The 57671-nt window shown below is 51.0% G+C and carries 48 protein-coding genes (2 of these 48 cut by a window edge); 29 read left to right on the top strand and 19 right to left on the bottom strand.

The annotated features are described in order from the left end of the window. The 5 genes from hisF to IKQ95_08985 form a co-directional block, all read right to left on the bottom strand. Positions 1-99, bottom strand: partial view of an imidazole glycerol phosphate synthase subunit HisF gene (hisF, locus tag IKQ95_08965; GenBank protein MBR4196824.1) — the beginning only. The gene continues 660 nt to the left of window position 1, outside the view; only the first 99 of its 759 coding nucleotides appear in the window; its start codon is at positions 97-99; its stop codon lies off the left edge, out of view. Next, on the bottom strand, positions 96-809 hold the full coding sequence (gene hisA / locus IKQ95_08970; GenBank protein ID MBR4196825.1) for a 1-(5-phosphoribosyl)-5-[(5-phosphoribosylamino)methylideneamino]imidazole-4-carboxamide isomerase: 714 nt from the start codon (positions 807-809) through the stop codon (positions 96-98). The genes hisF and hisA overlap by 4 nt, the downstream gene beginning before the upstream one ends. After that, a complete protein-coding gene (gene hisH / locus IKQ95_08975; protein ID MBR4196826.1) occupies positions 806-1420 on the bottom strand; it encodes an imidazole glycerol phosphate synthase subunit HisH in 615 nt (204 codons plus the stop codon). Before hisH ends, hisA begins: the two co-directional genes overlap by 4 nt. Positions 1421-1467: 47 nt before the next feature. Next, positions 1468-2061 (bottom strand): Fic family protein, encoded by a 594-nt coding sequence (locus IKQ95_08980; protein ID MBR4196827.1) that lies wholly within the window; start codon positions 2059-2061, stop codon positions 1468-1470. Positions 2062-2137: 76 nt separating this feature from the next. After that, a complete protein-coding gene (locus IKQ95_08985; GenBank protein ID MBR4196828.1) occupies positions 2138-7852 on the bottom strand; it encodes a hypothetical protein in 5715 nt (1904 codons plus the stop codon). Between the two features lie 174 nt (positions 7853-8026). Here IKQ95_08985 and IKQ95_08990 point away from each other — a divergent pair, with 174 nt between their 5' ends. From IKQ95_08990 to csaB, 3 genes are all read left to right on the top strand, one after another. After that, entirely contained in the window at positions 8027-9157 is a 1131-nt protein-coding gene (locus IKQ95_08990) for a nucleotidyltransferase family protein (protein MBR4196829.1), read from the top strand. Between the two features lie 330 nt (positions 9158-9487). After that, positions 9488-11347: a hypothetical protein gene (locus IKQ95_08995; protein ID MBR4196830.1), complete on the top strand. Its 1860-nt coding sequence runs from the start codon at positions 9488-9490 to the stop codon at positions 11345-11347. Further along, positions 11347-12300 (top strand): polysaccharide pyruvyl transferase CsaB, encoded by a 954-nt coding sequence (gene csaB / locus IKQ95_09000; protein ID MBR4196831.1) that lies wholly within the window; start codon positions 11347-11349, stop codon positions 12298-12300. Before IKQ95_08995 ends, csaB begins: the two co-directional genes overlap by 1 nt. Here csaB and IKQ95_09005 read toward each other — a convergent pair. The 4 genes from IKQ95_09005 to IKQ95_09020 are packed head-to-tail and all read right to left on the bottom strand — an operon-like array spanning position 12297 to position 16460. Further along, positions 12297-12701: a hypothetical protein gene (locus IKQ95_09005; protein MBR4196832.1), complete on the bottom strand. Its 405-nt coding sequence runs from the start codon at positions 12699-12701 to the stop codon at positions 12297-12299. The two genes, csaB and IKQ95_09005, sit on opposite strands and share 4 nt — an antisense overlap. 15 nt (positions 12702-12716) lie before the next feature. Then, the gene (locus tag IKQ95_09010) at positions 12717-13646 is read right to left on the bottom strand and encodes a phospho-N-acetylmuramoyl-pentapeptide-transferase (protein ID MBR4196833.1); all 930 of its coding nucleotides are present in this window, start codon (positions 13644-13646) and stop codon (positions 12717-12719) included. Next, on the bottom strand, positions 13643-14980 hold the full coding sequence (locus tag IKQ95_09015; protein ID MBR4196834.1) for a UDP-N-acetylmuramoyl-tripeptide--D-alanyl-D-alanine ligase: 1338 nt from the start codon (positions 14978-14980) through the stop codon (positions 13643-13645). The genes IKQ95_09010 and IKQ95_09015 overlap by 4 nt, the downstream gene beginning before the upstream one ends. Before the next feature lies 1 nt (position 14981). Further along, positions 14982-16460 (bottom strand): UDP-N-acetylmuramoyl-L-alanyl-D-glutamate--2,6-diaminopimelate ligase, encoded by a 1479-nt coding sequence (locus IKQ95_09020; GenBank protein ID MBR4196835.1) that lies wholly within the window; start codon positions 16458-16460, stop codon positions 14982-14984. An 85-nt stretch (positions 16461-16545) separates the two neighbouring features. Between IKQ95_09020 and IKQ95_09025 the strand changes: the two genes are divergently transcribed. Together IKQ95_09025 and IKQ95_09030 are read left to right on the top strand one after the other, a co-directional pair. Beyond that, positions 16546-17250, top strand: a complete 705-nt coding sequence (locus IKQ95_09025) for a DUF4405 domain-containing protein (protein MBR4196836.1) — start codon at positions 16546-16548, stop codon at positions 17248-17250. A 14-nt stretch (positions 17251-17264) separates the two neighbouring features. After that, positions 17265-17552, top strand: a complete 288-nt coding sequence (locus IKQ95_09030; protein MBR4196837.1) for a DUF4491 family protein — start codon at positions 17265-17267, stop codon at positions 17550-17552. Between the two features lie 3 nt (positions 17553-17555). Here the strand turns inward: IKQ95_09030 and IKQ95_09035 are convergent, their stop codons facing one another. The 3 genes from IKQ95_09035 to rsmH all read right to left on the bottom strand — a co-directional run bounded on the left by IKQ95_09035 (position 17556) and on the right by rsmH (position 20594). Further along, the gene (locus IKQ95_09035; protein MBR4196838.1) at positions 17556-19235 is read right to left on the bottom strand and encodes a penicillin-binding protein 2; all 1680 of its coding nucleotides are present in this window, start codon (positions 19233-19235) and stop codon (positions 17556-17558) included. After that, the gene (locus IKQ95_09040; GenBank protein ID MBR4196839.1) at positions 19235-19624 is read right to left on the bottom strand and encodes a hypothetical protein; all 390 of its coding nucleotides are present in this window, start codon (positions 19622-19624) and stop codon (positions 19235-19237) included. Before IKQ95_09040 ends, IKQ95_09035 begins: the two co-directional genes overlap by 1 nt. A gap of 91 nt (positions 19625-19715) precedes the next feature. Next, positions 19716-20594, bottom strand: coding sequence for a 16S rRNA (cytosine(1402)-N(4))-methyltransferase RsmH (rsmH, locus tag IKQ95_09045; protein MBR4196840.1), 879 nt, complete (start codon positions 20592-20594; stop codon positions 19716-19718). Between the two features lie 85 nt (positions 20595-20679). On the opposite strand from rsmH, the gene IKQ95_09050 reads away from it, so the two are divergent. The 15 genes from IKQ95_09050 to IKQ95_09120 all read left to right on the top strand — a co-directional run bounded on the left by IKQ95_09050 (position 20680) and on the right by IKQ95_09120 (position 39565). After that, positions 20680-21399, top strand: coding sequence for a hypothetical protein (locus tag IKQ95_09050; protein ID MBR4196841.1), 720 nt, complete (start codon positions 20680-20682; stop codon positions 21397-21399). Continuing rightward, complete coding sequence (locus IKQ95_09055; protein ID MBR4196842.1) at positions 21389-23347, top strand: hypothetical protein; 1959 nt, start codon at positions 21389-21391, stop codon at positions 23345-23347. Before IKQ95_09050 ends, IKQ95_09055 begins: the two co-directional genes overlap by 11 nt. Next, entirely contained in the window at positions 23344-25290 is a 1947-nt protein-coding gene (locus IKQ95_09060) for a hypothetical protein (GenBank protein MBR4196843.1), read from the top strand. Before IKQ95_09055 ends, IKQ95_09060 begins: the two co-directional genes overlap by 4 nt. After that, positions 25291-26703, top strand: a complete 1413-nt coding sequence (pilM, locus tag IKQ95_09065; GenBank protein ID MBR4196844.1) for a pilus assembly protein PilM — start codon at positions 25291-25293, stop codon at positions 26701-26703. Continuing rightward, positions 26693-27208 (top strand): type II secretion system protein, encoded by a 516-nt coding sequence (locus IKQ95_09070; protein ID MBR4196845.1) that lies wholly within the window; start codon positions 26693-26695, stop codon positions 27206-27208. The genes pilM and IKQ95_09070 overlap by 11 nt, the downstream gene beginning before the upstream one ends. Beyond that, positions 27205-27684, top strand: coding sequence for a type II secretion system protein (locus IKQ95_09075; GenBank protein ID MBR4196846.1), 480 nt, complete (start codon positions 27205-27207; stop codon positions 27682-27684). The genes IKQ95_09070 and IKQ95_09075 overlap by 4 nt, the downstream gene beginning before the upstream one ends. Before the next feature lie 60 nt (positions 27685-27744). After that, entirely contained in the window at positions 27745-28848 is a 1104-nt protein-coding gene (mltG, locus tag IKQ95_09080; GenBank protein ID MBR4196847.1) for an endolytic transglycosylase MltG, read from the top strand. A gap of 15 nt (positions 28849-28863) precedes the next feature. Then, positions 28864-31050 carry a DNA translocase FtsK gene (locus IKQ95_09085; protein ID MBR4196848.1) on the top strand — a complete coding sequence of 729 codons (2187 nt, stop codon included), beginning with the start codon at positions 28864-28866 and terminating at the stop codon, positions 31048-31050. 322 nt (positions 31051-31372) lie between these two features. Continuing rightward, the gene (gene murC / locus IKQ95_09090) at positions 31373-32743 is read left to right on the top strand and encodes a UDP-N-acetylmuramate--L-alanine ligase (GenBank protein MBR4196849.1); all 1371 of its coding nucleotides are present in this window, start codon (positions 31373-31375) and stop codon (positions 32741-32743) included. Positions 32744-32846: 103 nt separating this feature from the next. After that, on the top strand, positions 32847-33680 hold the full coding sequence (gene murB / locus IKQ95_09095) for a UDP-N-acetylmuramate dehydrogenase (GenBank protein ID MBR4196850.1): 834 nt from the start codon (positions 32847-32849) through the stop codon (positions 33678-33680). A 60-nt stretch (positions 33681-33740) separates the two neighbouring features. Further along, positions 33741-34454: a hypothetical protein gene (locus IKQ95_09100; GenBank protein MBR4196851.1), complete on the top strand. Its 714-nt coding sequence runs from the start codon at positions 33741-33743 to the stop codon at positions 34452-34454. Between the two features lie 50 nt (positions 34455-34504). Beyond that, complete coding sequence (gene ftsA / locus IKQ95_09105; GenBank protein MBR4196852.1) at positions 34505-35947, top strand: cell division protein FtsA; 1443 nt, start codon at positions 34505-34507, stop codon at positions 35945-35947. A 66-nt stretch (positions 35948-36013) separates the two neighbouring features. Beyond that, positions 36014-37306, top strand: a complete 1293-nt coding sequence (gene ftsZ, locus IKQ95_09110; GenBank protein ID MBR4196853.1) for a cell division protein FtsZ — start codon at positions 36014-36016, stop codon at positions 37304-37306. 3 nt (positions 37307-37309) lie between these two features. Beyond that, the gene (locus IKQ95_09115; GenBank protein MBR4196854.1) at positions 37310-38026 is read left to right on the top strand and encodes an SPOR domain-containing protein; all 717 of its coding nucleotides are present in this window, start codon (positions 37310-37312) and stop codon (positions 38024-38026) included. A 264-nt stretch (positions 38027-38290) separates the two neighbouring features. Then, positions 38291-39565 (top strand): bifunctional folylpolyglutamate synthase/dihydrofolate synthase, encoded by a 1275-nt coding sequence (locus tag IKQ95_09120; GenBank protein ID MBR4196855.1) that lies wholly within the window; start codon positions 38291-38293, stop codon positions 39563-39565. 173 nt (positions 39566-39738) lie between these two features. Here IKQ95_09120 and IKQ95_09125 read toward each other — a convergent pair whose 3' ends face one another. From IKQ95_09125 to IKQ95_09135, 3 genes are all read right to left on the bottom strand, one after another. Then, on the bottom strand, positions 39739-39996 hold the full coding sequence (locus IKQ95_09125; protein ID MBR4196856.1) for a DUF2442 domain-containing protein: 258 nt from the start codon (positions 39994-39996) through the stop codon (positions 39739-39741). Between the two features lie 10 nt (positions 39997-40006). Further along, complete coding sequence (locus IKQ95_09130; GenBank protein MBR4196857.1) at positions 40007-40138, bottom strand: DUF4160 domain-containing protein; 132 nt, start codon at positions 40136-40138, stop codon at positions 40007-40009. A 102-nt stretch (positions 40139-40240) separates the two neighbouring features. Then, positions 40241-42331 (bottom strand): BACON domain-containing protein, encoded by a 2091-nt coding sequence (locus IKQ95_09135; GenBank protein ID MBR4196858.1) that lies wholly within the window; start codon positions 42329-42331, stop codon positions 40241-40243. Positions 42332-42462: 131 nt separating this feature from the next. Between IKQ95_09135 and mgtE the strand changes: the two genes are divergently transcribed. Continuing rightward, complete coding sequence (gene mgtE, locus IKQ95_09140) at positions 42463-43815, top strand: magnesium transporter (protein MBR4196859.1); 1353 nt, start codon at positions 42463-42465, stop codon at positions 43813-43815. 198 nt (positions 43816-44013) lie between these two features. On the opposite strand, the gene IKQ95_09145 is transcribed toward mgtE, so the two are convergent. The 3 genes from IKQ95_09145 to IKQ95_09155 are packed head-to-tail and all read right to left on the bottom strand — an operon-like array spanning position 44014 to position 48695. Continuing rightward, entirely contained in the window at positions 44014-44577 is a 564-nt protein-coding gene (locus tag IKQ95_09145; protein MBR4196860.1) for a hypothetical protein, read from the bottom strand. Between the two features lie 3 nt (positions 44578-44580). Next, a complete protein-coding gene (locus IKQ95_09150; GenBank protein ID MBR4196861.1) occupies positions 44581-47625 on the bottom strand; it encodes a DEAD/DEAH box helicase in 3045 nt (1014 codons plus the stop codon). 35 nt (positions 47626-47660) lie between these two features. Then, positions 47661-48695 (bottom strand): glycosyltransferase, encoded by a 1035-nt coding sequence (locus IKQ95_09155; protein MBR4196862.1) that lies wholly within the window; start codon positions 48693-48695, stop codon positions 47661-47663. A gap of 17 nt (positions 48696-48712) precedes the next feature. Here IKQ95_09155 and IKQ95_09160 point away from each other — a divergent pair, with 17 nt between their 5' ends. The 8 genes from IKQ95_09160 (at position 48713) to IKQ95_09195 (ending at position 56605) form a co-directional block, all read left to right on the top strand. Beyond that, entirely contained in the window at positions 48713-49645 is a 933-nt protein-coding gene (locus IKQ95_09160) for an AAA family ATPase (protein ID MBR4196863.1), read from the top strand. Between the two features lie 114 nt (positions 49646-49759). Next, a complete protein-coding gene (locus IKQ95_09165; GenBank protein MBR4196864.1) occupies positions 49760-50623 on the top strand; it encodes an NAD(P)-dependent oxidoreductase in 864 nt (287 codons plus the stop codon). A gap of 3 nt (positions 50624-50626) precedes the next feature. Continuing rightward, positions 50627-51538: a D-alanine--D-alanine ligase gene (locus IKQ95_09170; protein ID MBR4196865.1), complete on the top strand. Its 912-nt coding sequence runs from the start codon at positions 50627-50629 to the stop codon at positions 51536-51538. A 121-nt stretch (positions 51539-51659) separates the two neighbouring features. Next, a complete protein-coding gene (locus tag IKQ95_09175; GenBank protein ID MBR4196866.1) occupies positions 51660-52835 on the top strand; it encodes an NAD-dependent malic enzyme in 1176 nt (391 codons plus the stop codon). 3 nt (positions 52836-52838) lie between these two features. After that, complete coding sequence (locus IKQ95_09180; protein MBR4196867.1) at positions 52839-54215, top strand: 2-hydroxycarboxylate transporter family protein; 1377 nt, start codon at positions 52839-52841, stop codon at positions 54213-54215. A 10-nt stretch (positions 54216-54225) separates the two neighbouring features. Continuing rightward, positions 54226-55059: a transporter substrate-binding domain-containing protein gene (locus IKQ95_09185; protein ID MBR4196868.1), complete on the top strand. Its 834-nt coding sequence runs from the start codon at positions 54226-54228 to the stop codon at positions 55057-55059. A 3-nt stretch (positions 55060-55062) separates the two neighbouring features. Beyond that, positions 55063-55671, top strand: coding sequence for a hypothetical protein (locus IKQ95_09190; protein ID MBR4196869.1), 609 nt, complete (start codon positions 55063-55065; stop codon positions 55669-55671). After that, positions 55664-56605: an AEC family transporter gene (locus IKQ95_09195; protein ID MBR4196870.1), complete on the top strand. Its 942-nt coding sequence runs from the start codon at positions 55664-55666 to the stop codon at positions 56603-56605. Before IKQ95_09190 ends, IKQ95_09195 begins: the two co-directional genes overlap by 8 nt. Before the next feature lie 68 nt (positions 56606-56673). Here IKQ95_09195 and IKQ95_09200 read toward each other — a convergent pair whose 3' ends face one another. Further along, positions 56674-57671 carry the 3' portion of a TRAP transporter substrate-binding protein gene (locus IKQ95_09200; protein ID MBR4196871.1) on the bottom strand. 109 nt of this gene lie beyond the right edge of the window, so the window shows 998 of its 1107 coding nt (coding positions 110-1107); the start codon falls outside the window, past its right edge — the gene reads right to left on this strand; the stop codon is at positions 56674-56676.

The raw sequence follows: 57671 nt of genomic DNA on the forward strand, positions 1-57671 counted from the left end.
AACAGGCGAATTTACATCACTAAGCCAGCGGAAATTTACGCCCTTCACGACTCTGCCGTCCTTTACGTCAAGACATGGGATTATGCGTTTTGTTATCATTGTTTCACCGCCTCGATTGCCTCCGAAATTTTCACCGCTCCCGTGTAATATGCCTTCCCGATTATTGCGCCGTAAATGCCGAGTCCCGCCAGCGTCCTCACGTCATCAAGCGTGCTTACTCCGCCGGAAGCTGTTATGTTGACGCTGAGACTCTGCGACAATCCCGCGTAAAGTTCCGTGTTTATGCCCGACATAGCACCGTCCCGCGAAATGTCCGTGATGATTAGCGTTGATACTCCGTCATCCTGCATACGTTTGCAGAAAGTCAGCGCGTCAATCCCGGAGTCCTCAAGCCATCCTTTTACGGCGACTTTTCCGGCGCGAATGTCAACTCCAACGGCTATTTTGTCCCCGAAATTTTTCACGGCCTCACGCGCAAATCCTTCCTTTGTCGCAGACGTACCCAATATTACGCGGTCAACACCTGAGTCAATATAGCGTTCGATTGATGACATGTCCCGGACTCCTCCGCCGATTTCGCATTTCAGCCCAGAAGACTCTCGAATCTTCATCACCGTATCAATATTGACAGGCTCGCCGGATTTCGCGCCTTCAAGGTCAACGATGTGAATCCATTCCGCGCCGTCATTGCGGAAAATCATAGCGGTGTTCACGGGGTCAGGGTCATACACTGTCATATCGTCATAATTCCCGCGCAGAAGCCTCACCGCCTGCCCGTGAAATATATCGATTGCCGGAATGATAATCATGATTTGACCTCGCAGAATGACCGCAGGATGTCGAGTCCAACATTGCCGCTCTTTTCGGGGTGATACTGGACTCCGTAAATATTTCCGTTCTGCACTGACGCTGTGAGGGGTGCGCCGTAATCTGTCGTGGCGGTGATATATTTCCCGTCGCAGAAAGCCGCGTATGAATGCACGAAATACACGTAGGAATTTTCCGGGGTTCGCGAATATATCGGCGAGGGGTTCGTGAAGTCGAGCGAGTTCCAGCCCATTTGAGGAATCTTGAGATTTCCGACAACAACCTCGCGGATTGGCTTGACGTTTCCGGGAATTAGGCTGAGTCCGTCAAATTCTCCGAACTCCCAGCTTTTTGTGAAAAGAAGCTGCATTCCCAGACAGATTCCGAGAAGCGGCTTTCCTTTGTGAGCCTCAGAGATTATCACGTCCGCGAGTCCTGAAGCAAATAATTTCCCGGCAGCGTCCCCGAACGCACCGACACCCGGCAGAATTATTCGCTCTGAGTTACGCAGGTCATCAGGGCTTGAAGTTATTGTTACCTCACGGCCTATAGCGTTAAACGAGCTTTCGAGGGAAAAGAGATTCCCTACGCCGTAATTTACGATTGCTATCATGATATTTATCCTTTGCGTGAAATTTTACGGGAAAATATACCACAAGCCTAAAATTTTTCGTAACTGTATGAGACCGCAAGGCCATCCGAAAATATTTCCCTGTCGCGCAAATCTTCAGGACTCATCATTGCGCCTCTGAGCAGAGTCTCAAGCTCAAGAGTATTGACCGGGCTTCTCTGAATTGCTGACATGTAGTCTTCCCGCGTAATTTTCCGCCAGTCGATTCGGGTGTTCATTTCCCGCTGAAGCATTGCGTCAAGCCATAAGCGCATGGATCTTCCGTTTCCCTCTCTGAACGGGTGCGCTATGTTCATTTCGGTGTACTTGGTGAGAATGTCAGCAAAATTTTCCTGCGGCATGTCAGAAATCACCGGGAGTATTTTTTCGAGGAATAATACATTTGCAAACCTAAATCCCCCTTTTGATATGTTGACTGTGCGAATCTTGCCCGCTAATGTGAAAAGCCCCCCGAAAATTTCCGCGTGAATCTTCCGCAGACATTCCCACGTTCCCGCAATGCTCACGAAATCCGGCCATGACTCCCAGACCTGCCTCACTCTATCAAGCGAAAGCCTGTCAATTTCCGGCATTATTTCCGCGTAATTTCTCTCTAATTCTTTCTCATTGACTGGGAAAATCATATGTATCACTCCTCACAAAACTCAAAAAAAATCCCCCGCAGGATTTGAGTCCCGCAGGGGAAAAATTATTGCTCTGTTAATGCTTTCTGCTGATGAAGAACATTGCAACCAGAGCCGACACAAACACGCCGAGTCCCGCCGAACATCCTCCGCTGCTGGGGCCTACTCCCACAACTGCGTCAGCACTTGACTGTGAGTCGCTGACATTGACGGTTGCAAGCGTTGACTTCCCTATTTCCTGATCCGGCTTTGTAGCGTCAGGAATGAACGCCGCGGCTATCTCGCTGTTTCCGGAAGGCATTGCGTTGGTGTTAAATGTTATTGTCGCTTTCGTGCTTGATTCGGCTACAATGTCAACACCTCTGCTTCCTTCCGCCGTGTAGAACGTAACGAAATCATCCGCACCGCTCGCGCTGACTCCGGGGGAATATGCCCACGCCGCTAACACATCATTGATATACACCTTCCATATGTCAACGGGGAAATCAAGCACCAAATCTACCGGGTTGACGGCACTTCCTTTGCTGACCTGGCTTGTTCCTGTGCGTGAAAGGGTCTGAGCTTCCGGGTTCGTGCTCGTGTACGTTACGGCGTTGTCGGGAATTGTTCCGTCCTGATTGAGCGCACCGCTTGACTTGTAGCTTTCCACGAGGGCTTTTGTCTCTGCTGTCTGCTCTCCTGCTTCGGGCGGCTGAGGCTGTGAGGAGCTGTTGACCGTGATGTTGATTGCCGCTGTCGCGGTATTTCCGGCTGAGTCAGTCGCTGTAACTATTACGGTATATGTCCCTGCTGTGGCTGATGATGACGCTGTTACGGCGTATACCATCACCGTATTATCCTGCGTGGCATATGCTGTAGTTGCGGGTGCTACTGTTACGCCTGAAGGAAGAGTGCCGAGCGTCCATGTTACCGCGCCTGTGTTGCCGCTGGCCGTGAATGACACTTCCGCAGAAGTTCCCCCGCGTGTTACTGTGGCTGAACGTGAAGCGGGCGTTACGGTGAACGCTGACGAATCCGCAGTTACGGTTATGCGTATTTCAGCCGTTGCTGTGCGGTTAGCCGAGTCGGTTGCCGTAACTGTTACGGTATATGTTCCTGCTTGGGCAGCTGTTGACGCTGTTACGGTGTAGCTTGCTGTTGTCCCTGTCTGGCTTGCTGGCGAGACCGTTACGCCTGCGGGAAGAGTGCCGAGCGTCCATGTTACCGCCCCGGTGTTGTTGCCTGCGCTGAATGTTACAGTGCTTGAGTCTCCTCCGGGTGTTACTGTCGCTGAACGTGAAGAGGGAGTTACGGTGAACGCTGGTATTCCTGCGGTGATCGTTAGTGCTATGTCCGCTGAAGTCCCGTAGATGTCAGAAAGCGTTATTGTCCCCGTGTATGTTCCCGGTGCTGTCGGTTCTGCCGTGAAAGTAAGCGAGCTGTCATCAGATGTCAGACTGAAGCCGAATACCGCAGGGATGTCAGGCGAGGCAGTGAAGCCGGAAATCTTTGCGCCCGTGTAGCTGACTGTCTCAGAGCCGGAGCCGTTCAGCAAGGCCGGGAGCGTTACAGCGTCAGAGCTTAGAGCCAGCGCGGGAAGTGTTACGTTCACCGACAACTCCCTGCTGTCTGAATTTCCGTTCCCGTCAATGAATATCAGCCTCGTTGTGTATGACGCTGTTGCGGCTTTCAGCGGGGTGGCTATGACTCTGATTTTGCCTTCAACTGTCGATGATTCCGCCGGAATGCTGGCAATGTCAAAACTAATGTCAGCAGAAATATCCGGGGACATCATCCATTCTGCAAACTCCGAGTAATAATACTGCATTGTTGATTCGCCTGAAGCCGGGTAAACGACATCAATAACCGCGAAATCACCCGAAAGCGTTATAGGCGCGGAGTTCACATTAATGTTGAAGCTGTATGTCTCCGCAGTCCTGTCTACCGAGTCTACCGCGTCAATGTTCACGGTGTAAACTCCCCCGGCAAGCTCAATAGGAAGCCCGAACGTATACACGGCTGTTGTGTCTGTCTCAGAAATCTTTTCCGCCGTTATTCCCTGTGCCTGAAGTGCCGCAAGGTTCGAGATTGTCCATGTTACTTTCCCGTAGGAGTTATTCGCGCTGAGGGTTACTGTCGTGTTTTCTCCCGCATAAAGAGTCGGGGAGTCCGCCGAGTCTCCTGAAACTGTTACGGCTGTAGTCATTGGCTCTGATGTAAGCTCAACGTCAAGAGACATCTTTATGTCCGCCGAGCCGCCGTACTCATCGAACACTCTCACAGTTCCGCGCCAGCCTGTAGCCCTTTCCGGCCTGTATGTGAAGATAAAGCGTCCGTGCTTGGCCGGGTCAGTCTCTTCTGTCTCATCAATTGACACGCAGCGCACTACGAATCCTTCAGGGATCGGGGACAGGTCAATGCTTACGGGCGCGGCGTAGTACCATTCTGTGTGCGAGTCCGGCCAGTCATACTCGAAAGGAGGCTTTGACATATTCACAACTCTGTCGGGGCTGAGGAATATTACAGGGGGTGCGGTGTTGATTGTGATGTCCGTGCTTGCGCTGCTTGTCCAGTTTTCCGCGTAATTGTACATCGTGAAAACCGCGTTGTATGTCTCTTTAACGGGCTTTTTGGGCGTGAACGAAACTTTCAGGTGTATTCCGTGAATTTCGTGGACATCTTCCTCAATTTTTCCCGAAACATCAATGCTGAACGCCTGCAATACACTGTCAGGGGATATTGTCCATCCGCTGTAGGGTACATATGCATCCTCGCTGAGGGGATCGCCCATGTTGCCGACGATAATATCAGTCTCAGCCGATGAGCCGTATACTACATTTACAGGGTCAGGGCTGAAGTCGCCGGAGAAAAATATATCAGCCATCTGTGATTTCCACGTCAGATTGTAGACTGTCTTCCTGCCGTAGCCGTCTGTCGCTGTTATCCTCACGGAATAATCGCCCTCAAAGTATGCAGGTACGCTGACCGTGAATGTAGCCTCGCTTCCTGTCGCTGTCATCGGCACAATGCTGACACCTTCAGGGACGGGATCAACTGACCATGTTACAGTGCCGTAAGCGTTTCCGGCATTGAGCGTTACGGATGATGAGCCGCCCTCAGAACCTGCCTTTATGACAAGCTCCCCGGAATCTGACGGAGTTATTCCGACATCGCCGGACATCCACGAATGAAGCGTGAGGGCTATATCCGTCGAGTTTCCGTAAACGTCTGTAACTCTCATCACTCCGCTGTAGTCTGCTGAAACCGCCGGGGACATCGAGAATGTTATTGTCCCGCTGTCCGAATCTTTTTCCGCGCTGAAGTTAAATTCCTCATCAGGCACGGTAGAAGGAGTCATCTGCCTGATTTCCGCGTCTCTGTATGAGATAACTTTCCGGGCTGTTCCTCCGAAAGGCGCAGAGAGCGACACAGCATAGTCCGACAAAATGACTGACGGGATTTCGACATTGACATATATCGTCATCGAGTCAACATTTCCGTTCACGTCCGTAACAATCATGTCAGCACTGTAGACTCCCGCCTGAATTTTCGCGGGCGTTGCATGAATTATGATTGTCCCGCCGGGCGTGTCGCCGCTTGCCGGGATTACGTCAGCCGAGAGGATAACATCAGCAGAAATATCCGGGAGGAACTCTATTCCGCCGTCTATTATATTCTGCCCGCTGTAACTCACAGTGAGATCCGCACTTGATTCAACGTCAACGCTAATCCTGTTTCCGTTAGGGGCGAAAAGCTCTATCACTGGCACAGGTTCAACCGTCCACGAAATAGCGTAAACTGTCCCCTGCCTTCCCGACCCATCGCGAGCCTGAAGCAACGCCGTGTAGCTCCCTATTTCGCCGTGTGAGGTGTCAATCGTGAATGTTGCAGTGTTTCCCGTGCCTGACACAGGGCTTATCATCGACACGTTATCGCCGGTGATTTCCCACGTTACATCGCCTGCGGTGTTCCCAATGTTGAGCGTGAATGTTCCTGCCTGCCCCTGTATGAACGTTATATCTTGGGCTGTGTCGCCTGAAGCGGCGGGGGTAATTGAGATTTCGCCGGGCTGTGTGCTGACGTTTACGGTGATTCTAACTTCTGCGATTTTGCCGTTCACGTCTATTACGGTCATGGGAATGTCTAGGGTGCCTTCTTCCGCCTCAACTGAAGCTGTTATGCTGACGGTGATTTTTCCGCTCCTCTCATCCGCCGGGGTTACTGTGGGCGTAAGAGTAAGCCCTGAGATTCCCGGGGGGAATATCGGATCTCCTGAGACGGCCGCTTTTGCGTATGTGAATGATACTTCGGAGCTTTCGCCGCCGCGTATTAGGCTGACCGAATCCGAGTACTTGTCGAGAGATATTGCCGGGATTACGACATTTACGGTGATTATTGCCGCCGAGGTGTTTCCGTTCTCATCCCTTACTGACATTGTTACGGCGTAGTAGCCTTCCTGAGCGGCTGAGTCGGCATAGGCTGTTACTGTGATTTTTCCGCTTGGGACTGCGCTCTCGTCTTGTGAGGCTGACGGCACAGCGGTGAAGGTAACGCCCTCAACAGCCGGGGAAAAAGTGATGTTTCCCGCTCCGCTGTCAATGTCAAACTCGCTGTAGCTGAATACCGCGTCCGCGCTTGACTGGATTTCAACGTTCAGCATTATTTCTGACGGGTCAATGACAATTTTCGGCACCGGGTGAAATGTTACGTCCCACGCCAGAGTCGCGCCGTTCTGGTAAATGTCATCGAGGGACTGCGCGTCATCTTCCGGCGGAATTGGCGATGGGGACAAAAATATTCGCACTGTGCCTTTCTCGCCGTCTTGAGGGTTCGCGCCCTGCTTGAAGAATATTCTGAGAGTCTTGGCTAATGGTATAGTGTCAGTGCTTTCTGTGTATTCAAGCGAGGGATTCTCGGCTGTGTCGGCGTACTTGAATGTTTTGTTGTACTGGACTTCCTGAACATCATAATCAAGCCAGTATGGGAGGCTTATATTGTCGTCATCCGAGATAACATAATTTTTGCCTGACCCTGACGGAGCAGCGCGGCATTCAAGCTCGGCAAGGACGTACAAATCTTTTGACCTCTCAGCCTCCCAGAGGAAATCGCCAGTGTTAGGGTTTACGGCCTCTACAAACTCAGTGGCCCAGCTCTGCGGGAAGGTGATTGAAACGCTGTAATTCTCATTCGGCGCGTCTCTGCTCTCAACTGCTGAGACATCAATCGATACCATATCCGTGAAAAGTCCGAGCTGTGATGTGTCCTCTTCAACGCTGATGATGAGTCCTGAAGTTTTCACATGCGTTTGCTGATTCTCGTAGACATCAGCGTCAGCGGCAATTTCTCCGGGGACAGTAAGAATATTGCCGTCCTCATCAGACAGAGGCATTCCGGCGGAGTCATAACCTGCGGGGACATCACACGACAGGCGGGCGATTACGTGAATCGTATAATTGTTCAGGCCGTCGCTGTCTCTGTAGGGGGCATCGCCGCTCTTGACTCTTGTCATCCTTGAGTCATAGTCGGGAAGCACTCCGCTGAAGACAACCTCATTCCCTCTGATTTCGCACTTCAGCCAGTCATACGAGGGATAAATTTCCCATAATATCGGCCTTGGAGTCTCGCCTTCCGGCCATGTCTCAGCGTATACAACCTGATAATAGTTGTAGCCCTCGACAGTCGGCGGGGTAATGTCTGAGCTTGACACGATAAAGGCATCTACATCATCAGACGTAAAGACCGCGAAAGCCGAACTAGCCGTGAGAAAAATCACAGCAAGCGAGAGAAAAAGCACTCTCAATTTTCCGCGCAAAATAAATTCCTCCTTCCAAAAAATGAAACCGTTAATACTAAAGCCCCTGCCGTTATACTTTTAACGGAGCGGCAAACCTTGAAGCACGCCACATGAATACGCCGCAATTATACATGTTTCACGAAAGGAGAATGAAGAGTCATATTCACAGGAATTATTGCCGAGTTCAATCCATTGCATGAAGGCCACGAGTCATTGATGAGATTCGCGAACGGCCTCCCGGATTCTGGAGGGGTAATAGTGATTTTGTCGTCAAATTTCACGCAGAGGGGCGAGCCTTCATTCACCGACAAATTCAGCCGGGCATATACAGCGGTAAGAGCCGGGGCTGATGTTGTGATAGAGCTTCCGTTTCTGTACGCCTGTTCCGCGGGTCAGGACTTTGCGCGGGGTGCGGTGAACATAATCGGGCGGCTTGGGTGCGTTTCGCGTATTGCGTTCGGGATGGAGAACCCCGAATTTGACGCGGGGATTTTTCGTGAAATCGCGGGAATTATGGCGAATGAGCCGGAGTCATACCGGGAAATTCTGCGGCGGGAAATTGGGCGGGGTGCGTCATTCGCCAAGGCCGTATCAATTGCGCTTGATGAGTTTTCGGGAGTGCCGGGGGCGGGAGACTTTATCACTAAGCCGAATAATTCGCTCGCTGTCTCGTACATGGCCGGGATTCTGCGCGGGGGCTATGATATTCAGGCAATCCCCTTCAGGCGCAGGGAGGGTGTCAAAAGCCGGGCAATCCGTGAAAATCTTGCGGGGAACGCTCACATGTTGCCGGAATATTCGCGGGAAGCTGCCGACATTGCCGGGCGTGAGGGGAGAGTCTCAGACGCGGGAAAATTGTGGCCGATATTGCAGGGAATATTCATACGGTCAGAAGCTGAAGACCTGCGCGGGATTCACGGAGTCGATGAGGGGATAGAGGGATTATTTCTGCGTCATTGGCGGGAATCTTCCGGGCTTGATGACTTTATCGGGCGATGCGTCTGCGCCAGGTACACGCGGAGCCACATACGAAGGCGGCTGATATATATTCTTCTGGGACTGAGGCGCGGCACGGTCATGAAGGCGGTGAAAGGTGATGTGCCTTACGCGAGGGTGCTGGCGTTTACGGAGAAGGGGCGCGGGATTCTGAGAATGTGCCGTAAGATTTCACGCATACCAATAATAACGAGGCTGAAAGATTCGGAAGGGCTGACGGGGAAATATTTTTCTGAGACTGAGCGGAGAGCCTCGCAATTATATGAGCTGACATTAAACAGTCCAGACATGACCCGCGAATCTCATAAAGTGCTACAATTCCCATAAATTTTTTCACAGGAGGTATAGCTAGACAGCCAAATAATATGAACATGTGAAATAAAGTGTCCTGAAAAGCACGGTTGACAAAAGGCTAAAGGAGGAATAATCTGCTACGTAATGTCAGGTGCTGGACAGGCATCACAAAATCCATAGAAATATGGCTACCTCCGGCTAGGGGGGAAGTTAAAGCCTCTGGACTGCCGTACAAACTCAAGTAGCAGGAAACATCGCGAACGAGGGCAGGAAATGTCGCAGAAATGCGGAAAGAACGAGGAAAACTCGAAAGAGTGTATACAGCACAAAATTACACTTTTTACGTAGCAGATATTCTATTTGATGACACGAAAAATTTTCACAGCGGTGCTTCTTGCCCTCACGTTATTATGCGCGTGCTACGGACTTTACCCGCGTATTGTGCTTGAGTCGGCAAACAACAGCGTAGCAATAATAGCTGACTACCGGGAAATAACAGCCCTTGCGAAAAATTCAGGGCTTGGCGTTGACAAGGCAATATCAATCCTCAAGAATAACGGCCTCGCGGGACTCATGGTAAGCGAGCTTACTGGCGACAGCGTTACTCACGGCATCGGCCATGCTGAAATGAAATCGGCGGGCGACAATCCCGGCAGCACAGAGGGTACAATCATCACAATAAAGCCCTTCAGCGAACATAAAGCACTCCTCAGCGAATGGCTGCGGGCGAGATTTGGACTCTCAGAGGACAAGCGCGGGCCTATACTCCTCACAATGCCGGCCAACATGATAAAGAACTCAGGAATTATCCCGGACATTGACGGACTAGAAGCCGCAAAGAAAGCCGGACTCAAAATATATTACCGCCCTGCGCCGTCGCCCGGCCACCTTTCCGACAAAGCCGCATTAATGTTACGGAAGGTTCACGAAAAGTATCATGTTGATGTCTTTACGCCCGCAGGGGAATACGTTTCAGGCTACCCGGATGTTAGCGCGATGGCAGACACCGCCAACGGACTCCGAATCCCAGTCGCAAAAGTAGAGTTCTCAAAGCAGGCGGGAGAACCTCAGCTCAACGAGAGAATATCACCCAACATACTATCACTGCACAGCGTAACAAACGAGGAAATGACATCACGGAGACTCACACGCGCCGCCCTGCGGGAAAGGATGATACGCGCCGCCGTTGAACGCTCCGTAAGATTATTGCTATACCGCACCGCCCCTATGAACACAGCAAATTTCAAGTTCGCGGACTACACAGAGGAGATCCGCCTTCTTGCTGACTCCCTGAAAGCGCACGGCTTCAATCTCGCGTGGCCTGATACTGTATATACGCGGGAAAATTTACGGCCTAACATTTTCGCGGCTATGGCAATGTCGGCGGTGTTAGTGTTCTGCGCGTACTGCTATCTTGTGAGAATGGGAATGACTGACGGAATGAAGCCGCAAATCTTCTTCAGCGTGTCGGGCGTAATACTCGCTGTGCTGATTCTGAAGGTGTCAATCATAGCGAGACTCGCCGGGGCATTTACCGCGCCAATGATAGCGGCTGAAGGCTCACTGCTTGCGATGGACGACTCAAAAAGCCGGCGGATAATTCCCGGTTTCATTTTCGTGATAATCGGGGGGCTTGCTCTAGCGTCATTCTTCAGCACAACGGACTACATGATGAGGCTGAAAGCGTTTTCCGGCGTGAAGCTGACACTGTTATTGCCTCCTGTACTAGTATTGCTTCATGACCTAAAGCGGAGAATACACCCTGAGTCGCTTGTTGAATTTCTTTCTCGGCCTCCCCTATGGGGTGAAATAATGCTTTACGGGGCATTGCTGGGTGCGATAGCGTTCGCGATATTCAGAAGCGACAACGTAGCGAACATTTCCGGCATTGAGACAAGACTCCGCGAGGGCCTCGAACATTTATTGATTGCCCGGCCCAGGACTCGCGAGGTTCTTGTGGGCTACCCGTCATTATTGCTGTGGGCATTCCTTGCGCGGAACGGATATTTTTCGCGCTACCGTGAAATATTCAGGATAGGGGCGGTATTGGGCTTCTCGTCAGTCATCAACAGCTTCTGCCATTTCCACACGCCTATGATGTTAATACTGCTGCGGGAGTTTAACGGCTTGTGGACGGGATTATTTGCGGGGCTTTTGATTGTGTGCGTGATAAAGTTTGTCGTGATACCTGTATTTAGGCTGATACGGCCTGTAATAAGCTGATGAGGCGTTACGGCGCGGCGTTAATCGGGTATTACGGCTTTGGGAATCTCGGCGATGAGCTGCTGCTGAAGGCGTGTATTGACATTCTGACTCATTGCGGGCTTCCCCTGAGCCGGATTGTGATTCTGTCTGCTGACCCTGAAAAAACCTCGCGTGAGTTCGGAGTCGCTTCCGTCAACCGCTGGAGCTTTCGTGAAGTTTGGCGGGCGTTCCGAGACTCTGAGCGTGTTATATTCGGCGGAGGGGGAATATTTCAGGACAGGACGAGCGTCAAATCATGCGCGTGGTACTGGGCTGTTGTCCGTCTTGCGCGGATGATGGGCGCAAAAGTTTTCGCTGTCGGTCAGTCAGTCGGGCCGCTGAAGTCGGGAATGTCCCGGATTCTTTCGAGCAACGCGCTGAAGTCATGCAACATTCTTCACGTGAGGGACGAAAAATCATTGAGGCTTGCGGAGAGTCTCGGCTGTAAAAATATCATTCGCGGCTGTGATTTAGTGATGACGCTGAAGCCTGAGAGCCTGAAACATGCCACAGTGCCCGGAAAAATGCTCGTGAATCTCCGGCCATGTCCTGAGCTTGAACGTTACGCGGAAATTCTGCGCCCTAAAATCACATCGGGGGAAACTGTCGGAGTCGCGCTGTCCCCTGAAGATGAGTCCGCGCTTTGTGTGCTGGGACTGCGTGAGATTGTGAGGGTTCATTCATTCCGGGAGGCTGAGTCGCTGTGGCGGACGGCGGAGACTGCGGCGGGAATGCGTCTTCATTTCGGTGTATTGTCGCGGATATTCAGAGTCCCGGCTGTAATGATGCCATATGACATTAAGGTGAATGAATTTGCGGGGCAGTCCAGGATTCCGTGTATCTCGGATGAATGGATTGACCCGGTAATGCCCCGTGAGATTCCCGGAAGTATTGATGATGTTGCTGATGTGTTCCGGGAAATTATGAGTTAGTCTGCCGAAATTCTGAGGGTTACGCCGGGCTTGTCGAGTATTTCAGCGAGTCCGGCTTCTGTTTTTCCTGTTATCCTTCCGAGACGTGTATATGCCCACGAGTTAGAGCCGTGAAATATGACGATCTGATTCCCGGAGTAAAGCACAATATCCCCCGCCCTTGTCGTTATGTGAGTGTCATTGCGGGGAAGACTCCTGCCCAGACTCCCGACCTGCTCAAATCCCCCGTAAGCAGACATCTTGACGGTGAGGGGCGCAAGGCTCTTCAGGGCTTCAACGCTCGCATTGTCTTCCCATTCGACAGGAACATTCACGCCGTCAACAGAAATCTTCATGGCCGAGTCCGCAAAACACGGAGCCGCCCACAGAATCATTACCGCAAGAAATATTACCGCCTTCATTTTTCCGCCTCCAAATCATAATGACATAAGCAGAAGGGCAAGCATTACCCCTCCGACAGAGTGAACGAGCCAGAATCGGACTGTTACAGCCGTCTCATCAAGTCCCTTTTTCTGATAGTGATGGTGAAGCGGTGCCATGAGGAAAATTTTTCGTCCCAGTTTCCGAATCGTGAATATCTGAATGGCCGAGCTTAACATCTCAATGATGAATATAAACCCCGCCGGAATTACAGCCAGTGTCCGCCCGTTTATGACGCACATAGCCGCCAATGCACCGCCGAGAAAGTGAGAGCCGGTATCACCCATGAAGGTTTTTGCCGGCCTCGTGTTGAAGAGCATGAATCCCGCCGTCATTCCGAAAAGCTGAACCATCACCCGCGAATTGAAGCCCCCTGCAGGAATCACGATCATCATCACCGCAAGCGAAATCAGGAAACTTCCCGCCGCGAGTCCGTCAAGACCGTCCGTAATGTTCACCGCGTTGATTGTCCCGGCTGTAACGAGAAATGACACGGGAATCACAATCCACGCATACCCGTCAAACATTCCTGGCCACAGTCCCAATTTCCCGCGCAGGAATACGGCCATGACCCACAAAGCGCAAAGCACAAGCTGTAATCCCAGTTTCGACAGGCTCGAAAATCCCTCGCTTGTGTGGGAGCGGAACTTCTTCCAGTCGTCAGCAAAACCTATAAGCCCGCTCAATATCGGGAGGCTCCAGAATATTAGACCGTCAGCAGAAAAATCCATCATCAGCGCAAGGACTCCCAGTAACAGAAAAATCACTCCGCCCATTGAAGGAGTCGCGGCTTTGATTTCGCTGTCGATGTTCACGCCGTACCATTTCTGAATCTGCGTCAGGTGAATTTTCCGCTGGCACTTTATCCAGAAATATTGAAGTATCACGCTCAGTGTGAAGAATGTTACCGCCGCAAAGAAATTCATTCTTCAATTTCCCGGACGATATTCGAGAGTCCCAGACTGTTTGAGCCTTTCACCAAAAGCCCCTGCCATTCGGGAATGTTCCTGAGAGCCTCAAGTGCCATTTTCCAGTCGTCAGCAAAAATATAATCCCCCTTCACGGCCTCCCGCCAAATTTCCCCGACAAGTATCACCGAGTCTATACCGTCAAGCAATGGTGCTAACTCAGCGTGATACATGGCCGAATCCGTCCCAAGCTCGCGCATTTCACCGAGTACGGCGACTTTCCCGGAGCATTTCACGCGGGCGAAAGTCTCAAGTGAAGCCCTCATTGACGCTGGATTGGCGTTGTATGCGTCATCAACCATGAATCTTTTTCCCCCGTCAAGAAATACGACCCTTCCCCGGCCTCTGAGAGCCTGAAAATCTTTGAGGGACTCGGCGCATTCCTGAAGAGAAATATTCAGCTCATGGGCGGCGGCTGAGGCAAGCGACAAGGGGACAGCGTTGTGTTTCCCCCAGATGTTGACGGTGAAGCGGGCGATCTCCTGCGATACCCTGTGAGCAAGTACGAACGACATTGCCGGGAGCGCGTATTCTGAAGTGTCGTGGCTGATGACGAAATCGGAATCCTTGTTCTCGCCGACTCCCATCGATTTCACGTAATACTTGAACGCCTCATTGAGATATTCATTGTCGTTGTTGAAGATAATCTTGCGGATGTCCGGGGCTGTGGTGATTTCCATCTTCTCGCGCAAAACTCCTTCAACACTCCCGAATCCTTCAAGGTGTACGGGGGCTACTGCGGTCAATATTGCTGTTGTCGGCGGAAAATAGTCCGTAAGCTCGCGAATTTCCCCCGGCTTGTTCGCGCCAAATTCGAGGATTAATATCTCCGTTTCTTTCGGCATTGCCATTATTGTAGCTGTACAGCCTATGAGGGTATTCAGGCTTCTTTCGGGGGCGTGAATCTTGAAGTGAGGGGATAATACTTTCTGAAGTGCGGCGCGTGTTGTTGTTTTGCCGACACTGCCGGTGATGCCGATAACCTCATCGAGATTGTGAGCTTTGAGCTTTCGTGAGGCAATTGCGGCTAAATCTCGTTCGGGATTCTCAAGCTCTATAACGGGTACGGAGAGTCCGCCGGGATTTTTGCCCTTCCTGACGATGATTAATCCTGCTCCGTTTGAGACTGCCTGCGGAATGTAGCTATGTCCGTCAACATTTTCACCCTCAAGCGCAACGAACGCCCCGCCCGGCGTAACGTCCCTGCTGTCTGTCGCAAGGTGATTCGGGAACTCCATAGCCGCGAAATTTTCGGGAACAGCGTCAAATAATTCTGCCAGCGTCATATTCATATCAGTGTGAGTCCCTCCATGCTTTTACGGCTTCTGCGTCATTGAACGGGATTTTGTTGTTCTTGATGGTAATGAAGCGTTCCGGGCCTTTTCCTGTGATAACGAGAATGTCCCCGGCTTTGAGGCTGTCGAGGGCGATATTCACGGCTTCCGGCCTGTCGATGTTGACGCGGTAAGGCTTGCTGACTCCTTCAGCGATTGCGCGGGCGATGTCGTAGGGGTCTTCCTCGCGAGCGTTGTCTGACGTGATAAATATCTCATCGGCAAATTCTGACGCTGCCCGGCCTAATTCGGGTCTGTTCTTCTGATACCTTCCTCCCCCGTGTCCGAACATTGATATTATCCGCCTGTCATCGCCTGAAAGTTTGCGGATTACTCCCAGAACGCTCCGCAATGCCGATGGAGTATGCGCGAAATCCACGAATACGCGCGCTCCGTTAGGCAGGTCAATGCGTTCGAGCCGCCCGGGAACCTGCGGGACATTCGCGACCCCTTCAGCGATTGCTGAGTCATCGACTCTTCCGCGCATGGCCGTAACCGCGCAAAGGGTATTCATGATGTTGAAGTCCCCGACAAGCGGCGTGTGAAGACTGAGATCCGCGAACCCGTCAGCCTGAATCGTTATGTCCGTGCCGTCAATGCTGGTACGTGCGTCAATGACTCTTGATGACGCGCCCTCACTCAGCCCGAATCCGCGAACATTGCCGGAAAATTCCTCCGCGAGTCGTTTCCCGTAGGGGTCATCATAATTCACAGCCCCGCAGAAATCCGGCTTTGTGTAGTCCGTGAACAATAATTTTTTGGCGGCAAAATAATTCTCCATGTCCTTGTGGAAGTCTAAATGTTCCGGGTAAAGATTCGTGAACACAGCGACATCATACAATGCACCTTTGAGCCGTCCCAAGTAAAGCCCGTGCGATGATGTTTCCATGACGCAAGCCCCGCAATGATTCTCTACCATGTGCGACAATTGCCGCTGAACTATGCAGCTTTCGGGGGTAGTGCGGTCGGCTTCCTTCTCGTTTACGCCGTCTGACTCGATGATTGTCCCTAGTAGTCCCGTGCGTATTCCGGCGGCCTGTAGTATGGAGCGCGTAATGTAGCTCGTTGTGGTCTTGCCGTTCGTGCCTGTGATGGCGACCATCAATAATTTTGCTGACGGATTATCGTAGACCAATGACGAAATTTCGCCGAGGTGATCCCGGACTCGCTTCACGATGATTTGCGGCAATGGCGAGTCGACTTCATGCTCACAGAGTAGCGCGCAGGCTCCGTTTGACTCGGCCATGCTGACGAATTTATGACCGTCATATACTTCACCGGCAATGCACGCGAAAAGAGTCCCCGGCTTAACGTTCCTGCTGTCTGAAATGACCTCCGAAATAGGCGCGGAAAAATCGTCCTGGGACTTCACGCGGATTTCAGCGTTCCCGCCTTTTGACCGTATAAAGCTCAGGACATCTCCAAATGTTACACCCAAAATAAAACCTGCCCTTCAGCCTGAAATTTTCTGAGACAAAGTATAATTATATAATGCTGAATTTCCTTGCGGGGTGAAAAATAAAATGCTTCGGCCTCTTGTCGATATTATAATGACAGTGCTGCTTCTCCTTTCTATGTCCTATGAGCTTATCGGCCCGGTGATTTCTGAGATGCTCGCAAGAATTTCCCCGTTCACATTTGACGGCTACGAGTACGGCTCACTTGTCCACGAAATTTTAGGGATGAGCCTGATAATATTATTCTTCATTCATTTGTGGCTGAATCGCTGGTGGCTGAGGACTCTTTTCACAGGACGCTACAATTTCACGCGGGCGATTCTGACTCTGGTCAACATAATTCTGATTGCTGATGTGATTCTGATTACGTTTACGGGGCTAGTGATGTCGAGGATGTTCGACGGGCTTTCTTTTGCTGACGGCTTGATGTCATTCGCACGATCGGCGCATATATCCGCGTCATTCTTGGGATACGTCATAATGAGCTTTCATATCGGCTTGAACTGGCACATATTCAGCGCAATGATGTTCAGGAAGTGGAGACCGGGAAAAATTCTGCCTCACGTTTTTGCGGCGGCCTTTATGATTTACGGGGGGTATGCGTTTGTCCGGCGTAATATTTGGGCGTATATGACTCTGGAGTCATCGTTCGTGTATTTTGACTTTGACGAGCCGTTTATTTATTTCATTGCTGACTACATAGCGGTGATGGTATTGTTCGCGTGTGTCGGTCATTACATGGTGCTGTTTCTGAGGAAGTATAAGCTGTAAGGAGTGATGAAAAATTGAACTTGTCGGGAATAATTATAGGGGTCTTTGCGTTTTTTATCACGGGGATATTTCACCCTATTGTCGTGAAGTGCGAGTATTATTTTTCCGCAAAAATTTGGCCTCTTTTCCTAGTAACGGGAATCATCAGCGCGGTAATCTCTTTGTCAGTCGAAAGTGAAATAATCTCCGGGATATTCGGGATATTAAGTTTTGTGCTGCTGTGGTGCATTCGTGAGCTGAAAGAGCAGACCGAGCGCGTCAAAAAAGGCTGGTTCCCCCGCAACCCTAACCGCAAAAATTAGCGTCTAGGAGAAATATTCAAGCTCGGCCATTTCCTCAACAATAGACTTGAAGACGGGCGCGGCTAAATCTCCTCCGTAATACCTCCCGTTTGACGGCTCGCCGATGGCTATAAGCATGAGATATTTCGGCTCTTCATACGGCCAGAAGCCAATGAATGACGCGACATATTTCCCCGGAGCGTAACCGCCTTTCCCCGCAACCTGAGCCGTTCCCGTTTTCCCGGCGACATCCGTTATTGTTGTTGCGGCTCTTCTCCCGGTTCCCTCTGTGATAACGCGCCTCATTGCCTCGCGAATCCATGCGGCTGTCTCAGGTGTCATAACCTCGCGCATGACTTTAGGCTCTCCCTTGTAGACAGTCTCGCCCAGAGAATTAACCGCCTCTTTCACGATATAGGGACTCATGAGCTTTCCGCCGTTGACGACAGCGGCCATTGCCGTAACAAGCTGTAGCGGGGTAACCGCAAGTCCCTGCCCTATCGCGATATTCGCCGGGGTAATTCCGCGCCAGTTCTCCGGGTAAGGGAGGATGCCTTTTGCGACTCCGGGAAGCTCTATGTCAGCCTCGCGCCCGAATCCCATCGTCTGAAGCGTCTCGTATGTCTTGAGCCTATCAGAGCGGACTCCAATCTGAGCCATTCCGACATTGGACGACTTTATGAGAAGCTGTGCCGTGTCAACATTTCCGAGTGCGACTCTTGCGTCCGACTCTCTGATGTAGCCGTCAGCAATCCTTATCCTTGCCGGACAGAAGAACATCTCATCCTTCTTTACCCAGTCCCTTTCGAGGGCTATGGCCATGTACACGGGCTTGAAGGTTGAGCCAGGCTCATATGTCCTGCTTACAGCGGCGTTTGAGAGCGACTCTATCGTGAGGCTTCTGCGGTTTGACGGGTCAAATGTCGGGTAGCTTGCCATTGACAGAATTTCGCCGGTGTTGGGATTCATGCAGAGGGCAACGGCCCATTTTGCTTTTTCGCGCTCGGCTGTCCTGAAGAGATGTTTTTCCACAACGTATTGAATCCGGCTGTCAAGAGTGAGTGTTACTACGGGCGTTACGGCGCGTTTTTCCGGCTCATGCTCCATGAGGGAAGCGGCCTGACTGTTCTGACGGCGGACTACGATTTTCTGACCGGGGGGGCTGTAAAGCGTGTTGTCCCATTCCTGCTCGATTCCTGCCTGCCCTTTGTTGTCGTTGTCGCAGAAGCCGAGAACGTGAGCCATCAAATTTTGATTGGTGTACTTCCTGTAAGGCTCCTCATCTTTGCGGATAGCGCGTACTTTCTTCATCAGCTCAAAATATTTTGCGGCTTCATCTTCCGGGACTTTTCGCTTCAGGAGCATATAGCGGTTTCCCGTACCCATCAATGACACGATTCTTTCTGTGATGTCTGGGGAGACTACCTGCGCGATTTCGGCGAGGTCATCAGATGTAACCATAGAGGGATCCACGGCGAATGTGGGAAGAGTTTCGGAGATTACGAGCGCGTTGCCCTTAACGTCCTGAATGATTCCGCGTGTCGAACGAAGCGGGACTCTCCGCCAGTACTGCCGCTGAGACTGAGAGACTACACGCGAATCCGGCCAGCAGTGGCGCGCCGCAAGCGAACAGCCTATGACCGCGAAAAATATCACGAACAGTATCCATGGATTGCCCGCGCTCCCCTGGCGTTTAGGGGACATTATTCAGCCGTCTGCCTTCCCAAAAGCCACGCAAGACTCGAACGCCAGCCCTCAAGCCCGGATGATGAGTCGTCCTTCTTCCCTGAAAGATTCCCTGTCTTGAGCCTGACCGGGAGGGTCTCAGCTTTGATTACCTTCTGCATTCCGAGACTTTCCTTGCAGTATGAGTATATGCGGATCGGGGCAACAAGCGCGGAAAGTTCCTGCCTCAATATAACTTCTTCATCTGAATATTTCTGTATGGACTGATTGACTGACTCAAGGTAGTATGCAAGTCTCGCGGCGTGGAATCTGAGTATGCCCAGACCTATTACAAGGCTTATCACTACTCCGAGACCAAGCACAAAACCTAATGTTATCCGCAGCCTGCCGGCACTGTCTTTGCGCACTCTCCTTCGCCCCCGTTTTCCTTTCTGTGAAAATTTTATGTGTGTGAAATTTTATTAGTGAAAGAATAATATCACAAGTTGCGAAAAATACCTAGTTAAGAGTCAGTGAAAACGCCCTTAACTTTGCGCTCCTTGCCTTGTAGTTATTCTCAATTTCTTTCGCTGAGGGCAAAACGGGATGGCGAGTCAATATTTTTCCCCGGCCATCATTCTGCCATTTCCTGAAAGCGTGTTTAATCAGCCTGTCTTCAAGTGAGTGATACGAGACGAATATCACAAGCGCGGAATTGTTCACTTCAGGAATTGACGCAAGGAGGGATTCAAGCTCTTCTGTCTCACGGTTGACATAAATTCTCAGAGCCTGAAATATTCTGCGGGCGGGGTGAGTTCCCATTTTCCTTTGGACGGGCTGAGGGAGAGTCTCACGAATCAGCGCAACGAGTCCGGCGGTTGTCGTTATGGGAGTCCTTGTGCGTTTGACGGCTGAGGCGATGACTCCCGCGTAACGTTCCTCGCCGTAAACCCGGAAGATTTCCGCCAGAGTCTTAGCGTCCGAGTCCCTGAGAACGTCTGCGGCTGTCGGCGAATCGTCATCAGGATTCATACGCATGTCCAAAGGGCCGTCATTGTTGAACGAGAACCCCCGCCCGGAGTCTGTCAGCTGCATGTTCGACACTCCCAAGTCAAACACGAGAACGTCAAAATCCTTCAGGCCGTCCAACTCTGAGAGGCTGCCGAAATTTTTGCACATGGCCGAGAATCTTTCACCGTAAACTGCGAGACGTTCGCGGGAAAATTTCACGGCTTCCGGGTCGCGGTCAACGCCTAAAATTTTTGCTGACGGGAATTTTTCCAGCAGGAATTGAGAGTAACCGCCGAGTCCTAATGTGCCGTCAAGGATTCGTGAATGCGGATGTGATTCGATGAGCGATGTTACTTCAGAGAGCATTACGGGTATATGTACGGGCAATGTATTTTCACCTTTTTGTGAATATGATAACACTGCGCTAAAATTAGAGCATTCCATAAAAAATTCAAGGGGTGATGATTCTGCCATGCCGGAAAAAAACACTGCCGATTTGATTCAGTCTGTGTTGGAGAAAAACAAGGGCTTCATGACGGTGAAGAGGCTTGCGGATTCAATCGGGGCTGAAGGGCGTTACGCGCTGGGAATCAAGAAGGGCGACAGCGGCAAGATCATACAGCGGAAAATAGAGCAGTCAGAGCCGGGCAGGTTCATGTTCCGCGCCAAAGGGAACAGGATATATATTCTTGAGCCTTCCGAGCCGTCAGAGTTAGTGCTGGGACTCCTGTCAGAGAAAAAAGCGTTTGACACAAAGATTATAGGGAGCCTGCCCTACACAAGCGCAGAGTTTTACGCGGTCGTGAATGAGCTTGTCGACGATGGGAGAGTCATAATAAAGGTCAGCGGGAGCTTCACGCCGAAAATTTACCGGGCCGGGGAAATCGTGAGGGTTGCAATTTCTGAGAATAATACGGAGTCCGAAAGTGCCGGGGAATATACGCCTGAGAAATTCCGGGAGGCTTTCGACTCTCTCGACAGGGGAAGAATTTTCGTCAGGATATGCGACCTGCGAAGACGGCTAGGATGGCCGCGTGAAGTTTTCGACAATATGCTGAAAGATTTGCGCGACAGGGAAGTGATACAGCTTCATACGGGTGATGCATCACTGATGACTCCTGATGAGGTTGCTGACTGCTTCATTGACGAAAACAATTTCAGGAAAGGCTCGGTAACGTGGCATGTCAGATAGCATACTTCAGAGGCTGCGCGAAAATAACCCGTTCTCATCTCCCGCGTCCCCGCTCCCGTGGAACAACATGAATCCAGACTTGCAGAATCTCAACCGCGAGACTTCAGACGAAATAGAACAGCTTATCAGGCAGAAAAGACTCAACCCCGCTGTGCCTCTTGGAGGTCTTGTGCTTGGCGAGGCCGGATCCGGGAAAACTCACATGCTTACACGGATTTTGCGTAAACTCCGGGGAAATTCACAGCTTGCGGTTTTTGTGGCTGTGAGGGCATTCACTGACCCCGAAAGCGTAACGCAGCACCTTCTGTCGGAAATCTTCAACAGCTTGAGGCTCATACACAGCGGAGGACGCTCGCAGTTCGACATGATAGCCGATGAGTTTATGAATGCTTACACCGAACGCAGGCGCAGTGATGGATTCGACAGCATCGAGAATTTAGACATACGCCCATACATCAAGAAAGATATTCCCAACATAGGCAGAAATTTTCTGAAGTGCCTTCTGCTTTACATGTCGGCAAATGATGAGGGGACAAAGGCGGATATTCTTGACTGGCTATGCTCCGGGCTTGATGATGAGGATTCTTTGAGGCTCGGACTTCCTCCAAGAAACCCGGATATGATGAGCAACGCAAAATTAGAGCAGGACGCGGAAAATATACTAATCTCGCTTGGACTCGTATTGAGCTATGCAAAAGTCCCGATGATTATATGCTTTGATCAGTTGGACGGGATAAAGGACAAAGAAGAGCCGAGAAAATTAATATCAGCATGGGGAAATATAATAAGCCTGCTGATGAATGACCTTGCCGGGATTCTGCCGTTATGTTTCATGAAGGCTCAGACGTGGAACGATGTATTTCTCCCCGTTCTTGATGAGGCTGTCGTTCAGCGCATAAAGAACAACACAATGACAATGCGCGAATGCTCGGTGAAGCAGGCTCGGCAGTTAATACATGACAGAATATCGGCAACATTCAGCGAAAATACAGAAGAAATATACAGCTGGCTTGTCTCGAAATTAACACTGACACCGGGACTTTCTCCGCGGGATGTCATACAGCTTGCGAACAATGCTATAACAAGTTCCGGCAATGCTGAAGATGAACCCGGAGAAATCACAAAAAGCATCATGGCCGTATTCAATGATGAGTACAAAAAAGTTCAGTCAGTCCCGGTAGCATGGCCGCCGAACGCCGAACATCTCACGCTCGCGCTTGAGTTATGGCTCTCATCCCTCGACGGCTTCACGGTCTCAAAGTCAGCGGGAAAATACATCAGGCTCACGGGCATTCACGGCAGCAGGAAATTTGCGTTTGTCATCGTGATACCCAAGGCGCATTTCACAGCCTCGGCAGGTTTGAACGAGGGCTTGAAGTTCATGAAGGAATACCCCGGAAGTTTCTGCTGTTACGTGTTAGAGGAGAAGTCCCACAAGCCGACATGGAAGAAGTTTGCCGAGAAGCTGAAAGAGTTTGAGAACGCCGGGGGATTCGTTGCCCGTCTCGGAAAAGACTCCCGCGTCAAGTGGTACGCTTTGACCGCCCTAATCAACCGTGTGGACAACGGCGATGTGAACATCTACACTTCCTCACGGTCAAGAACAGCAAGCCGCGCTGACATTCTCCCGTTCGTCAGGACTCTAAAGCTCATAGACTCTAACGCCCTGAAATTTTTCCCGGCCTCTGTAACATATTCGCCTCCGTCAGCAAAAACAGAGCCTCAGATATATTTTGACGACAAACTTTCAGCCGACACACTCAGGAGCATAATATCAGCCTCGCCCGTGAAGCTCCTGACAGCGGACAAGGCCGCCGCCCTCCTCACACAGCGCGGAATAAGCCTGAGCCGGAACGATGTTATAGCGTTCGTGAGGAAGAACCCGGAAAGTTTCAGAACATACACCTCAAAATCCGGCGACATCCTCATAACGTCAGCCGAAAAATGATTACCGCTAAACCCTGCTATATCACAGTCAGCAACGCGGCTTTGTGCCAGAGATGCCCGGCACTTTTGGCCTACAGGATTCACCGCGGCGAGCGGGACGCATGGAAAGTAGGCATAAAGGGGAGCGGGCATTACTACGGTACATTGTTCCACAAAAATATTGCTGAAGTGTTCTTTGAGGCGGGTGCGAATCCGGCAAGCGTCCTTCACGGGAAATTAGCGCACACTCTCACAGGAGGCCGGGAGGAAATAGAGTCCCTCATTCGCGGAAATATATTCATGCCGTTTCTTGACGCTCATTCGGAGGAATGCACATCGGGGCAGATTATGGCATTGTCGCGTGGAGTCTCCGTGCTGTCGCGGGCATTGTCGGAATTTTTCGCGCTGATTCCCTCGCTCAGGAAAAATCCTGAAGAAGTCATGCGGACGGTGTTTATTCCCCCGGAGCAGAAATTGACGGCGTATTATGACTGTCCTGAAGGAAGGCTGATTGTTTCGGGAAGGTATGACGCTCTTCTCTTCAACCCTGACCGCGGGGACGCTAGGCTGTTCGAGTTCAAGGGGTATACTAAGAGCGATGTTACTGTGCCATTGTCGCAGAGCCTGATTTACTCGTGGCTTCTGTGGAGGCGGACGGGTATTGTTCCTTCTGTCGAGATAATATATCTTGATGACGTGGACAGAGAGCCGGAAATGTTTTCGTCCGCGGCTGTAGGAGATATGATTTCGGCAGGGATTCCGGGGTTGTTCCGGGCGGCGTTCGGTGTAATATCGCTCAAGAGGCTACCCGAAATTGTGAGGGACAAGAATTTATGTGTGCAGTGTCCTTTCAGGGGCAATTGCGCTGATGACTGGAGGAATCTCATGATGAGAAAGAGAAAGGCTGCCTCACTGGTGAATGTGATGGTGTTCATGATGTTCGCGGTGATGCTTATATCGCAGGTGTTTTTCTTTGCGAAATGGTCGGCGGACTCTGTCGCTGAGGGGCGCGAGCTTATGATGTACAGGCTTCACCTTGACTCGCTGGTTGAGAAGGCAAAGACGGATCTGAAAGTAACAGGTGAGGGGGAAATTTGGCATGATCCCATATTGAGCATTTCGGAAAGCACAAGCACTACAGACAGCTCATCGGAAAGCGAGAGTACTTCAGGAAGCACAAGCACATCAGGGAGCACAACGACTTACAAAGAGACAGCGACAACAAATCAATGTATAAACGCAATCAATAAAACGATAAGGGAATTAGGATTATACTGGTTATGGGAGGAGCTTTCTCCGACAAAAAAAGGACTTAACAGAGCTAAGGATAAACTTAGCAGGATGAGTGGCAATGTATCTCGTGAAGAACTAAAGGAAATAATCAAGGAGAGTATTCGATTTTCCTGGATAGACTTGGTAATTGGCAAAGATTATACCCTCACTAGGGTTCTTAATTCAGTTTTCACGGAGCTTAACATGCAGCCGCTTACTGAGCAAGAAGAAAAAGATGTTGATGGAGATGAAGACCCCGTAGCCCTCCCTGACAATGAGCTAAGTTTTTCACAGTTCTATGAGGGCAAAAAACTGACTCAAGGTTCAAGAGCAGGAGATACAATTTCCGCAAAAGCATTACGAATGTCAAGTGATGGGACTAGAACGACTTACAATGCTGGCCTCAGTGAGCCATACAACTTGATGATTTACGACCTGAATTATAGGTTTACCAGCGACGGCTTCAATCGCAGTGATTGGATAAATGATTACGGCAACACCAGCGCGGACAAGAAAGTTTTTGCGGCCATGCCATCGGATTCAGACGGCGAATATTTCCTGATAAGGGCAACAAGGGTAAAGCTCCCGGAGAATTATCATGGCAGAAAGCTCATGTATCAGGTACTCGTGAGACGGGACATAAGCGATCACAGCAAGCTAGAAACATTATCATTTCAGGAGGTGTGGTTCTAAATGTCGTTCGGGGCAGGAAAGAAAATCATACAGAAAACTTCCGCAGGGCTTGCGATTCACAATGACTTTGTTCATTTTGTCGAGCTTGACGAAAACGGCGAAATCACCCGCAAAGCCTCCGCCGCTCTCCCGGAAGGCTGTGTAGTTCACGGCCAGATAAAAGACTTCGACGGACTCGGCGAAACCTTCAAGGCTCTCGTCAAGAAGACCGGAAAAATCCGCCAGCCCGTAACAATCGGCCTCCCTTCAGGCGACACAGTGATACGCCGCCCGCTTAGTTTCCCACGAATGAGCATTGAGGACATTCGCAGCACAATCGATCTCAATTTCGAGGAATATTTCACGACAAGAGCCGACACAATTTTTGACGCTGTAATCATCAGGACACCTTCAGACACAGGCGACAAGGATACAATTTCAGTCCTGGCCGCGACAACAAAAAAATCACTTGTCGACAAAATATTAGACCTCCTGAAGAAAGCCGACATTCCCGCCGGAGCTGTTGAGCCTCTGAATTTCGCAATGCTGAGATATTTCCCCGAAATCAAAGAAGGACTCTCAATCATTGCAAGCCCGCACAACATCATAGCGACATGGGACGGCTGCGGGATATTCTTCCGTGTCGTGAACAACCTCAACAACTTTCAGGACGTACTCAACACAATGCAGTTCCTCAGCACACAGTACAGGCAGGCGCAAGTCAGCAAAATAATCCTCGCCCACGTCAATTTTCAGCTCAGTACCGACTCAAGGATGGAAATCATCAACAATAATGATCCGTTCTTCTCCGCCATCGGGCTGGCCATGAGGGAAGACTCCGAAAGCGGACTCGACCTCCGCCCCGCCGAGTATGTCGAGCTTGAGCGCAGGAGATATTCATTCAACCCGAACAGGCTCGCACTATGGGGACTCCTAGCTGGCTTCCTCATGATGTCGCTGGGTACTATATCTTACGCCTTCATGACTATGAACTCACTGACGGAAAAAATAGACAGCCTGCGCGGGAATCTCGGCAGCCTTACAGCACAGCGGCAGAGGCTCGAACGCGAAAATTCACAGCTTGAGGCGCAGAGAAAGCAGACCGAGAAAATATTAGACTTCCTCAAAGGTGATATACCAGTCCTCGAAATACTCAACGCCCTAGAAGTGAATATACCTGACGGAGTGAAGTATGATAATGCTGATTTCGTGCTTGGGCCTCTTGGAGGGGTCAATGTCGTTGTTGACGGAAAAGCACGGAGCGACAAGGAGATTATAGCGATGACAGAAGGACTCAAGGAGAGCGGATTATTTGACAGCGTAATGCTCCCGGTGTCGCAGAAAGATCAGCTTCAGCGCAAAGTCTTCAAAGTAGTGCTGAGGGTCAAAGACATTCTTGTCATGAAAACGGAGGAAACATCACATGGGAAATAAACGCAGGGGCTTCACGCTTTTCGAGTTTCTTGTGTCTATGGCAGTGATGGCCTTGATCGGGGGAGTCTCGGTCATGAGAATCGGCACAGCAACGCAGAAGCCAAAGCACGAGGCGGAGAAAATAGCGGCGTATTTCGTGAGGCTCACGGAGAAAGCCGACCGCACAAAAGCAGACTTCACAGCAGAAATTTCCGGGAACAATATCGCAGTAAAATGGAACGGAAATACAGAAGTCAGCGAAAAATTAGCACTTGACTCGAAATTAGCGCACACTGCTCATTTCAACGAAAAAAACATCAGCGATACCAGCGTTAATGCATGGACATACAAAGGGGGGAGCGATGTGAAAATTATGGCGACGGACAGCCTTTCAGGGTCATACAGCACAGTCAACGGAAGAATTGATTATGATTATGGCAAGAACGGCCACATGTATTTGGCTGTAACATCTGGAGCTTCCTCACCGCATTACGTTGTCATAACGTCAGCGGACATAGCGCAATGACAAAGCGCGGGGCGTTCACTGTAATTGAGCTGTTTATTGGGATTGCGGTTATGGGTATGATCTCGTCTGTCGCTCTGATGTCCGTGAACATGGCAAAGCAGACGGCAAAGCGCGAGGCAGAAAGAGTCGCAGCATATATTTACAGGGTCATTCAGTCGGCGGACAGGCGCGGGCAGGACTTCACTCTTGACATGGACTTTCAGGATAAAAAAGGAGGCGGCAGGGAGTACTACATAACAATAACATGGCGCAAAAATGAAAAGAATCCTGACAGCTCATTCAAAGCTAGTGCAGGCTACAAATACTCCGATAACTTCAAGGGAAATGAGTACGATGAATTAATTTACATCGCAAAAAACAGGCAGTTCAAAACCGGAGGGAGAATAAAAATTCAAGATGCTGACGGCAATACGTGCTATGTAATAATAGGGTCAACAGAAGGAAGAATAAGAATCTCAGACACTTCGCCCGACTGAATATAACGCGGGGCATTTCCTGTATAATAGGCGCAAAAACAAACAGGAAGTGTCCCAGCTTTGCAGAGAAAATCTCACTCATCATCCCAGCGGCAAAGAACAAAGAAACGAGGCCGGAGATTTCTTTTCTCAGGCATATTATTTTTCCTGCTGACGTTCATTCTTTCAGCGGCAGGATATTCGGCGTACCGTCTCAGAGTCCCCGAATCATTCTGGGAATACATGATACCCATCCCGGAAGGCGAGACCGTAAATGTAGTAATCGAACAGGGAATGACAGCGGCGCAGGCGGCGAGGGCTTTCGAGATTTACGGGGCATTAGAGGGAAGACCGTCCGACTTGGCGAAATGGATGGTGAAATTTGGACTCGACAGAAAAATCCGGGCGGGTCATTACAGCGTAGTGCCGTCTGACCCGTGGAACCTTGCCCGGCAGTTACGCACGCTGAAGCCGGCTCTGCTGAAGGCGCAAATTCTCCCCGGCCTCGACATTTTCGCGCTGATTGACTCTCTTGAGAGCCAGGACAGGAAGGTTACACGCGAGGCAGTCTCAGACGCATTAATGAACAAGAAAAATTATCCCCCGGAGCTTTTCGGGATTCTTTCGGCCTTGCCTGAAGACGAGTATACCCGCGCCGCTTTCCTCATGCCCGAAACGTATATGCTTGTCGACAGGACAGCCGACGAGATTGTGAGCCGGGCATCTTCAGCCTGGTGGAATCACTGGGGCGACTTCATTACGGAGCATAATTTGACATCGTACGATGTTCAGGAGGCTTCTATTGTCGCGTCAATGGTTGAGCGTGAAGTCCTGCATGACTCAGAGGCGCGCACAGTCTCAGGAGTCATCCACAACAGAATGAGGAAGAATATGTTATTGCAGATTGACGCAACTGTAGTGTACGCATGGCGGCTAAAGGGCCGTAAGCTGACCCGTGTACTGAATAAAGATTTGGAGGTTGACTCGCCGTACAACACGTACAAATATTACGGTCTTCCCCCTCGGCCTATATGCGTTCCGGGTATTGAGGCATGGGGCGCGGCACTTGACCCGGAATTTAACGACTATTTATATTACGTGGCGGGGCGGGACGGCTATCATTATTTCGCAAAGACATACCGCGAGCATGTCAGGAACATAAAGCAAGTGCGTTCAGGAAAATAGAAAGGGGATAAGACTTTGAGCAGGAGACGCGGCAATGATGAGAACGCTAAAGGGAGCTGGGCGGAAATGCTGCTTTTCGGGCTTGTCATTGCCTGTATATATTGCATCATGGCACTTTTTGACAGCTCATTGACGGGCGAAGGGGGAAAAGTTTTAGGCGGTTACCTGCGCGGCTTCTGGGGCGGTGCGGTGATTGTCCTGTTACTTTTTGCGCTTTATGTGAGTGTAGCAAAGCTCTTGAAGTTACGCATACCGAGACTCAGACGGCAGTTTTTCGGGACTGTCATGCTGTACCTGTCGTTTACGTTTTTGCTTGGCGTTCTGAAAGAGTCGGGATGGAAATCGGAAGCTATACTCTTCACGCCGGGCAATCTCGGCTCAAGCCTGGCGAAATTTTTTGTGCTTAACGCAGGGACATTCATAACGCTGTTACTTGTGGGAGGGTCATTTTTCCTGTCGGCAGTCTTTTTCGGGTCAAAACTTCTGAAAATACGCCTGCCTAAGTTCCCGCGCATAAAAATAAAATTCCGTCCCAAGAAACACCGCAGGCCGGAGCGCGAAATTCAACCCGAAAATATCCCGGAGGAGTCATTCAGACCCGACAGCATTCCCGAACCCGTATTGAGGCGTGATTACCCGGAGGACTTCAGCAACATTCCCGCGGGGCCGATCGAGTTTGAGCTACCCAGGCTGAAACCTGACCCGAATACGCCCCCTCCCCCGCCGGAAATTGATTTATTGCCCGAAAATGTCATGACTAACGCTGTGGAAGTCATCGACTCCGCTCTGGCACTCATCGACTCAGGGGAACTCAAAGCCCCCGAACAGAAACGGACTCCCTCAGCACCCCGCGTGAAGAAGCTCCGCAGGCCATTAACGCCCGTAACATTCCCGGAGAATGTCCCGGAGCAGGACGAATCCACGAAACCGTCAGCACAAATGCCGATATTCAGCCCGGAAAACTCTTTCAGGCCGGACAACATTCCCGCACCGACTCTGAAACAGCCGGAAACAGTTTCGCCGACAAATTCCCGCGAGGCTCCCGCGTTCCCGCCCCCGCCGGAAATTTTCGGCCCGCGCATAAAGCCAGAGCCTGACCGCGAAATTCTCAGGCATTCCGAGAAACAAGCCAAGGTGATAACGTCAACCCTAAAAACTTTCAGCGTAAATGCCTCAGTCGCACACATAGTAACCGGGGCAACGTTCATACAGTATCAGCTAGAGCTTTCACCGGGGACAAAGGTCAGCCGCCTTCCCGGACTCGCAGGGGATCTCGCCATGTCGCTGGCTGTAATGTCCGTCAGAATTGAAGCTCCCATACCCGGCACCCGATATGTAGGGATTGAAGTCCCGCGTGAAGACCGCAAAATTATCGCCCTCCGCAACATCATAGAGAGCAGCGAATACCGAACATCACCCGCAAGGCTTCCCATTCCGCTGGGTGTTTCTGTTGACGGTAAAATCTCGGTCAAAGGACTTGAGGACATGCCGCACATCCTCATAGCAGGCAACACAAATTCAGGCCGCAGCATGTTCGTACATTCGTGCATAATGAGCCTATGCGCCCGCAGAACCCCGGAAGAACTGCGGCTGATACTGATTGACCCGCGCCACGTTGAGTTCGCTGTGTATGACGGACTCCCGCACCTTGTCGCGCCCCCTGTGTATGAGCCTGACCCGGCAATGAAGGCACTTATGTGGGCATATGATGAGATGGAGAAACGCACGGCGGCTTTTGCCTCGTCCCGCGTTCGGAATCTTGCGGCGTTCAACCGTAAGCAGAAAGACAATCCGCTTCCCGAAATCGTGATAGTGATTAATGAGATGTCAGATCTTGTTTACGGTGTCGGGACAGAAATCGAGGGCGTAATTATGAGGCTCGCGCAAAAATCCGGGGCAGCAGGAATATATATGATGCTGGCGGCTCAGAGGCCGTCCCCTGACGTATTCACGACTATGATAAAGTCCAACATTCCCGCAAGGGCTGCCTTCACGCTTTCATCTGAGGCCGACTCGAAAAACATCATCGGGAGCAATGACGCTCTCAGGCTCACGGGCAAAGGTGATATGCTCTTCAGGAACGCCGGAAGCCAGTACCCCGAAAGGTATCAGGCTCCGTATGTCAGCGAGGAAAAAATATCAGGCTTCACGGAGTACATGTTCTCAAGTTTGGAGCCGCCCGACATGATTAAGTTCCGCTGATGTAGAGTCGCCCTTTCTCCCCCTCCGGCCATCTCCCCTGTTGTAGGGTTATCGACCCCACCCTGCCCTCCCCTTACGCAGGGGAGGCGACCCCACCGTCCTTCGGACACCTCCCCTTAGCAGGGGAGGCAAGGACACGGGCGAGTCCCTCGTCCCCCCTGCCAAGGGGGGATTTAGGGGGGGGGGGGGGGGGGGTTTTTCGCGGAGGGATACAGGGGGGTAATCCTGCCAAGGGGGATACGGTGAGGGGGATTTTTTCTGCGTGTTACAATACAGCTTTCAGAGATTAATATCACGATTTAGGAGGGAAAATTATTCCTTCATGTTGCAGAATATTCACCGCGTTCACCTCATGGGCATAGGCGGGGCAGGTATGAGCGCGCTTGCTGTTCTCCTAAAGGCGCGGGGCTTGGACGTTTCCGGGTGCGACCTTCAATCACCGCATTACGATTTAGGCTCAATTCCATGCGAATTATCACACTCACCGAATCACATAGACACCTTCAGCCCTGACGCATTAATCCTCAGCTCCGCAATATCACGCGGCAATCCTGAAGTTACATCAGCAGTCAGCAGGGGAATCCCGATACTTTCACGCGCACAGGCGTTAAGCTATTTGTTCAACCGCTCAGACGGAATCGGCATAGCAGGCGCACACGGAAAGACTACAACAACATCAATGACAGGTCTAATTTTCCTCAAAGCCGGGAAAAATCCTACCGTCTACGTTGGCGCAAACGTCCCCGACATAGGCACGAACGCTGTATCAGGTTCAGGCCCTCAATTTGTCGCCGAGCTTGACGAGTCTGACGGGACATTTGAGCTTTTCACGCCCGACATCGCAGTCATCACTAATGCGGACTGGGATCACGTTGACCATTACCCGACACGCATGGACGTAATCAGGGCTTTCACGCGCTTTTCTGACGGAAGGAAGGAAGGCGGGACTCTGATTTTGTGCGCCGAGGATGACGGAGCGAATCACGTTTTCGACATGTGCGACAAATCACGCGGGGAAATCCTGCGCTACGGTTTCGGAAATTCGTGGGACTGGGGAGCGTACGACATCACAAAGAATCACGGCGGGGGAATCTCTTGCAGGGTCTCCCATCATGGCCGGGAGCTTGGGATTCTGACTCTTCCTGTTTCGGGTGAACATAACGTGCTGAATGCGCTTGCGGCGATTTCAGCGGCTGACTTGCACGGGATTGATTTCGGCAAAAGTGCGGAGATTCTGCGGGGCTTTCACGGCTCTGAACGCCGAATGCAGGTCAAAGGCACGACATCGGGAAATATTCTCGTCATGGATGATTACGCCCATCACCCGTCTGAGATTCGCGCCACGCTTGAGGCTGTCAGGGGGATATATCCTGAGCGGCGAATCGTTGTCGTATATCAGCCTCACAGGTTCACGCGCACGGCAATGTTTGCAGGCGACATTGCAGAGGCTCTCAGCATTGCGGGAAAATCATATGTATTGCCGGTGTATTCAGCCGGGGAAAAAGAATGCCCGCACAGCTCATCAGAGGAAGTTATACGGCTCGGCAACGGGAAAATTCAGCCCGCAAAATTTGAGGATATATGCGAGATTCTGAGGGGCGAGCTTTCTCCGGGGGACTTGCTTCTGACTATGGGAGCCGGGGATGTATATCATATCGGTGAAAAATTTTTGAATGAGAATCAAAATGTTTAGGGTATAATTACCAGAAAATTAACCCAAGTTTATTGAATGCGTGATGCCGTTGAATAATTTTTATCCGCGCTTGCCTGACACGATAATAAAGGAAAATTGCCCGTTGTCCCATCTCACAACATTAGGCACAGGAGGGACGGCGGAATTTTTTGCACAGCCTGAGACAGTCTCACAGCTTCAGGAAATAATCAGGTCTGCGAAAAATATCCCTGTCTACATAATCGGCGGAGGCAGCAATATTCTTATCCCTGACGGAAAAATTCCCGGCCTCGTAATCTCATCACGGAAACTTGACGCAGTATCATGGCGCGATGACTTCACCGCCGAAATCGGAGCGGGACTCTCCCTTCCCGGCCTCGTGAAAACTCTCCGTGAACGCAATATCGGAGGACTCGAATTTGCCGCCGGAGTCCCAGGCACATTAGGCGGGGCGGTTTCGGGCAACGCAGGCGCGGGCGGTCATGGCGTATGTGAGCATGTCGACACCGTGAACGCTGTAGACTCGTCCGGGAATCTCGCGGCCTTCAGCAGGGGGGATTTCAGTTACGGCTACAGGCACTGCGATATACGCGGAGTCATAATAGTGTCGGCGGTCATGTCGTGGGACGGGTCTGCGTGGAATGAGGAAGAGTATTCAGCATTCATTGACAGGAGGAAGAGTCAGCCCCTCAAATTCAGGTCAGCGGGCTGCACGTTCAAGAACCCGGAAGGACATTCAGCCGGGAAATTACTGGACGAATGCGGCTGCAAGGGACTCAGATTCGGGGGGGCTGTAGTGTCGGACATTCACGCAAATTTCATCATCAACGCCGGGAACGCGACAAGCCATGACGTTTGGGAGCTTGCGGAAATGTGCGCGGACAGAGTTTTTGATTGCACGGGAATAAAGTTAGAGCCGGAAATAAAAGCCTTGTCCCCGTGTTTCAGTCTCAAGTGAATTGCTTTGCGCCTCTCGTCGTCAAAACTGTTCCTGCTTTCGCTCATTGCCGGGGGAATCATGTACATTCGTGATTATAAGTACTGGTTCACGCTGAAGGATTACAGGGTAGAAACTCAGTCGCAGGTTCTTGAGCGGCGATTGTGGGACGTTTTCCCGAAAAGGTGCCTGACATTTTGGCCGTACATGCTGAAGGACGCTGACGGGGTGAAAGAATTTCTTGAGCGCGATATGCCCGTAACAGTTGAGACTCACATGGAGGGACTCGGAAGTTTCACGACAAAAATAGACTGGCTCGAAGCGTGGATAAAAGTTGACTGGCGCGGGAAGATATGGTGCATTTCGCGTGATGGGCGGATGTGGCTGTACCAGCGCGGGAGGCAGATTGACGACAACGCCGGGCGGCTTGTGTGGAAGATTCCTGACGCGGGGAACTCCGGGGAGGCTTTCACGGCTGAGGCTCCTATGACGGGCGTGTTCAGGTCTCCGATTGACACCGGGGTGATTGCCTCGTTCCTTGAGGATTTCCGGGGGTGCCGATGGTTTGAGGCCGCAGACGATATTACGTGGGAACGCCGTGCGGGGATGGATTTATTTTTCCTGAAACTTTCACACGCCGGGCAGAAGTTTGAGCTTTATTTGCAGAGGGGGAAATACCGCAATCAGGATTTGGGCGCGGAAATTGATGACTTGTTTGCGAGGCTGATTAATGAGGGCGGTAATCATATAATTGACGCTACATATGAGGGTAAAATTGTGCTGCGCAAGTTATAATTCAATCTCAATTTCAATTTATTGATACTAAAGAAGGGAACGTATAAGAAATGCCGGGAAAATCAGATAACCTCCTTGTGGGGTTGAGTATGGGTACTACGAAAATCACTATGATAGTGGCGGAGAGGGATCGCCGTTTCCCTGACTCTTTGCACGTTGTAGGATTCGGGAGTGCCCCTTCGCGTGGAATCTCAAAGGGAATAATCGTAAGCCTTCAGGATGCCCGGCAGTCTGTAGAGAAGGCCTTTAAGGACGCACAGAGCATAACAGGAATTTCCGCCAAACGACTGAGCAATGTTGTAGTAGCTTTCAACGCAATGGACGTTCAGAGCGAATCGACTCATGGAATGGTAACGCTTGGAGGGCGCGAGTCGAAATCAGTCGAGGAAGGCGACCTTAACCGCGTAATCGACCGGGCAAGGGCTAATTCCGTTCTTGCGACTTCAGCCCGTAACAACATGTATTCCCTTCACATGATTCCCACGAGCTACGAGCTTGACGGACGGCCAATCGATGAGCCTCTCAACATGAACGGCTCACAGCTAGACATATGGATGCAGACCGTAGCAGTGCCGATGACATACGCGCAGAATGTCGTGAACTGCGTCCAAACTGTCGGGCTTGATGTGAAAGGACTCGTGCTGAAGCCGCTTGCCTCGTCATTAGGGGCGGTGTATGAGGAAGAAATGCGCGCCGGGTGTATATCCATCTGCATAGGCGGAGGGACAACGGGAATCGTTCTTTACCGAAACGGGCGGGCTTTCCGCGTCATGAGCATACCTATCGGGGGCGAGCATATACGCAACGACCTCGTTCAGGTTCTCCACATTTCGCCGGGAGAGGCCGAACACCTCAAGAAAAGAATGTTTGCGGCTGACGCTGACGACGAGGAAATGAGCGGGTACGGCATTGATTTGGATTACGCCTACCAGATAATATTAGCGCGGATTGAGGAGCTTTTCGGGAAATATATCCGCGAGGCTCTCGCCGAATGCACTCCGCAGCATTTTCCCAACGGCATAATACTTTCAGGCGGGGTAAGCATGACTCTGGGAATCGAGGACATGCTTCAGGACATACTGATGATGCCCGTACGAAAGGCCATCGAACCCGTTTACACAATGCCCCCCGGACTCAATAACGCCTCATACGTAAGCGCGGCGGGAATCCTGAAGTATCAGGTCATGACCGAGCGGGATCCGTATATGTTCATGGAGTCAGATCAGACACTGCCGGGGCTGTCGGAGCGTTCAGAACAGAGAAGCAGGCAGGAGCAGAAACGCGCCGAACGCAGGACACGCGACACCGGGAATTTTGACGGTGATTATGATGATGACCAGTACAGCGGGCAGGATTATTACGGCGGACAGCAGTATGACATCGGATATGATGAGACTGATGACGGGGGAGATGATGAGCCGGAAGAGTCAAAGCGCGAGAATTTCGGACAGCTTATGAGGACATTGGCGGACAGGTTCAAAAAGTTGTTCTAATCTTCTTGCCATGCCGTGAAAAAAAAAATAAAATACACTCACAGCCGAAGGAGGAATATGCGCTAAATGAATGATAACTTGTTCAAGCTCACCAACAACAACATCCGCCAGAATGAAAAAATCGTAGTGTTCGGCGTTGGCGGCGGGGGAGGGAATGCCCTCAATCACATAATAGAGTCAAACGTTCAGGGCGTTGACTTTGTAGCCGCTAATACAGACGCTCGCGCCCTCGACATGAATCAGGCTCCCAACAAAATTATACTGGGCGAGACCCTCACACGCGGACTCGGAGCCGGGGCCAATCCCAAAATCGGAGCTGACGCGGCAAAGGAAAGCATTGACCGAATCAAAGAATATATCACCGGTGCTGATATGCTTTTTGTTACGGCGGGCATGGGAGGCGGAACAGGCACAGGAGCCGCACCCGTCATAGCTGAGGCCGCCAGGGATATGGGAGTGCTTGTTGTCGGTGTCGTAACAAAGCCTTTCGGATTCGAGATGGGCAGGAGAATGCGTACCGCTGAAGAGGGAATCGAACACCTCAAGAAAAATGTTGACGCGCTCCTCATAGTCGAGAATGACAAACTGCTTCAGATGGAAAACGGCCTCAAAATGAAAATTGTTGACGCATACAAGAAGGTTGATGAAGTTTTGCGCCAGGCCGTTCAGGGTGTAACAGACCTCATCACTAAATCGGGCTTTGTGAATCTTGACTTTGCCGACATTAAAGCCATCCTCACAGGGGCAGGCACCGCCATAATGGGAATGGGAGAGGGTGAAGGCGAAGACCGCGCCAAGAAAGCCGCACAGAACGCAATAGACTCCCCGCTAATGACAATGCCCGTAACAGGTGCTACAGGAATATTGCTGAACGTTACGACAGGCACGGAGATTACTCTTCAGGAAATGACAGACGCGGCGCACATCATCGAGGAGAAAGCAGACCCGGACGCGCAGGTCATCTGGGGACACGTCTTTGATGACTCACTCGGCGAAAGGGTACACGTAACACTCATTGCGACATTCCCGGAAGAAGCGCAGGGACAGCCCGCAAGAAGCGTACGCATTGCCGGAAGGAATGACAGAGTACAGCAGGTGCCGCCTCAGCAGCCCGTAACAGGTCAGAACGTTCCCATGCCGCAGCCCCCCGCACAGCAGCAGCCCCCGGTGATTCAGACACCGCAGACACCGAGAAGGACTCTTTACACTCTGTACGAACAGAAACGCAAGGCACAGCAGGAAGGCTTAGAGGAAGCGAGATTATCACAGCCCAATCCCAACGAGCGCGACGCTTTTATGGGAATGCCGAGAAAGATTTACGATCAGCCGTCAATTTACAGAAAGAATCGGAAGGATTAAGACATGTCAAGAAGAACAACAAACAGAAGAGGCATAAAGAAACGCGGATTAATTCCGTCATTCGGCGATATAGTACTGCCCATCGTGGGAATCGCTGCGGTAGGACTCCTTTTTCTCGCGGGCAAGCAGTTTTTTGCCAGCGGAATGAAGTCGTCCCCGTCAATCACATCAACACGGGCATATACAGACTCTCCGGCAGTCATGGCCGAACGTGAAGAGTCCCTCCCTGAAGCCGCAAAAACCCCGGAACCGTCATCAACAGTCGCAAAAGAAACCCCGAAGCCCTCAGAGACAGTAACAGCCCAGGACAAAGCCGCGAGGGATAACACGATTCTTGCAGTCGCGGAAAACTCAGAGGCTCCCCGTATCGCAGACGTTAAGCCCGCTGTATCACGCCCGGCGAAATCATCCGAGACCGTCAGAGCCTCAGACCCCGTGAAACCATCAAAGCCCGCGAAAGTCAACATGACGAACCTTCCGCCCGAAAAGCAGTGGCGCGTTCAGGTCGGCGCGTACCCGTCAAAGGCTCAGGCCGAAAGAGTCGCAAAGAAAATAAAACTTGCAGGCTACAAGGCAAGGACATACCAGAACCCCGAATCCAAGCATGTCAAAGTCTGGGTTGAGGCAGGAGAAAACAGCTATCAGGCCGGGTTAATGATTGAGGCGATGAAAAAACTCGGCTTCAAGTCAAGTTTCTCGTTCCCGCCGATGAAGCAATAGCTTTCAGAATACGACAGGGGCAGGGATTTCGCCTGCTCTTTTTTTATGGCAATCCCTCCGTAACCCCTCCGGCTTTCGGTCATCTCTCTTTACGCAGGGTTGTCGACCCCTCCGGCCTTCGGCCACCTCCCCTTGCGCAGGGGAGGCAAAAACACGGGCGAGTCCCTCGTCCCCCCTGTCAAGGGGGAAAACAGGGGGGTGATTTTCGCGGGGGGAAAAAGGAGGGGAATGAAGGGGAAATTTATGAGCAGGAGATTACACATCATGAAAAGTTTTGACGATCTCGAAAAATTATTGTACCAGCATTCCGACAACAGAATCATTCCCGGCCTCGAAAGAATTTCACGCCTACTTTCACGCATGGACAATCCGCAAGACTCCTTCAGGTCAGTCCACATTGTCGGCACAAACGGCAAAGGCTCAACAGGCGCGTTTATCTCGTCAGTCCTAAGCGCGTCAGGCTATAAGACGGGATTCTATTCGAGTCCTCATCTTTCGAGTCCCGGCGAAAGATTCATGATTGACGGTCAAGAACTGCCCGCAGATTCGTGGATTGAGGCCGTAAATTTCGCTGTGAGTCATATTTTGCCCGATGAAGATTTGCCGTCATACTTCGAGCTTCTTACGGCGGGGGCGTTTGAGCTTGCGAGGGAGTCAGGAATCGAGGCCGGAGTCGTTGAGGCGGGACTCGGCGGAAAACTCGACGCGACTAACACAATGAATAATACAGCCTGCACGGTGATTGCGTCAGTCTCAGTTGACCACACCGAATATTTAGGGCCGACTCTTGAGGGAATCGCCGGGGAAAAATTCGCGGTCGTCCGGGAAAATGTACCCGCTGTGTTTTCGGGAGTCGATGAGTCATTAGCTGATATGTTTACGGATACTTGCCGGGAGAAAGGAGCATTGCCCTTCATCGTAAGCAGGCAGGCCAGAGTCGAAAATGTCAGAGTTACGGCAGAGGGAAATACTTTCGACTTTCACGCGCCAAAATTGGAGCTGAGGAATTTACGCACGGGGCTAATCGGCGGCTATCAGGTGAAAAACGCGGCTCTTGCGCTGTCGGCAATATCATTCCTGCGGGACTCATTCCCGAAAATCACGGAGGACTCAATACGTGCGGGAATGCTCAAAGCCAAATGGCCGGGGCGGCTCGAAATCGTCAGCAGGAATCCTCTAATCATTCTTGACGGGGGGCATAATCTCGACGGCGTGAAGAATTTGTGTCGGGCTGTCCGGGAATTATGGCCTGAGAGACATTTTGCGGTAGTTTACGCGGCCATGAGGGACAAAAATTATGCCGGATGTCTTGAAGTGATTTGTGAGGAATTGAGGCCGGATTTGTACCTGTCGTGCGTTCCGGGAATGGCGAGGTCTGCGAGTCCTGAAGAGTTAGCGCGGGCGGCGGGTGAAAATATTGCGGGGACTTTCGCGAGTCCTTCTGAGGCCATAAGGAAAGCCATTGATGACGGTCAAGAGTCAATCCTAGTATGCGGGAGTCTCTATCTCATCGGAAAAGTGAGAAATGAAATCAGCTGAGACAGCCAGCAGACATTATGATGTGCTTTCTTCACTGCCTTACATGAAGGAATACAGGCACAAAATCTTTCAGCGCAAAAAGGAAACAGGCAGCTTCTTTCACTAAGTCGGCCTAACACAAAAAATGCCCCCCGGAATTTTCCTCCGAGGGCATAAATTTTTCCCCGCGCCTGTCATCCGTCAATTACCGTGCTGTTCATGTACAGGGTATCGGGGCTTATGTCCATGTCTCCCGGCCATATAACAGCACCGTATTCAGCCCTCGCAAGCATGAATACTTTTGCGAGATTCCTGTACATCGGCAGCTTCAGCAGGGATTCCGCGTTATAGAGCCTGCGCTCGCCGTTCCTGAACGTTACCACAAGGCTGTAATCCGGGCGGGCTTCAACTGATGAGACTCTCGGCAGCATTTCTTCTTCTCCGTGAATCATAACGGCCTCCCTAACGCAAAGGATCAATGAAGACAGCCTCATACTCCGCGTAATAGGCGTGGAAATGCGGCATTTTGTGCCTGTCGTTATCCTTCCAGAACATGCGGATTATTATTCCGAAGAACAAGCTGATTGTCGGCATGTCAGAAATTACCCCCCGTAAAATATTTTTGCCGCAATTATAATAATTTCCCGCAAAAAAATGCCCCCGGAATTTTCCTCCGAGGGCATAAATTTTTCCCCGCTACCTGTTGCGCTGGCGAACCGTTATATCCACCTTGTCGCCCGTAACACTGTCCTTCACCGTGATTGTCGCCGAGCGCGACTTGTATGAGCTGCTGCTGTCATCGTACGGCTCAACCCACAGGAAGACCTCCTCCGGATCTGTCCCGGTGCCGGTGCCTGACTGCTGCTCCTCGCTTATCTGGCACCATGTCTGATTGCTCGTTATCGTGTAGGCATTGTTGCAGAGCATCTTGAACATTCCCTCGCCGCCGTTTTTCCCCGCGCTGAACGCCCTTTGCCCGACAAAAATCTGATTGGGTCGGCTCACATGGATTGTCTTGGGCGCGGTGATTTCCTTGTCGCAACGCGAAACCCACAGCGGACTTGATGAATCACCGTCGAACATTACGCTGTCGAAGCCCTGCCGAGTCTTAACTTCCACACTAACGTCAAGAGTGCTGTGCTTCACGGCAAAATCCTTCTTCACGCGCCATATCCATTCGCTTGAAAGTTTCGTCTGCACCGTCGAGGACTGAACGTAGGTCGGGTTGTCGGTGAAATCAGCCGCCCATTCCGCTGAGTTTCCGCCGCTCTTGTTGTAGAGATACCATTCTTTTGTCTCCCACGTCTGAGAATGCGAGTACGATACGCTGTTTGATGTCTCGTAAGACTGCGTAATCTCCCCGCCGATCTCGCCCGTAGGTGTCTCGCCGCTGAAACCCAGTTTTCCGCTGAGGGTATAGCTCGTTCCGAACGTCCCCGTGATTGTCGTTGTGATTCCGTCCGTAACGCTTCCGTTCCTGTTCACGGTCTGGGGGGCATTGTCGCGCAGTATTACATTGCTCGTGCTGGCTCCGGGAACATAGGCTTTTATGCCGAACGTCCTCGTGTAGCCCCAGTTCGCATACCATCTTTGATCGCTGTACGGCTGATACTGCTTGAAATTTTTGGGAGTGGTGTAGGCGTTTGACTTGAAGAGGTAATAGTCATCCCCATCGGAATAATTGTGCGCTGTGTAGACCGTGAAGGAAAATCCCGCGTCATAGTTTATGTCGATTCTATTGGGATATGTGTGGCCAAACTGAGTGTACATATACTCGTTGCTGTTTAGAGCCTCATCATAATGAGAAAAAGGATGAAGCGCGTTCGGATCTTCTCCGGGAGTAATCGCTTGAGCTTTATAAAGAGGCTGATATTTCTTCTGGAAATATCCCGCGTCGCCGTCAAAATTCTGTGATGACATGTCGAGGAAATTCGCTGAACTGTCCGCCGCCGCCCTGAACTGATACATTGCCGCAACTGCCCCCGCGTCAAGCTCCGCCGCCCTCTTGTCGAGAAGAGCCGTCCACTTTATGAAGTTCACGTAACGCCGGGACTGGAACAGGTATTCCTGCCTCATGTCGGTATCGTCTGAGGCCGCCGAAACATTCACCGCGAAATCACCGCCGCTGCTCACGGAGGAAGACTCATCGCCGCTGGAAATAATGTCGGTTATCTGTGCAAGAAGAAGTGCTTTGCTTCCCTGCACCTCATACGCGAAATAGTGATCCGCCGAAACCCCGCGCCGTTTTGCGACCGCGTAAATTTCCGGGTACAGGCTATCGTCCTCCGACTCTGTCATTGGGTAAATAGGACTCTCGCCTAACGCCTCGTAAAGTTTGTTGATGTTCGCGGGTGTCGGGAAATACAGCGCAATGACATCGCCCGACTCGTAATCCGCCGAGAGTTTCGCGCCGAGACTTGAGATTGATTCCGCCGCCGAAGCTGCCCCGGATTTTCTCACCGCTGAGGCACTTGAGAGTCCGCCGTCAAGATATATAGCGTCATCCGACAGTATCATGACAAAATGAATGTCCGGGCCTTTGAACGTTTCCGGGTCAATGCCTTCCGCGATGAGTTCCTGCTCAAGCTCTGAGACTACCTGCTCAAATTCCGCCGAGTCAAAAATTTCTGACATGTTCGGGAGCTGTGTTGTTGAGGTGTCGCCCTGCGAGGTGTTGCCGCCAAGCTGAACGAGTCCGCCGCTTGAGCCTCCGCACCCGCCCGCCATGACAGCGGTGAAAAGAAGAACGAGTGCGACAATTAACGCATAAAACTTTTTCGTGGTCATTGTGGAATGATTCCTTCTTTCTGTGAAAAGGTGTACGCGATTATACTTTATTTTTTTTTGAAAACAAACGCCCGCAATCCCGCCGCGTGATAAAATTCTTTGCTGATACTACACAGGAGGTGCAAGAATCCATGCCCGAAATCACAGAGACACTCGAAAAAATAAAATCCCTCGCCGAAGCAAAGAACATACGCGAACTCAGAGCCATAACAGAAGACATGAATGACGCAGACATAGCCGACACCCTCGAACAGTTAGAGCCTGAGTCACGCATTGTGCTTTTCCGGGCGTTAAGCAGGGACATGGCCGCGGAGGTTTTCGCGCACCTTATCCCCGACACAAAGGAAGCACTTGTATCACAGCTCACAGCCCCCGAATTAGGGCATATTGTCGATGAGTTATTCCTCGATGACGCGGCTGACCTAGTAGAGGAACTGCCCGCCGATGTCGTGAACCGAATACTCGCCAATGCAAGCCCCGAAACACGCCGGGGGATAAATCAGCTATTGCAGTATCAGGAAGACTCAGCCGGAAGCATAATGACGACAGAATATATTTCCCTGCGCCCTGATATGAACGTTGAGGAGGCCTTCAGGCACATTCGGGAAGTGGGAACGGACAAAGAGACTCTCTATACCTGCTACGTTACTGACCCGAAAGGAATACTAATCGGAGTCGTTACGGTGCGTACAATGCTGTTATCGCAATACGCTGACAAGATCGGCGACATTATGACCGACTCGAACCTAATCACCGTCAACACAAACGACGACCGCGAGAAAGTTACGGAGATATTCCAGAAATATGACTTTATGGCCGTACCTGTTGTTGACTCTCTGAATCACCTTGTCGGGATTGTAACGGTTGATGACGCTATGGAGGTCTTAGAGGAGGAAAGCACAGAGGACTTTCACAAGATGGCGGCCATGCTGCCGATGGATGAGCCGTATTTGTCGATGGGAATCTGGGAGCTTGCGAAAAAGCGCGTGATATGGCTGATGGTGCTGATGATTTCGGCGACTCTCTCCGGGTCAATCCTGAATCACTATCAATCCGTATTCGCGGCTCTTCCTGCGCTGATTGCGTCAATCCCAATGCTAATGGATACGGGCGGTAATGCCGGGTCTCAGTCGTCAACGCTCGTGATTCGCGGGATTGCTGTCGGAGAATTGAAGCTCCGGGACGCATTCACTGTCCTGTTCAAGGAGATTCGAGTCAGTCTGATAGTGGGCGGGGGACTCGCGTTCGTCAATTTCTTCTACAAGTACGCGATGAGCGGGGATTGGCTTTTGTCGCTGACGGTGGGAATAAGTCTTTTTGCGACGGTGATATTCGCTCAGACTGTCGGGGGAATGCTGCCGTTAATCGCAAAGGCACTCGGATTTGACCCTGCATTGATGGCCGCGCCGATTGTTACGACGATTGTTGACGCGGGAAGCCTGACGATGTATTTTGCGGTTGCCAGCCACATTATGACCGTGTGAAAATAGCCCCCTCCGCGACCCCGTTGCCCCCTCCGTCCTTCGGACACCTCCCCCCTGCCAAGGGGGGATTTAGAGGGGTGATTTCTCCGCGACCCCTCCGCCTTTCAGGCACCTCCCCTTTCGCAGGGGAGGCAGGAGTCCCCGGCGAGTCTCTCGTCCGCCTTGCTAAGGGGGGATTTAGGGGGGTAAGATTTTCTCTCAGCTCATACAGCGGTCTAATATTATTTCCTTCACACGCGCAACCGTGTAATCAAGCCCGCCAGAAGTATCAAGCGTTACAGTCCGCGCCATCAGTCCCAGTTCATATAAACAGTCATCTATCTTTTCGCCGACTCTCGAATGAAAGTCAACTGCCCACGCTTTATTGTCGCTGAATGTCTTTGTCCGCTCGTGCATTTGTTCGGGAGTCGTCAGCAGCTTTATCCCCCATGCACGGTCGATTAATGGAGATGTACGCATTAACGCAGAAAGCCGCCGGAAACTTTTCGGGTTACGGACTGCCACATACGCCAAATTTCCCGGGTGCCACGTCTCAGAAATCGACACGCCCGGAAGATTGGCGAAATTCATATCCCGCTCAAGCTCCATTTTCGTCAATTCAACCTCGAAAGCCTCATCGCGCTTATCCGGGATTCCCTTGTCCCTGTAGAATATTTCCTTGCCGATCTCGTAACCGCACCCCGTTATGATGTTGTCCCGCTCTAATGCGCGGAGAATGCTCGTTTTCCCGCTGGCGTGAGGCCCGCAGATGAACATGAACATGAATCAATCCTCCTGTGTGAATTTGATGTTGCGCCCTAATGACTTTAGATATTTTCTCACACGTTCTTGGTGAGCAGGAATTTCACCGCCGGAATATTTTACTGTTACTGTACCTTTCCTCACGCTGACTTCCCGAATCCCGTAACGCCCCCCGAAATTCTTTGCCGCCGTCAAGCCCACAAGGTATTTCACCTCAGAAGGCACCGCCCCGAACCTGTCGGCCATCTCATCACATAATGCGTCAATCTCATCAAGACCAAGCGCGTTAATGAGTCTGCGGTAAAGCGTGATCCTCACATCGTCCTGCGGTATGTAGCTCTCAGGAATGAACCCGCCGCCGCGGTCGGAAATTATTTCGGGCTTGGGTGATTCTGTCTTGCCCCTGAGCTTGTCTAGTTCACGTTCCAACATGCTGTAGAACAAACTGTAGCTGCTGATTCGCGTGTTGCCGTGCTGAATTGTCCCGCCTGCCTCGCCTCCCCCGCGTATGTCCAAATCCCGCCGGGCAATCTCGTAGCCTGAGCCTAATTCCGTCATTGTCGCAATCGCTTCGAGACGGTCTAACGTGTCCTGATTGAGAGTCGATTTCTCCGGGTAAAAGAAGTAAGCGAATGCCTTTTCCCCTCTTCTGCCGACTCTCCCGCGTAACTGGTACATTTGCGCGAGTCCAAGCTCTTCCGCGTTGTCGATGATGATGGTATTTGCTCGGCCTACGTCAAGCCCGCTTTCGATTATCGTTGTGGCTACGAGGATGTCTATTTTGCCGTCGTAAAACTCAAGCATTGTTGACTCTAATTCTTTCTCGTTCATTTGGCCGTGAGCGAATTTTATTACAGCGTCCGGGAAAAACGCCCCTAACATTCGCATGTATTCCGGGATTCTCGCTATCTTCCCTGAGAGAAAGTACACCTGCCCCCCGCGGTTAAGCTCGAATGTTATTGCCCGGCGGATCGTTCCCGCGCTGAATTTCCCGGTGTATGTCGTAATCGGCAGGCGGTCTTCAGGAGGAGTCGACAGAACAGAAATACTACGCAGGCCGCGTAACGCCATCTCCAATGTACGCGGAATAGGAGTCGCAGAAAGACTCAGGACATCCGCCTTCCCGTAAGACATTTTCAGGGACTCCTTGTGCATTACGCCGAACCGATGTTCCTCATCAATAATCAGCAGTCCAAGCGCACGGAACTTCACGCCCTTCTGCAATAATTTATGTGTGCCGATGAGAATATCAATTTTCCCTTCTTCTGTTGACTTGAGGACTTCACGCGCCTGTTTCGCCGTAATGAAACGCGACAAGAGTCCGACATTCACGGGGAAGCCCGACAATCTCGACTGAAACGCGGAGTAATGCTGCTGTGCAAGTATCGTAGTCGGCACAAGAACGCACACCTGAAACCCGGCCATGACTACGCGGAATGCCGCCCGCAATGCTACTTCAGTCTTCCCGAATCCGACATCACCGACAAGGAGTCTATCCATCGGAAAATTTGATGACAGGTCGGACATAATATCGTCAACCGCTTTGAGCTGGTCTGCTGTCTCGTTGAACGTGAACGCCCGCACAAAATCATCATATGCGCTGTCATTCGGGGCGTAGGGGGGACGGCGTTCAAGCTCGCGTTTCGCGAATATCTCCATCAGGATTTTTGCTTCCTTCTCGGCCTGCTCCTGCGTCTTCTGGAGTCGGTGCTTCCACGTTTTTCCCTTCAGCGTGTCAAGTTTCGCCGACTCTGACTCGTGCTCGTTGAGTCCCGTCAATTTCTCCGACTGCGTTACAGGTATCAATAGCCGCTGATCGTCAGCAAACTCAATCACGAGAACATCAAGAGGAACCCCGGAAGCGTCAATAGTCTCAATCCCCCGGAAGATTCCTGTCCCGTAATCCTCATGAATCACTAGCTGACCCGGCGACAATTTCCCGCCCTCGCTCCAATCATCGGGGGTATGCCGCTGAGTGAGTGAGACTCCCGCGTTAATGCCGGATAATTCGCGCTCAGATATGAAGGCTCTTTTTGCTGACTTGTCTGTGAACCCCGCCGACAATTTTCCCTCATGTATCGTATACGGCAGTTTCTGAAACACCGGGTTGTCCGTGAATATCTCTATGCTGTAGCCGTTCGCCGACAGACTTTCGCAGAGAGTGAGAATCTTTTCGGGACTCCCCCTAAATGCCGGAAGTGAGTCGGTCATAAATTCAGCGTCAGATTTCACGGGGTCATTTGTGATTCTTACGACTGGGAATCTTGCGAGCTTTGCGAAAATGTCGGGCCATTCCTCCACAATGTAGCCTGCTTTCACCGAGTCGAAAACCTCGCGCCAAAGCCATATGAATGACTCGGCCTGTGATTCAGTTTTCGCGGGGTCATTGATGGCTATCATCGTGTCAGCTGGAATCATGTCAGCCGTAAAACTCCTTACAGCCTGCGTGATTCCGTGAAGGGTTATTTCGTCGAGGGACATTAATTCGGAGCTTGATTTCTGCGTGTCAGGGTGGAAGCCGCCAATCCGCTCTAATTCATCGTCTAGGAACTCAAACCGCAACGGCAGCGCGTACGCCGGATCGTAGACATCAATAATATACCCTCTCTGCGCGAACTGTCCCGGCATCCATACGAGGCTTGAAGGGTTGTAGCCTGAAGAGATTAGCCAGTCTTTGAGGGACTCAGCGTCAAAGGGGAGTGATTTTGCGACCCGGTAATCCATCGCCCCGACAAGGCACGAGGCCATTAACGCGCCGGGGGAAGCCGAGATTACGCCGTCTGACTCCGCCCATCTCCTGAGAATTTCTCCGCGCTCCAACAACAGCGGGCGAACGCTTCCGGGCTGAGGGGTAAGCGGCATTTCAGGCAGGAGGAAAATATTTGCGCCGGGGTGAAGAGTCCTGAAATCCTGCGCGAATGTTGCGGCCTGAGTCGAGTCGGGGAATATGGCGAGGGTGTGAGCTTTTGACGGGGTTAGCCAGGCTCTTGCGGAAATTCCTGCGCGTTCGAGGATTGTTTTGTTACGCAGGGAGGGAGTCAATGATTTTTTTGCGGGACGGGTTATCACGTGAGTATTTCCCCTTTTTGCCGATTATATCACGGCTAATCACGGAGCTTTATTGCGGCGTAAATGTCTGACAGGGCATTGCGGAATGTCTGATAGTATCTCAGGTTCAGCAGGACAAACACGGCGATGATTACGGGATTGCGTCCCTCAAGAATCTTTTTGCGGCGTGAAAGGAAGTGTATCATTCTGCGGAGTGCCTTCCGATTATGTTCGGGGATTGCGAGTCCGTCAGAAGCGTCAAGAAATTTCCGGCACATTTCCGCGTCAATGTCAGCGTTCTTTACGCGCTGTGAGATATTCGGGGGAGTCCGCCTGAATTGGTTTGTGGCGTTGCTGTCATGCCTCCTGTAAAGCACAAGCTGACGGCACATCAGATACAGCCCATCGGCGACAATGGCATACTTCCACAGCATAGAGTCGTGCAGCCTCGTGTCAATGTCCATCACGCTGAAACGGTCAATGATTTCACGCCTGAAGCAGAATGTGCAGCCCGGCCGCAAATTTCCGAGCCAGTAATCTTTGAGCCTCAGCGGGATAATTTCGCCGTCATCGCGGGCAAGATTCTTCACGTAGGAATGCGCTATCTTTTCGCTGTCCCTGAAGGGGATATAGTTCGAGGCAAGAAGGAGTATCGCCGGATTGTCATTCATGGCCGCAGCCATCGCTGAAATTTTGTCCGGCATCCATATGTCGTCCTGATCGCACGTGAAAACGTAATCCCCCGTTGCATGTCTCAGAGCCTCGCGGAAATTTCTGCTGACACCGAGATTTTTGGCGTTTCGGTAAACTGTCCACCCGTGAAGGCTCCTGTCATCGATATATTTCCGGCAGAAGTCAAATGTACCGTCATCAGAAAAATCATCAGCGATAATAACCTCATCGGGCTTCAATATCTGCTCATAGATTGAGTCTAACTGTTCGCGCAGAAACTTCACGCCGTTGTACGCGGCAATGACGACTGAAATACGCCGATTCATTTCGTGTAATGCGCCAGTCCTTTCGTGATTGATATTGAGAGATGATAACATAATTTTTCTGCGTAACGTCTGTGCTATAATCCGTAAATCCAAAACTTACGGAGAACATCATGAAAACAGTCTCAGTAATCAACATCAAAGGCGGAGTCGGGAAAACGACTCTCACTGCCAATCTTGGAGCGTACGCGGGCTCACAGGGGAAAAAAGTCCTGATGATAGATTTAGACTCGCAGGCAAGTCTGACATTCAGCTTCATTGACCCGGAATATTGGCGCGTGAAATATGCCGACACAATGACAATCAAAAATTTCTTTGACCCTATAATCAATTTTGCTGATGAAATTCCGTCCTTGTCATCGCTTGCAATACCGATAAATTTCGGCAACATGTTTCTTTCAGGCAATGAGACTCTTCACCTCGTAAGCTCACATCTTGAGATTATGAATATTGATATGTATCTGGCAAGTTCTGTGAATGTTCAGGCGGATTTGATTCGCGCTTCTACTTATCTCAAAACATACAGCCATATACGCCGCTCCCTGAAGAATGAAGCCGGAAATTATGACTTAGTTCTCATAGACTGCCCGCCAAGTTTCGGAGCCTCCGTAATGAATGCCATTGCCGCAAGCGATTATTACATTATCCCGGCAAAACTCGATTACTTGTCATCACTCGGAGTAAACAGCCTCGAAAACTATATCAGCAATTTCATGAAAGAATATAACAGGCTGACAGATGTACTCAAAGACTCACGGTACACTCACATTAACGCCGGCGTTCTCGGAATCGTTCCCATGATGGTAAATATACAGAAGGGCGATGAGATGATAGACGCCCAGGAAGAATATCTGCGTGAGTTTTCCGGCAAGGGCTATCACATATTCCAGTTTGTCAGGAACAACGGCACATTATTCGGCCCTTCACCCAAAGAAGGAGTCCCGGCAGTATTGACCCGCCCAAAATTTTTCACGCCGACCGCCCGCAAAATAGTCCGCGAGCTTCAGACATTAGGCGCGGAATTTCTTTCACTCGCAGGAATATAACGCTCTCAAAATTAGGTCTGTATATCCTCGTCCTGTCATAAAATCCTTCCCGCTGTGATATTATCTGTAAAATAAATCCGATTATAGCATTCACTGAAGGAGGTTATCACGGCCATGAAGAATATTGCCTTTATCGGTGCCGGGAGAATGGGAAAGCCTATGATCCGCAACCTAATCAAGCTGGGCTTCTCTGTTGACGTTTACGCCCGCTCAATCATGAAGGTTTACGACATAATCAGCAGCGGCGCAAAATATCACAGCTCTGTTTACGACTGTGCGAAAGATTCTGACGTGGCAATAACTATGCTGGGAGTCCCGAAAGATGTCGAGGAAGTATATTTTTCCTCCGGCGGATTACTCGACAGCATGAAGAAAGATACATACCTAATCGACATGACAACGGCGAGTCCCTCGCTGGCGAAAATGATTCATGACGAGGCCGAAAAAAGGGGGCTTCACTTTCTTGACGCTCCTGTTACGGGAGGCGTGAGCGGCGCAAAGAACGCTTCACTCTCGATAATGGCCGGGGGCGATGAGGAAGACTACAACGCCTGCCTGCCTCTTTTCCGGGCAATGGGTACGAACATAAACTACATGGGCGGGCCGGGAATGGGTCAGCACACAAAGTTAGCGAATCAAATAATCGTTGCCGGGACAATCGCGGGAGTGTGCGAGGCTATGACATATGCCCGTGCGGAAGGACTCGACATGCCGAAATTCCTGCGGGCAGTCTCAACGGGCGGGGCAAGCTCGAAACAGTTGGAGGGAGCCGGGCCGAAAATATTAGACCGCGATTTTACGCCGGGTTTCTCGGTAAAACATTTCGTGAAAGATTTGCTTCTTGCGGTTGACGAGGCCGGAAAAGAGAATCTGAATCTTGATGTCCTTCTTACTGTAATGAGCCACTACAAACAGCTTGATGATGACGGATTCGGCGAGAACGGGACTCAGGTGCTAATCAAATATTACGGAGGCTAATACATGAAACGTGTTGCGGTTTTGTGCGGAGGAGACAGCCGGGAGCGTGAAGTCTCTTTGCGGAGCGGGAAAGCTGTTGCTGACGCTCTGAATGAGGCGGGATTCTACGCGGACATGATCGACCTTCTGAGGCTTGAAGAGGCTGACAGGGTGAAGGGTTACGACGGGGCATTTATCGCCATGCACGGCGACTGGGGCGAGGACGGGCGGTTACAGGCGAGACTCTCGGAGATGGGAATACCGTATACAGGCTCAGACCCTCACGCTTGTGCGCTGGCTATGGACAAATGGGAGGCTCAGAAAATTTTTGCGAGTGCTGGAATCCCCGTCCCGAAATCTGTATTTCTCCCGAAAAATTATGATGACGTTGTGCGGGAAATTGGCCGGAATATTGTCGTAAAGCCCTGCGCGGGAGGCTCAACGGTCGGAGTCTCAATCATTCCCGAACTGACTCCGCAGAATCTCAATGACGCTGTGAGTCTCGCCCGTGAAAGTTACGCCGGGGAAGTCATAGCTGAGGAATATATCCCCGGCCATGAGATAACGTGCGCTGTTTGGGAGAACAACGGAGTAACAGAAGCATTGCCCGTGATAGAGATTAAGCCGCATGAAGGCTACTACGATTACGCGAACAAATACACGAAAGGAGCGACAGAATATATTTGTCCCGCTGAAATTGACGATGAGACCGCGAAACGAATCGGCGATTACGCGGTGAAGGCTCATAACGCGCTGGGCTGTCGTGCATACAGCCGGGCGGATTTCAGATTGTCGCCTGAAGGTGAAGCATATATACTTGAGGTGAACACAGCCCCCGGAATGACAGCAACAAGCCTCGTACCCAAAGCGGCAAAAGCAAGAGGCATAAGCATGGCCGAATTTGTGAAAGCAATAATGAACATGGCCAAAATTTAGCAATACTTGATATAATTACGTCATCGCACAAAAATTTTCACACAAAAATATTTTTACCCTTCAGGAATCAACGGTAAATTTTGCCGTGATTAATATATATTTTGAGGAGGATAAAATTTTCATGGACTACGCAGCAGAATCACTCAGGCTTCACGAGCAGTGGAAGGGAAAAATTGAGGTCATCGCCACAGTTCCCGTCAAGACAAAAGAAGATCTTTCCCTTGCCTACACGCCGGGCGTTGCTGAACCCTGCCTCGCGATTCAGAAAGACGTAAACAAGAGCTACGATTTGACACGCCGTCATAATCTCTGCCTTGTCGTAACGGACGGAAGCGCAGTACTCGGACTCGGCGACATCGGCCCGGAAGCAGGTATGCCCGTCATGGAGGGAAAATGCGTTCTCTTCAAGTCGTTCGGAGGCGTTGACGCTTTCCCCCTGTGCGTGAAAACGAAAGACGTTGACGAGTTTGTCGAGACCGTCTACAACATTTCAGGCTCATTCGGCGGGATTAATCTTGAGGACATAGCCGCGCCCCGGTGCTTTGAGATTGAGCGAAAGTTGAAGGAGAAGTGCGACATTCCGATTTTCCACGACGACCAGCACGGGACAGCCGTTATCACTCTCGCGGGACTCATCAACGCGCTTAAAGTTGTGGGAAAAGACATCGGCAAAATCAAAGTAGCCGTAAACGGAGCAGGAGCCGCCGCAATCGCAATCACAAAATTACTCATCTCAGCAGGACTCAAGAACGTAACACTTTGCGACCGTACAGGAATCGTCTACAAGGGACGCGAGAAGGGCATGAACTGGATAAAGTCCGAGATGGCCGAAATCACTAACCCTGAAGGACTCAAAGGCTCACTCTCTGACGCAATGAAGGGCGCGGATGTCTTCATCGGTGTGTCAGCACCCAACAGCGTAACTCAAGACATGGTGCGCTCAATGGCAAAAGACCCGATAATCTTCGCATGTGCCAACCCGACTCCCGAAATTTTCCCCGACGACGCAAAAGCAGCAGGGGCGGCGGTAATCTCAACAGGAAGAAGCGACTTCCCGAATCAGATTAACAACGTTCTTGCATTCCCCGGAATTTTCAGAGGAACATTTGACGTAAGAGCCAGCGACATCAACGAGGCCATGAAGGTTGCGGCTTCACACGCTCTTGCGGATCTTGTCGAACCCGAAAAGCTCGGCCCGGATTACATCATTCCGGCGGCGTTCGATCCGAGAGTCGGCCCGGCAGTGTCAAAAGCTGTTGCAGAGGCCGCGAGAAAATCAGGTGTAGCGAGGTTATAGCACATGGAAGAATACAGAGGCTTCAAGATTTTCGCGCTCCCTCCGAAATATTTTGCGCTGTTCGCGGTTGTCGTATTGCTGGCGGCAATGTTGGGAGTCCTTCCGGCGGGCATGGCCGGATGTTTCGCGTTCATGATTGTCTGCGGGGCTATCCTGCAGGAAATCGGCGACAATCTACCAATCGTAAATACATTCTTGGGCGGCGGCCCTGTCGTGATAATTTTCGGCATGGGATTCCTGCGCTACATGAACTTTTTCGGCGTGTTCGATGTAATTTCCGGCTTAATCGGTAAGACTGGCTTCACAAAAATTTTGATGACGAACATTGATACGTTCTTCAAGCCTGCCGGGGCATTTCTCGATTTCTACATAGCGGCGTTAATCACAGGCTCAATTCTCGGAATGAACCGCAAACTTCTCGTGAAAGCGGCGGCGCGTTACTTCCCGGCAATTTTCGGAGCTATTGCGTTATCGTTCGGGCTTGTGGCACTTGCAGGACATTTCAGCGGATTCGGCGTTGTGAAAGCTGTCCTCCTTATCGCGCTTCCCATAATGGGCGGCGGAATGGGAGCAGGAGCAGTACCCCTCAGCAAAATTTTTGAGTCTTCCGGCACAATGACCGCTGAAGAGGCTATCTCAATCATGAATCCTGCTGTCGCTATCGGAAATGCTACATCAATCGTTCTTGCGGGAATCCTCGTGAAAGTCCTCGCGGGAAAATTCTTCAACGGACAAGGCTCACTCATGAAGACCGGCGCGAATGATGACCCGGCAGAATACGAAATTTCACCCGAAATGCAAGCCAAGCGCGACAAAGTTACAGTAACGAATCTCGGAATCGGTCTCCTTGTCGCAACAACATTCTTTGCATGGGGCTACATTGTTGCGGGAATATGGATTAAGTTAGTACCTGCGGTGAATATTCATGCTTACGCGTGGATGATTATCACGGTCGCTCTGTGCAAAGTCTTCAACGTACTTCCCGAATTTATAGAGGTATGCTGCTATCAGTGGTTCCAGTTCGTAATGAAGAATCTCACGTCAATGCTTATGGTTGGAATCGGACTGTGCTACTTGAGTCTTGACGTGGTAATCAGCAGCTTCAGCATGATGTATTTATTGATGTGCTTCCTTGCGTGCATAGGGGCGTTTGTCGGAGCGGGTCTCATTGGCGCGATGGTCGGCTTCTATCCTGTCGAGGCGGGAATCACTGCGGGGCTTTGCATGTCGAACATGGGCGGAACGGGTGATGTTGCTGTGTTGTCGGCGGCTCACCGCATGGAGCTAATGCCGTTCGCGCAGATCTCCTCACGTCTTGGAGGCGCAATAATCCTCATCATTGGCTCGTTAATGCTTTCGACTCTTGGCAGCATGTTATAGGGGTGATTGTATGAAGAAGTTACTGCTTGCGTTTTTGATTGCGGGAATTTTCGCGGGTTCTGCGTTCGGCGTTGGCATGAGAATGGGAGCTTTGACACAGCAGAATATGAGCGCGGAAGAGTTCGCAGAGTTCATAAAATCCCAGGAGAGAAATTTTTTCGGCTGGAAGATTATGAACACGAATCACAGACTCGATGACACATTCACATATTTTGACTCCCTAACGTCTATGATTATGGCTCTTCATTCCGGGAAAATTGACGAGGCCGCCCTCCCTGAGCCTGTCGCCGAATATGTCAGGACAACGGACGCTGGAGTCGAAATTTCCTGCGCGCTTCATTCGAGAACGACTCACCTTGCGTTAGGCTTCAGGAGCGATGACGGCGGGCAGAGGCTCTGCGACATGGTAAACAGTGCTTTAGAGGCCATGAAGTCAGACCGCAGACTCAGCATACTCACGTCAAAATATCTTCGCCGCTCAGGCACAACACTCCCGGCGGCTGAGTCGTTCGCGAGTTTTCCCGGAGCTGAAACGGTGAAAGTTGCTGTTACGGGAGATTTGCCCCCGCTCGACATGATTGCGCCTGACGGAAGGCCGATAGGGTATAACACCGCTGTATTGTCGGAAATCGGCAGGAGAATGGGAGTCAACATTGAGCTTGTGAACATTGACTCAGGAGCGAGAACAAGCGCGTTAATGTCCGGGAGAGTCGATGCTGTTTTCTGGTATCAGGTCTGGGAAGGAGTCGAGAAACAGCCCGACGCGCCCGCAGGAGTCCTTCTCTCTGAGCCTTATTACGAGTGGGATACGCTCCTTCACTTGAGGCACTATGTGAGGGACTAATGAATGTCCTGCCTTCAGTGCAAGAATGATTCGCCTGACGCAATAAAATTCCGTTTGCTTGAAGTTCACACGTTACACATCAGGGACTTTGACGGCGAGAAAATTATTCAGGCATTAGGCGAGTTTCAAGACTACGAAATTTGTACGGCCTGCGCTCTTAGGGGGGCGCGGGTTTTTCTTTATCCGGCAAAATTGATACTGCGGAAATGTTTTCCGTTCGTGATTCTGTTGCTTGCGGGAATGATTCTGAGTCTTCTGCTGACTGTTAATGACTCATGGCCGGGACTTGAGGGAATTTTTGCGGTGAAAGCTATCGGGCCTCTTTCTGTTGTTGTGGGATTGTCGGGAATTTTTGCGAATGTCCGGGAGATTCTGAGAGTCCGCGAGTCCGTCAGCAAAATGAATCATGACGAGGCTTTGAGATTTTCGGCGTATAGTCTCGTGCTGAAGAACGCCCCGAAAAAGTATCAGGACAACGACATAACATATATCCCCGTCAGCAAAGAGAGTCAAAACATGACCCCTTCACAGCTTGCGGAGAAATACAATCTTCTTTCAGCAATCGCAGTTAAAGCACATAAACTTATACAGGAGGAAAAAATTTATGAGTGAGAGTTTTCTTGCGGCGTTAAGGGTAGTATGCCCGATGATTATATTGATGGTAATCGGCTGGCTTTGCCGGGTAAAAGGAGTAATCTCGCGCCCGGCCATGAAAGAATATGACAGGCTGATATTCCGTATCTTTATGCCGTTATTGCTGTTCAAGAATATATACGAGATGGATTTCTCCGGGGGCTTTGCGTTGAAGGAGATGATGTTCACGGGGATATGCCTGCTGATTCTGTTTGCGTTCTGCCTCCGCTTTCCGTCAAGACTCACGGCTGACCCTCGGAAGTCTTCCGTAATAGGGCAGGCGGTCGTGAGGGGGAACTATATCATATTCGGCGTGGTAGTCTCAGAGGCTCTATACGGCGAGGGCAATATAGGCATGGTAATAATGATGAGCATGTTAGTTGTGCCGATGGTAAATATATTCTCGGCGGTGCTTCTTGAGGCTGGGCGGTCAGGAAAATCGAGTCCGGCAAAATTATTCCTGGCTGTGCTGAAGAATCCCATGATAATCGGGGCGATATTCGCGTTTGCCTTCAAGGGGCTTGGCATAACGATACCAGCAATATTATGGTCAGTGATACGGAGCATAGCGAACTCAACAACGACAATCAGCTTCATATCGCTGGGAGTCGGTCTCGACATGGCGGACGCTGTTGCGGACAGGAGGCTTCTTGCGTGGGGTGTAATAATGCGGATGATAGTGCTTCCGGGAATCGTGATACCTCTGGCGGTGCTTACGGGGTTCAGGGGCCAGAGCCTCTGCGCGATGATGGTAACATTCGCGGCACCCTCTGCGGTTGCGTCATACCCTATGGCGGTTGCGATGGGTGCTGACGGTCAGTTAGCGGGTCAGTTAGTTTGTGCGACAACAATACTTTCTGTGCTGACTATATTTCTGTGGACGTTCGCGTTCAAGAGCATGGGAATGATGTGATTATCGCACAAAAAAATCCCGGCCATGACTCAATCACAGCCGGGAAAATTTATTGTCTTCCCTGAAGATTATTCCGCCGGAGCGGGCGCAGGGGTTTCCGCCGGAGCAGGTGCCGGGGCTTTCTGCGCGTTGTCGATTGCTGTTGCGGGCTTTGGCTTTGAGGCTTCTGCGACTTCTTCGAGGCTCTTCTCAAGAACAGTAGCGAGTCCGTTCGTTGCGTTGTCGATTCTCTTGTAGAGGTCTCTCACTCCCTGAATCGCTAACACATCGCTGAAGAATGAATTATCGTACTCAATCAGCTTCATTCCGCCTTTTACGAGGATTGCCTTGTTGCTCTTGTCGATCTCCTCAAGTTTCGGGCGCATTTCCTGCAATGCTTCAGCTACTGCCTTGTCGAGGACTGCTTTATGTTCGGGCTTGAGTGCCTTATAGATTTTGTCGTTGATGCAGATCTGATTGCAGTAGAGAATGTGATTCGTGCAGGCTAGGAATTTCTGTACTTCCTCAAAGTGCGCGCCCACGCATGTGTCTGCGGCGTTCTCCTGAGCATTAACAGTACCGCTCTGAAGTGAGAAGTAAAGCTCGCCCCATGCTAACGGTGTAGGCTCCGCGCCGATTGCCGTCCAGAAGTCCATGTGATTCTTGTTCTCCATCGTACGAATCTGAAGTTTTGCGAAATCCGTCAATGTCTCCAAATCTTTATTGGCCGTCGCGAGTCTGTATGTTGCGTTCTGCATGAAGCCGAGAAGGTGAAGCCCGGCTTTTTCGTAAGCCGCTGACATTTTGCGGTGGAACTCTGAGTCGCCGTTCAAAACTTTGTCGATCGTATCGCCGTCATATCTCGCAAATACCATCGGCAAGTCAAAAACTGCCATCTCAGGAATGAATGACACTATCGGGGCTGTCTGGCATACTGTGATAGCGATATACCCCTTCTGAGCCTGACGGAGCAAATCAGCGTCCCCGCCTAATTCGCCGTTCGGGAAATAGTCAATGACGAGTCCGCAGTTCGCAGCCTTCACTTTCGCTTGAATGAGCTGTGCAAATACCTGGCCTGCCGCGCCTT

The organism is Synergistaceae bacterium (assembly GCA_017540085.1).
Lineage (GTDB): Bacteria > Synergistota > Synergistia > Synergistales > Aminobacteriaceae > JAFUXM01.

Excerpts from the sequence above, each read along its gene's own strand:
- murC (MBR4196849.1), top strand. The coding sequence starts at position 31,373 with ATGTTGCAGAATATTCACCGCGTTCACCTCATGGGCATAGGCGGGGCA.
- ftsA (MBR4196852.1), top strand. The coding sequence starts at position 34,505 with ATGCCGGGAAAATCAGATAACCTCCTTGTGGGGTTGAGTATGGGTACT.
- IKQ95_09070 (MBR4196845.1), top strand. The coding sequence starts at position 26,693 with ATGGGAAATAAACGCAGGGGCTTCACGCTTTTCGAGTTTCTTGTGTCT.
- IKQ95_09160 (MBR4196863.1), top strand. The coding sequence starts at position 48,713 with ATGAAAACAGTCTCAGTAATCAACATCAAAGGCGGAGTCGGGAAAACG.
- IKQ95_09135 (MBR4196858.1), bottom strand. The coding sequence starts at position 42,331 with ATGACCACGAAAAAGTTTTATGCGTTAATTGTCGCACTCGTTCTTCTT.
- IKQ95_09035 (MBR4196838.1), bottom strand. The coding sequence starts at position 19,235 with ATGTCCCCTAAACGCCAGGGGAGCGCGGGCAATCCATGGATACTGTTC.
- IKQ95_09145 (MBR4196860.1), bottom strand. The coding sequence starts at position 44,577 with ATGTTCATGTTCATCTGCGGGCCTCACGCCAGCGGGAAAACGAGCATT.
- IKQ95_09010 (MBR4196833.1), bottom strand. The coding sequence starts at position 13,646 with ATGAATTTCTTTGCGGCGGTAACATTCTTCACACTGAGCGTGATACTT.
- IKQ95_09015 (MBR4196834.1), bottom strand. The coding sequence starts at position 14,980 with ATGAATATGACGCTGGCAGAATTATTTGACGCTGTTCCCGAAAATTTC.
- IKQ95_09115 (MBR4196854.1), top strand. The coding sequence starts at position 37,310 with ATGTCAAGAAGAACAACAAACAGAAGAGGCATAAAGAAACGCGGATTA.
- IKQ95_09190 (MBR4196869.1), top strand. The coding sequence starts at position 55,063 with ATGTCCTGCCTTCAGTGCAAGAATGATTCGCCTGACGCAATAAAATTC.
- IKQ95_09055 (MBR4196842.1), top strand. The coding sequence starts at position 21,389 with ATGTCAGATAGCATACTTCAGAGGCTGCGCGAAAATAACCCGTTCTCA.
- IKQ95_09050 (MBR4196841.1), top strand. The coding sequence starts at position 20,680 with ATGCCGGAAAAAAACACTGCCGATTTGATTCAGTCTGTGTTGGAGAAA.
- IKQ95_09165 (MBR4196864.1), top strand. The coding sequence starts at position 49,760 with ATGAAGAATATTGCCTTTATCGGTGCCGGGAGAATGGGAAAGCCTATG.
- IKQ95_09100 (MBR4196851.1), top strand. The coding sequence starts at position 33,741 with ATGTACATTCGTGATTATAAGTACTGGTTCACGCTGAAGGATTACAGG.
- mgtE (MBR4196859.1), top strand. The coding sequence starts at position 42,463 with ATGCCCGAAATCACAGAGACACTCGAAAAAATAAAATCCCTCGCCGAA.
- hisA (MBR4196825.1), bottom strand. The coding sequence starts at position 809 with ATGATTATCATTCCGGCAATCGATATATTTCACGGGCAGGCGGTGAGG.
- IKQ95_09185 (MBR4196868.1), top strand. The coding sequence starts at position 54,226 with ATGAAGAAGTTACTGCTTGCGTTTTTGATTGCGGGAATTTTCGCGGGT.
- pilM (MBR4196844.1), top strand. The coding sequence starts at position 25,291 with ATGTCGTTCGGGGCAGGAAAGAAAATCATACAGAAAACTTCCGCAGGG.
- IKQ95_09120 (MBR4196855.1), top strand. The coding sequence starts at position 38,291 with ATGAAAAGTTTTGACGATCTCGAAAAATTATTGTACCAGCATTCCGAC.
- IKQ95_08995 (MBR4196830.1), top strand. The coding sequence starts at position 9,488 with ATGACACGAAAAATTTTCACAGCGGTGCTTCTTGCCCTCACGTTATTA.
- IKQ95_08980 (MBR4196827.1), bottom strand. The coding sequence starts at position 2,061 with ATGATTTTCCCAGTCAATGAGAAAGAATTAGAGAGAAATTACGCGGAA.
- hisH (MBR4196826.1), bottom strand. The coding sequence starts at position 1,420 with ATGATAGCAATCGTAAATTACGGCGTAGGGAATCTCTTTTCCCTCGAA.
- IKQ95_09195 (MBR4196870.1), top strand. The coding sequence starts at position 55,664 with ATGAGTGAGAGTTTTCTTGCGGCGTTAAGGGTAGTATGCCCGATGATT.
- ftsZ (MBR4196853.1), top strand. The coding sequence starts at position 36,014 with ATGAATGATAACTTGTTCAAGCTCACCAACAACAACATCCGCCAGAAT.
- csaB (MBR4196831.1), top strand. The coding sequence starts at position 11,347 with ATGAGGCGTTACGGCGCGGCGTTAATCGGGTATTACGGCTTTGGGAAT.
- IKQ95_09060 (MBR4196843.1), top strand. The coding sequence starts at position 23,344 with ATGATTACCGCTAAACCCTGCTATATCACAGTCAGCAACGCGGCTTTG.
- IKQ95_09025 (MBR4196836.1), top strand. The coding sequence starts at position 16,546 with ATGCTTCGGCCTCTTGTCGATATTATAATGACAGTGCTGCTTCTCCTT.
- IKQ95_09180 (MBR4196867.1), top strand. The coding sequence starts at position 52,839 with ATGGAAGAATACAGAGGCTTCAAGATTTTCGCGCTCCCTCCGAAATAT.
- IKQ95_09130 (MBR4196857.1), bottom strand. The coding sequence starts at position 40,138 with ATGCCGACAATCAGCTTGTTCTTCGGAATAATAATCCGCATGTTCTGG.
- IKQ95_09125 (MBR4196856.1), bottom strand. The coding sequence starts at position 39,996 with ATGATTCACGGAGAAGAAGAAATGCTGCCGAGAGTCTCATCAGTTGAA.
- IKQ95_09075 (MBR4196846.1), top strand. The coding sequence starts at position 27,205 with ATGACAAAGCGCGGGGCGTTCACTGTAATTGAGCTGTTTATTGGGATT.
- IKQ95_09005 (MBR4196832.1), bottom strand. The coding sequence starts at position 12,701 with ATGAAGGCGGTAATATTTCTTGCGGTAATGATTCTGTGGGCGGCTCCG.
- IKQ95_09175 (MBR4196866.1), top strand. The coding sequence starts at position 51,660 with ATGGACTACGCAGCAGAATCACTCAGGCTTCACGAGCAGTGGAAGGGA.
- IKQ95_09170 (MBR4196865.1), top strand. The coding sequence starts at position 50,627 with ATGAAACGTGTTGCGGTTTTGTGCGGAGGAGACAGCCGGGAGCGTGAA.